Below are 57,671 nucleotides of genomic sequence, written 5' to 3' on the forward strand. Positions count from 1 at the left end.
TTTATAACTCTGTTGTAGTAGATTCATTAAAAATCAGCAATCACTCTTACTACTTTACTAAGATAATGTCTAACGTACTTGATGCAAAATTCATCGGTGATAATTTATCTGTCATTCATTTAAGTAAGAAACATCATAAAACTACGGTACATATAAAATACGAAATAACATTTGTTGACGGGATAAAGCCTGAAGGAAATTATAAAAACGGTAGAAATAGATGTAATGTAACACTGGATCTTGTTAAATTAAAAAATAAATGGGTCATTTCAAGTATTTATGATTTAAAAGTTATTTAAATAAAATTACGTTCTTAATAAAGACCGTAATAAATGAAGAAAATCCACTAGGTGATAATTTTCCCTTGTGGTTTTTTATGTATTTAATCTTTTTTCCTACCTTACTCTATGCATTTTTGTCAAAAAATTTATACAAAAAAAGAGGTCTCAAAAGTACACTGACTTTGAGATCTCCTTTTTAAGTCATTTGTAGTTCTTCCCAAATCAATTAGCCTAATTACTAAAACAAACTGATTAAATTGTATCTAAATCTTTCAGCAACATCTCTTTACTTTCTTCAAACTTTACGTCTTTTACATATTCATACGCTTTAGTTTTAGCAGCTAAGCTTTCAGCAGACTGATTTAGTTTTGCATATGCTCTTGATAAAGCCTCATATGCATATGCTATATAAAATGGCTCTACCTCTTTTTCTAAACTAATCTTGATACATTTTTTTGCGTAATCTAAAGCCGCTTCTCCTTGCCCTATAACAGCGTACACTCGTGATAATTGCCAATATCCAATCGATATGTTTCTTGGTGTATGGCTCTCTACTTTTGTCCAATGCCAAAAAGAGCTATGACATAAATGAACCATTTCTTCTGTTTCACTATGAGATCTATTATCTAATTCAAGTAGATCCCACACTTTATTAAAACATGAAGCAGCAAGCTCCCTATGTGTGAAGCTATTTTGTTTAATCGTCTCTTCCATAAATTACTCCTCCATTTACCTCAAATCTAGGTATAATTTTTATTCACATACCGAGTTTGAGTCAGCATCACAGCTAACTTTGGTTTCAAAGCCTGTTGAACTATTTTTAATTTGAATAACTGCATTTCTTCGCTGCTCTTCTAACTTTAATCCTTTTTCGCCAACGGATTGTTCGTAATAGTTTATTTCTTGGTCTTGTCGCTCATCAGCATTAGCATTAAAGCTCATTAAAATACCTACTGGAGTTGCTAAAACTAACAAAAATACACCAATTCTAAGAGCCGCGTACTGAAATGCTTTGTACCCGTTTTTTAATAATTTATCCATATGTATAGATCTCCTCAAATTGAATATAATATTCGAAATTAATTAGCAAATATTGACTAACAATACTATTCTCTGTCCTAGTCATATTTTCCTGTCTTCCTCTTATGGAACATAAAAATTCTATGAGTAATCCCGACCAAATAAATTCAAAAAAAACAAAAAACGTGTTCATACAGATGAAAATTAATTCATCTATATGTACACGTTTATCTAATTCATTGTGTTTTTGATTGTTAAGCTTCTATTCACCTAAATCTACATTGTGGTAAATACGTTGAACATCTTCAATATCTTCAAGAACGTCTAACATTTTTTCGAACTTTGCAAGGCCATCTTCTGGAAGAGTTACATCACTTTGTGCTAACATTGTTAATTCTGCTACTGTAAACTCCGTAATACCTACGTTTTTAAACGCTTCTTGTATTGCATAAAATTGGTCTTGATCAGCATAAACAATAACAGCTTCGTCTTCTTCTAAAATATCGCGAACATCAACATCTGCTTCCATTAGGATTTCAAGAACTTCATCAGAAGTTTTACCTTCAAGTCCAATTACAGCAGTTGCATCGAACATATATGATACTGAACCTGTTACCCCAAGGTTACCACCGTTTTTACTAAATGCAGCACGAACCTCTGCAGCTGTACGGTTTACATTATTAGTAAGTGCATCAACAATTACCATTGATCCATTTGGTCCGAAACCTTCGTAGCGAAGTTCATCAAAGCTTTCTTCAGAACCACCTTTTGCTTTTTCGATTGCACGATCAACAATATGTTTCGGTACACTATAAGTTTTCGCACGCTCTAGTACAACTTTTAAAGCTTGGTTTGATTCTGGATCCGGCTCACCTTGCTTCGCTGCTACATATATTTCGCGTCCAAACTTTGCATAAATACGACTAGTATTTGCATCTTTTGAAGCTTTCTTCTCTTTAATATTATTCCATTTACGACCCATCTTGTTCCACTCTCTTTCAACTTTAAATCTACGTTTAATTTACTATGTATTTGACTTAAGTCAAACATTTACCATTTAATATTATACCTCATTTATACTTTTTTTCGAAATTAATCATTATTAAAAATTAGTGGAAATAAAAAACATTACTTCATGTTTTGAAGTAATGCTTTTATTTTTATATTACTTTTACCTTTATCAAATAAGTAAAATAATTATTCCCCTTCCAGATACCTTTTACTTCATATATTCTTTCCCCTTTTTTAGATCCAAGTTGGAATGAGTAAATACCGTAATTATCTAAATTGTGGTCATAAATATATGCTTTTTTAGTCCCACTGTGTTCTAATATTTCCACATTTTCGGGTTGTTCCGAAAAATATATCTTTAGAAAATCACCTTCAAATGCTGGAATAGCTACTTCTTTTTTTATATTTTTATATGTACCATTTGTTGATTTATCTTTATCTAATAATTTTCCCCAAGAATAATTTGCTATTTTATAAGGAATTGTTTTATCTGCTAGCTCAAATTTAACTTCCGGTTTTTCATCTTTAGACAAAATTGTTTGGTTAATAATGATCGAAATCGTAAAAATTGCAACTAAATATAAGATCCCTTTTTTAAACATCGAACTTCCGCTCCATATTTTTTCATTTAATAAGTTTAATGTAATCTATTTCTATTAAATTGTATATTGGGAAAATTCTGCACTTTTTTAAAAAATGTTCCATCAATTAATTTATATTACTCACCTTTTTAAAATAAGGTAATTTTCAACATATTTTTTATAGAAATAACAAAAATTAAGGTAATATGGTGGGAGAAGTAATAGAAAGGATTGATAAAATGGTTAACAATAATCCAGAATATTGGATCTATAAACTAGGACTAGAAGCACATCCTGAAGGGGGATATTACAAATCTACCTATCAATCAAAGGAACAAATATCTGATCGTGAATTAACGGTAAATTATGATGATCATAGATTGCTTTATACTAGTATCTATTTTTTGCTTCAATCACATGATATTTCTCATTTTCACAGATTAAAGTCTGATGAATTATGGTATTTCCATGCAGGAAGTTCTTTAACCGTTCATGTTATACATGAGAACGGTCAATACGAAGAAATAAAATTAGGACTTAATTTAGAAAATGGAGAAGTTCCTCAATATTTAGTACCGAAAAATTCAATTTTCGGTTCATCAGTTATGGAAGAAAATACTTTTTCATTAGTAGGCTGTATGGTTTCACCAGGATTTGATTTTAAAGACTTTGAATTATTTACTCAAGAGCAATTACATAATAAATACCCTGAACATAAAGTGATTATTAATAAGTTAGCTTATAAGGTACTTCCTTATTAGGTCAAAAAAAGAAAGTGAGTTTTTAGTTCACTTTCTTTTTGGGGCGAATAGGGTAATGAAACAAAAACTCAAAGTTAAGGTAATCTTTTTTTAATACTATTTCATTGGTTTTCTCGTTACGATTTCGTCATTTTTGAATTTTTTGTTAGATTTAGCTTTTTGGTGATTACTTCATATTTAAATAACTAGTACTCACAAATCCTTTTTTACCATTGTAAGAAACAAATGCCCAATTATAATCGATTTGAGTTTTCCCTTCAGTTTGATAGCCAAGGAAGCTGACTTTTGCACCTTTTGGTATCACTGTTAGGACTTTATATTTTGTACTTGGACCAGTACGTAAATTTAAATTAGTCTTTGTTGTAACAGTAGTTGGCACTTTTTGTAAGTATTTAGTACTTACATAAGCTATACCATTTTTAGTAGTTGTTGTTTTAATTTGTGCCCAACTAGCATTATAGTATTTTACAATCTCAATTTGATCTTTCTTTCTTAAAGTGTCTACTACTTTTGAACTAGTATTTGGAGCACTTCGTACGTTTAATACACTTGCAGTTACCTCATACACACTAATCGGAGCATTTATAACCGCTGCACTAACATGTGTCGGCCCGGCTGTTACACCAGTTGAAACGAATAATGCACCAGTTAAGGCCATAGTTGATACAAAAGCTTTTAATAATTTTTTCTTCATTTTTAATTCCTCCTCTCACTTTATATCTCAATAATATTGAATCAATGTTTCAAAATTGGTCATGAAATGTATCCAAATTGTAAACTTTTCAATTATACTGATCCGATACATTAAACAGGAAAAATTTGCATATACTTCCAAATTTATGGACAATCTAAATTTTGTATTTTGTATGAATGGAGGCAAATATGGATAATCAAGCGAACAATGAAGAAATATTAACGAATCGTCAAGGCCATCCAGTAACAGATAATCAAAACGTAAGAACCGTTGGTAATCGGGGACCAACAACTTTAGAAAACTATGACTTTCTTGAAAAAATCTCACATTTTGATCGTGAACGAATTCCTGAACGTGTAGTGCATGCTCGTGGAGCCGGTGCACAAGGATATTTCGAAGCCTATGGAAAAGTAGGAAATCACGCAATTTCTAAATATACTAGAGCAAAATTATTTCAAGAGAAGGGGAAAAAAACACCTGTGTATGTCCGATTTTCCACAGTTGTAGGTGGTGGACATTCTCCTGAAAGTTTACGTGATCCACGTGGTTTCGCTACAAAGTTTTATACTGAAGATGGAAATTGGGATTTAGTCGGTAATAATTTAAAAATCTTTTTTATTCGTGATCCTTTAAAATTTCCAGATATGGTTCACTCATTTAAACCAGATCCAGTAACAAACCTTCCTGATCCTGAAAGAATGTTTGACTTTCTTCATCTAACACCAGAATCCACTCATATGGTTACATTTCTCTTTTCACCATGGGGAATTCCAGCTAACTATCGACAAATGCAAGGGTCCGGTGTTAATACATATAAGTGGGTAAACAAAGATGGCGAGGCAGTTCTTATTAAATACCACTGGGAACCGCTAAAACAAGAAATAAAAAATTTATCACAACGCGAAGCAGATGAAATCCAATCTACAAATTATAATCATGCAACTCAAGACCTTTACGAAGCTATTGAGAAAGGTGATTATCCAGAATGGGAATTATGTGTACAAATCATGAGTGATGATGAGCATCCGGAGCTTGATTTTGATCCACTTGATCCTACAAAACTATGGGATCCAGAAAAGTTTCCTTTTTTACCAGTTGGAAAAATGGTATTAAACAAAAATCCAGAAAACTATTTTGCAGAAGTTGAACAAATTGCATTTGGGACAGGTGTATTAGTTGATGGACTTGATTTTTCAGATGATAAATTACTTCAAGGTCGTACATTTTCGTACTCAGATACACAACGATATCGAGTTGGGACTAATTACTTACAACTACCAGTTAATTCGCCAAAAAATCATGTAGCAACAAATCAACGTGATGGACAAATGGAATATAAAGTTGATGCGGCGCCAGGTCAAAACCCACATGTGAACTATGAACCTTCCTCACTAGGAGGATTAAAAGAGGCTCCAAAGAATGGAAAAGATCATGAACCTACGTACAATAATAAGTTAGTACGACAAAAAATTGACCGACCTAACGACTTTATCCAAGCTGGTAATACTTACCGTGCTTTCGACGAAACTGAAAAAAGTGAACTAATTTCAAATTTAGTAGATGCACTAAAAGTATGTAAGCCTCATATCCAAGAAACGATGGTTGGTTATTTTACAAAAGCTGATGAAGAATACGGACGTAAAGTGCGCGAAGGCTTAGAAAAAGCGAATCGTAATCAAACTGAACACACTAGCACCGAAGCAGCTGATGTCGCATCTGATAAAGCGAAAAATATGGGCCATGAATCGGATCGATATTAAAGGTATAAATTGGGATAGGCAGACGCCTATCCTTTTTAGCGTAGTAGTTAATTATCATAAAATACGAAACGAACAAGTTTTCAATTAACATTCGATACAATCTATCCTACAATAACCCTTACTTTTGCTTTTTGATTTCTACCCACTAATTTTGTTTCTTATTAAGAAGCCCAATTCAAGATGCCTTTAGATATTCACATATCTCTTCATATGCTACGTTTATCTTTTTCATTAATTCTTCTGTGCCTTTATTTCGGTCTGGATGATACTTCTTAGCTAATTGTTTGTATTGGTTCTTTATGACATTTATATCTCTTGTATCAGTAGGTAATTCTAATATTTTAAGTAACTTAGTGATATAATCCTCTCTTTGCTCACCTGTTCCTTCTGTAATATATTTATCCATTAGATTAAACGCTTGCTCACTTAACTTATCGAACGTTTGGTAAAACGTGCTAATATCTGCATTAGAAACAGTTATATAGTGATTACTATAACTTGTAATGATCTTTCTTTTTACTAACATATTAAACACAAGTAGTTCTTTTAAAAATAAACAAGTTCTATTATAAAGGTGTTGATCTACCAATGATGATTCTAATTCATTTAACAAAGCAGCCGCTGTTCTTCCAACACTCACTGTCGTGTACTCAATACCAGCAAAAGTATTTCCATATCGATCAATAACAGGGTGATAGCTACCATTAATATAAAAGTGCATAGGCACTATTCGATTATCACTTATTTTTTTTAGAGCAATTTTCAATTCCCCTGTTGAGTTACTAATTTGTAGTACTCCTTCACCAAATACATAAAAACATTCATCTTTTATGGTTGGAGTATCATAAGTAAAAACGGGTCCCTTTGCATAAACATGAATCTCTTCAATATAAAATCCTGTTTCAAATTGACCGTCTGGGTAATAGGTTGAACCGTTACTTGTGCCTTGATGGCTATGACCTTCACTTGAACCTGAACCACCTGAAAAAAAGATCGATTTAATAATAAAAAATGCAATGATTAAAAAAATAAAGAACCCCACTGTTCTCTCCCTCTCTTGTATTAATAACTATAAAATTTAATCAATATATAAAATACATCTTTAAGTATACACAATCAAAAATGTGATAAAAAGATTGTTTTAGATAAAATGACCTATGTAATAGACCTTATTACCCATCAATTCTCCTATTCTTTTTCTATACTCTAAAATTGATTTTAATCATTTTCAGAATGATAGCGACCAGACTATTCGGATTAAAGCTTTTTACTATAGATGATAGGTAAAAGATTATTAACTGAATATTGAAACTTAAATATTCACAATTAAAAGTAAACAGTTTAAAATAGGTTTGTAAGGACGAAGATAATACATATGAAATTAATTGAGAGTGGGCTGATACTTAAATGAATAATGTGACTAAATTTAATATTTTCAAACCAGCAAAAGAAATATTCGAAGCATTTGTTGATCCAAGTAAAATAGGTAACTTTTGGTTTTCTTCTAGCTCTGAACGATGGGAAGAAGGAAAAGTCATTACATTAAAATACGATCTTTACAATGCAGAAGGAAAAATCAAAATTATCGAAGTTGAAGCAAATAAGAAAATTGTGTTTGCTTGGGGACCTACAGAAGAAGGAAATATCGTAACGATTAAATTAAATGAACAAGATCAAAATAACACAATTATTGAAGTGGTGGAAGAAGGCTTTAGTGAAAGCAACCCAGAATATGTTCATCATTTAATCGATAATAAAGAAGGCTGGGTATTTATGCTCAGCTGTTTAAAATGTTATTTAGAATTTGGCGTAACTAAATTAAGAGGCGGATTAGTGAAATAATTATTTAATAATACGATTAATCAACGGGGCTGTCCCATGAGTTAGGTTAACTGACTCTTGGGTGCCCCCTTTTTAATTGTAAATGGAATATATTATTCGTCTGGTATTCTGTAGTCATAACATAGAGGGGGGTATCTCTGGGGTGCTTATCATTTGTAATTGAACTTGTTGATCTTTTTTATAGATAATTAGCAGATTTTTTATTCGGTTTAATTAGAATAAGAGCTGTTTTGCTATTTTACCATTAGAAAGGTACTACTATTGTACGAACCCCAGGTTATAATATCCTAACCAGTATAGGTAAATTTAAATTTTATTTGCACTGTTGGACTCGTTAATTGCTGTTCTATTAGTCTTATTTGCAGCACCAGAAATTATTTACGATTTTAAGATTTTAACTATCGCTGCCTTTTTGTTCCATCAAAAAAGTGTAGTTAAACTCATATGCTGAAGATTAGCTACACTTATAAGAATTAACTAAACCTTTTCAAGCCTTCTTCAAGAAGCCCAACAGCAAACTCTAACTCATTTTTTATAACAATTAAAGGTGGATGCCATGTTATGCAATTGCCTCCAGAAAGCTTAAAGGAAAGCCCATTGTTTAAACAAAAATAAAGAATTTTTTCAGCTAATTCATCATTCTTTTCCTTTGTTTCACGAGACTTGACTAACTCAATAGAAATCAATAATCCGGCAACTCGTATATCGCCAATCTTCTCATACTGATCATACAGTTCAACTAGCTTTGTTTTTACGAATTCGGATAGTACTCGGCAATTCTCTTCCAAGTTGTAGTCATCTATATACTCAATTGTTGCACAAATCGCTGCACAGCCTAATGCCGGTTTCTCATGTGTATAATGACCAAGTGATATTTCTTCAGCAACATCGTATTTTGTACGAGTTAGTACAGCCGCTTGAGGTATGACCGCTCCACCTAGCCCTTTTCCTAGAACTAGAATATCTGGCTCAATCTCAAAGTTTTGATGTACATAAAATGCGCCACTTCTCATTAAGGCTGTCGGGACTTCATCAAATATTAATAGAATGCCATTTCGATCACATATTTCTCTTAATCTTTTAAAATAAGACTTTGGTGGGATATGTGTATCAGTTGCTCGAATTGGTTCCAATAAGATTGCGCCAATTTCTCCTTCATGCTCAATCATATATTCAATATGGTCTAAGCAAAAATTCGCTACTTCTTCATGTGAATCACTTTTTAATAGATTACGATATCCATTAAAAGGGATTGCTTTTAAAGTACCAGGCATAAGTGGGCCCATATCCTTTTTAAAGACATATTCTCCCCCAACTGAAATTGCATCTAAACCAGCTCCATGGAATGATTCCCACATTGAGATGACTTTATGACGCCCAGTTACCTTTCGCGCAATTTTAAGGGCTAATCCGACAGCTGCACTTCCAGAAGGAGTAAATAAAACTTTATAATCTTTTGAAGTTGTTTTATTTACTAATGCATTAGCTGCCTTAATGACAATCTCAGATGTAAACCTTCTTGGAATAAATGGGAGTTCATCAACTTGTCTTTTGATTGCATCAACTACATATGGATTTTTATATCCAACTTGATGTGAACTATTTCCATGAAAATCTAAATATTTGTTTCCATTCACATCAATTAGATAACTTCCACTAGCATCGACTATTCCATTAAGACAAGGCGTAGACATTGATTGCCTTACAAAAACCCTTTCATCCTCTTGAATGACTTCTCTGCTAATTTGATTTAATTGATCCATCCATTCCGTGCGTTGAGGACTTGAGTTAATATCGCTTTCTCTTTTCAAATGAGTATTTAACATGTTACTTTCTTACCTTCTACAATTAAATCATTAATATTTTCAATTAACATAGGTAATTCACTCATTGATTTAATTGTGAAGTCTGCACCATTTTGTCTAAATGACTGTTCGGTTTTTGAAATGATTGCTTCTTTCTCACTATCTGTTAAACTACTAAACTCTTCTAAACTAAGTCCCATTTCTGAACTTCCGATAATGACGCCGACAGACCAAACACCTGCATTAATCCCTTCTTTAATATCCGAAATTGTATCCTACTTTCACGACTTTCCAAGGAGCTGTTAACTTTAATGCTTCCATGTTACGGTAGATCATATACGGATAAGGTCTACCAAATGAATTTGTTTCGTCAGGTGTAATATAGAAGTCTGGATAATAGCCTTTCGTCTCAGCATTTGGAACGACTACATCCATCATTTTATTTGTGTACCCTGTTGTTGAACCTATTTTTAGACCTTTATTAGTCGTTACGAATTCGATCCCAATCATTAATGAGTTAATGATTAGTTCGATTGAATTGATCATAATCGGCGGTAAAATTAGACGAAATGAACAATCGGTCGTTACGTACGATTACTTATTTAATTTTAATGAATTAAATATTCTAAAGACGTTTATATGCGCGAGTGGAATTACAATTGAAAAAGGAATTTCCGATTATAATTTAGAAGAGGCAATTACAAGGAAGAAAATAATTGAGTTATCCAACCTTAATTATGTAGCAGCTGACAGCACAAAATTCGGTAAGAACGTCACTGTTCATATAGCACCGCTTGAAAAAATTGATTATATCATTACGGATTCTCATATTAATAAAAGTTTTATTTCTAAATTTAATAAGACAAATACAAATTTGGTAATTGCAGAATAGATAAAAGGAGGAGGGTTCCATTTAATAGGAACCTCCTATTTTGATTGAAGAGATGAATAGTGTTGAATAATATCTCGGGCTGCAAATGAGTATTCTGTCCGTGCAAATAAACAGTTAGTGCAATTAAATTCTAAGGAATCGCAATTAAAATTAACAAATCTGCAATTAAATTCCAAGGAACTGCAATTAAAATAAAAAATTACCCATACCAGTAAGGGTGTTACGACCTAAAACTTATAAAAGAAAACTGCCAATTTGCTCTAAATCTTTCTATATCGAATAACAAATTGATAGAACCCGCTAATTATCTATAAAAGTGAGCGATAATTTGTTAAGATCCCCCACCGCAACGTATATTAATAACGTTCAGATCTTAAAAAACTGTTCAAATAAAAAAAGGGGTTCCATACGTCACCCTCTATGACCAATGGCCCCCCATATTTTCTACCCTTATCAACAGACTCTCTTAGAATTTTTCTCAAAAAACCTAGTTTCATATTGTCCAGCTACGATGTAATTTTCATTTTCATTGAAGATTCTCCAGCCATGACCTTTTACGTAATCGCACGGAACAATTAATTGATTTTCTAAGTATACCCTTGAAACGGTGCTATAGCCTGAGTCATTTTGGCTGGAGGTTGTATACACTATTCCATTATGTGCACTAATATCTAAATAACTTCCATTGCTTATTGTACTGTAGCATTGATTCCAACGACAATCTTCCTGGTTAAGACTTTTGTTTGATAGGTAAATATTCTACAACTCCATCTCTTCCCCTACATGAACCACTGACCGTAACGAATAGTCCATTATTTACTAACATCGATGAAATCATTTTATCAGACTCCGCTTTCACTCTTATGAATTTATATGTGCGTAAGTCTAACATCCAAATTCCACCATCAGTTGGATGAATTTTTGTACCAATAAACAACATAATTCCATGTAAGCATAAAGAGCGTATAGAAGGTGGTTTACTTACTTTAAATGGAGAAATGATTTTCCAACAAAAAAAGAGCCTTGCTTAATTTGCAAGACTCATAGTTATCCAAACAGCATACCAAAAAACGCGCGCCGTAGCGCTCTTATACATATGAGAATAAGAATGGAATTTTTAAAATGTAACTATATACTGTCTCAATTAATTTTCTAAATTGTTCTCCAATATCTATCCAAAAAAAAAGAACCCTAAAACATAATGGGTTCATTCAAAATCTTTATCTTCGCTGATTCGAACCCCTTACATAAAGGATAATAATCGCAAAAAAAATCATTCCACAAACAATAAAAGGCATTAAGCCTGAACTGTAAACCATATATACTCGTATATGACGTATTGCATTTACAACTATAAAAAGCACCATGCATAACCATAAAATTACAATAAGAGCCGCATTCTTATTTCTTCGCATAAACATCAGCCCCTTTCAATAAAGCAACTACAAAAAATACTGTTTGTTTTATTATATAGTCGAATTAACGAATCAATGACCATACGTTTATGAGTATATGTAAAAGTTTTAAAAAATTAAAAGGATAGCGCTAGGTTGTTATAACTAGAGCTTTCCTATTGCTTCCATTATTGATAAATCGATAAATCTATAAGATCTGCATATGGCACATCATTTTTAATCTTATTTTCTAATTCAACAAGTGTATATTTTTGCCACTCCTCTAATCGATTCATATCCCATTTTTGGACAAATAAATGGTACAAAAATATTTCTCTCAATTTAAGAAAAATCGGGATTTGTTTTACTATGTCATGATGAAGTAAGTTTTCTAGTTTATATCCTTTAAAGAAGTTCACCATAAAAGTCTCAATAAACTGTTCAATCATTTTATTAAAAGAGTTCTGTTGCCAATATGCATGATAAAAAGCTGTAGCAAAATCCTGTGCGAACCAATTAAATGCACAATCATCAAAATCGATCGTAAAGAGAGTATTACCGACTAAAATTATATTCCCTAGATGAAAATCATTATGAATAATCCCAAATGTATCGGATGTCACTTGAAATTGTAAGAGCTTTTCCATGTGTTTATCATAAAACTCTTTCATATTAGGAACTAACTGATCTCTAATCCCAAAAAAATCAACACTTTTAGGTGACCAGGCAGGACGATGAACTTCACTTAATTTATACTTCTTGGCTAAAGAATGCATCTTCCCCAATTTTTTACCCCATTGTTCAAACAGGTGTTTATTCCAATGGTTAGGGTTTGTCACATCAATTTGTTCGCCATCAATATACTCAAAATTAGTTATGACTCTTTTATCCTCTTCTCTTAAATTACGATCCGCTCTTGGGACATTTACTCCTTGCATATGTAAAAAATTTATAAAATCAATTTCCTGTAACACCATTTCTTTTGTTTTTCCTAATTTAGACTGCCTAACCACCCTATTATAGTCTTCATCATAAAATACATCATTTTGAAGCCCACCGGTTAAACGAACTTGTTTACTATGCTTCCTTTTCATTAAGAGTCCCTACTTATCTTATAAATTTGATCCAATCCCATTTTTGTGTTCAGAACAAAAATGTATTAAGATATTTTTAAGTGTTTAATCTTTTCTATATAAACTATTCTATCTATTCAATTTAAGGAGTTTTCAAAATATGAGTATGCCTTTTGAATTTAATTGGTTAATTGTAACGAACGATCACGCCGTTAGACACGAAAACAATCTATTCACGCTAGAGCAAAACGGATACCATGTATATCCTATTGACACACCAATCAATGTCTCAAGAAAGAATGATGAAAAACCTTTTGGAGTAGCTGTTATACAGAAAATCGAATGGAAAAATAAGAATACTTATCTGCTTTATGAATTAAAAGCAATTGATACAGTTAATTAAAATGATACCATGGCTTTTAATAGAACCTAAAAGGACTGTCAAAATGAGGCAGTCCTTCTTAGTTGCTTGCTTTCAATTGCGCTACTTTGTACTTTATTTTGTTGTTTGCTTGTTAGGTTTAATAATCTTTAAGAGAAGTTGATCTTTTTTATATATAGTCGTAATTTTATAGCCTGAAGGCAATCCTTTTTCAACCACATCATCAAACTTGCTTCCAGTCGCTAAATGATTATATTTAACAATAACAATGTCTTTTGCCTTAAAATGTCCTCCTTGTGATAGGGCATTTTTTAATACCAGGCTGTAAGCTCTTTTATGCCCTTTTTCCAAAATTAAAAACGGATAGCTTATATTTGCTATCCGTTCATTTGAATCTTTTTACCACTCGTTACTTAACCCTATAATCGTTTGATATGCTTGTTTGGCTAATGCACTATGTCCAAGTTCGTTTGGATGTACTCCATCAGTACCTTCAAAAAACTTTGATTTAAGATTCTGATCATGTTGAAATGGAATTCGAAAATCAATAAATTTAAATTGATTTACTTTTACCATTTGCTCGATTCGATTAGCTAACTCTTGTGCCTTCAGCACGAATGTTTCATAACCAGAAAACGGTTCCCACACTTCTTCATGATTGATATGATCTATGTGAATTGGTGGATGGATTGCTACAATAGGTTGAATACCATTGTGAATTGCTTGTTTTACCATTGAATAGATATTTGAAAGTATATATTTTATTTCAACATCCCACCATAAATCATTCCCACCTGCACAAATAATAACATGTGATGGATTGTTTAATACGACATCATGGTAGAATCGTGATAGCATACCAGTACTTGTATCACCTGAGATTCCTTTATTAATAATCTCGAATGATAATTCGTTTTGAAGAATAGTTGGCCATGCATCAACTTTTGATACTCCTAAACCTTCTGTAAGACTATCACCTATACATACTATTTTCATCTTTCTCACCATTGTTCCTTTATAGCTTTTTGACCTACTCTTGGTCTTATTTTTACTAAATAAACAATTCCACTAACTCCAAACATAAAGACGATATTAATCGTAAATGCAATAAATCCTGAATCTAAATCTTTTAAAAATTGAGGTGCATGTGGGAATAATGTCCCAAATGTTGTATTTTTTATTGTTACGTATGCAACTGCAGTAAGTCCAGATAGTATTCCTGCTACTGCTCCAATTTTTGTAACCGGATTACGTTTTAAGAACGTAACAATTAATGCAGGGAACAGTTGTAAGACAAAGCTATATGCCATCAATAAAAGAGAAAGCATTGTCTTACCACCATAGAAAGTAAATAATAATGCTATTAAAGCGATGATCGGAACTAAGATTCTTGTAAGTCCAGCTAATTTCGCTTCACTTGTATCTGGTTTTATTACTTTATAAATATTTTTAGAAAGTAATGTTGAAGCCGTTAATAATAACAATGAACTAGGAACTAACGCTGCAAGTAGACCAGCTGAACCAATTACACCAATAAACCAAGGTGGAAGTGTCGCTTTAGCAATTTCGAATAAAACTAAATCAGTTCGTCCACCTGGAATATGTGGCATTTGTAAAAGTGCAGTAAAACCAATAAAAAGAATAAAAACCATCAGAATTTGATAAAGAGGTATTAGTGCTGCATTTTTACGTAATGTTTTTGAATCTTTTGATGATAAACTCGCACCGAAAACATGTGGCCACATATATTGACCGAGCGCAATAATTAAACATACTGACACATACCAAGAAATACTATAACCAGACTTAGGTAGTAATAAGAAACCAGGCTTAGCTGCATCTAATGTTCTAAACATCGGTTCTACACCGCCGTAATAATGTAAAGGTAAATAGATCCCTAAAAACAAAATTGTTATGAGCATCAAAATATCTTTTAATATAGCAGTGAATGCTGAACCATGAATTCCTGATATATAAACAAAGATCGTCACAACAATTACACCAATCCATACTGCTAAATTTGGAGAAATAGCGCCGTATGAAGCCTGAGATACAATAATTTTTATACCATTTAATTGAAGTACCATATACGGAATAATGGAAACTACTCCAACTATTGCAACTATCAGCCCTAAAGATTTACTATTATATTTTTTAACAAAAAAATCTGGTTGAGTTAATAAATTATGTTTTTTCGCATAACGCCAAATATGAGGTAATATCCAAAATGGAATAATATAAGTAACAGCACAGAAAATATAGATTACTGGGCCTCCCATTGAATATGATGCACTACTAGCACCTAGGAAAATAAACGTTGTAAACATTTCACCAGCCATTAGGACAAACATAATAATACTACCAAAATTTCGATCTCCTACTACCCATGATTCCAATTTCATTTCTCTTCCTCTTTGGGCACGTATACCTAAAAAAAGTGCTAACAGAAACGTAATTCCAATTAATAGAATGCTCATTGATTTTCCTCCTGCTTCTCTAAAATTGCATTACTAATAAAAAGGCAGACAGATGTGATGACTAACCAACTCGCTGACCAAAATACAATAAACGGTAATCCTAAAATGTAAGGCTCTACCCGATTCACAATAGTTAATGATCCTATGAAAGCAAAGATAGTTAAAAAAATTGCAAAATATTTCATTCTATTTCCCCCTTACCTTTCAATAAGTTGATTTTTTAAAAAATTCTGTTAATAATTTGTAGACTTATGTTAAAATCGTTTTATAAAATAGTAAAATATTAGCCTCTTATTGTAAGCGCTTAAAAAGGAGCATACATTATGAACAGTTATTCTAATCTTTCAGAAATACTAGAATTCGATAAAGAAGTGTTGTTAAACATTTTAAACTATTCTTCTGATGAAATTTATATTTTAAACAGAGATCTTGAAATCATTTATGTTAATAAAATGTGTGAACAACATTATGGTTTACGTCAAAACGAAATCATAGGAAAACATAATGATATTTTTTTGGAAAAAGGGTATTGGACCCCATCAATCATTCCAATTGTTTTAGAGAAAAATAATACCGTCACAATTAACCAAACCACACATACTGGTAAAGAATTAGTCACAACTGCCATTCCAATATTCAATCCGATCAATAAAAAATTGGATTTCATTTTCATTACATCTCGTGAAAAAAACTATATATCTATTATTCATAATAACATTAATGAAATGGTTGATTCGAGAGAACAATTTAATTCAAATGGATTTTTAACAATTGATGATGAAATGACGACTATCATTGATTTTTGTAAAAAGGTTGCTCCCGTTGATACAAATATTTTAATTCAAGGTGAATCTGGAACTGGAAAAGGTGTATTAGCGAAATATATTCATGATTTAAGTAACCGGAAAAACGGCCCTTTTCTTGCCATTAATTGTGCTGCTATCCCAGAAGACCTATTGGAATCTGAGCTATTCGGGTATGCTACTGGTGCATTCACAGGTGCCTTAAAGAATGGAAAAATCGGCTTACTCGAAACTGCAAATGAAGGAACAATTTTTTTAGACGAAATCGGAGAAATTTCCTTAAAATTTCAAGCGAAACTACTCCAAGTATTACAAGATCGTAGCTTTTTTTCAGTAGGAGGCAGAGAATTAAAAAAGGTCGACGTTCGTATTATTACAGCGACGAACCGTAATCTCCTAGAAATGGTAAAATCAAAGCAATTTAGAGAAGATTTATTTTACCGATTAAATGTAATTGATATTCAAATTCCGCCACTTAGAAACAGAAAACAAGATATTCCCTTATTAGCTAATCATTTCTTAACTAAATTCAATCATAAATACAAAGTTGACCGATCGTTTTCACCAAGTGTAAAAAATACTTTTGAAGCTTTTCAATGGCCAGGTAATATTAGGCAACTCGAAAATATCATTGAGAGACTTGTTATAACTAGCGAATCGGTCATCCGATTATCTGACTTGCCATCACAATTAATTCCTAATGATTGTACAATCACAATCCAAGAGGAAAATTCACTAGAAAATATTTTAGAAGAAACTGAGAAAAAAATGATTATCGAATCTTACAAGATTCATAAAAGCTCTCGAAAAGTTGCAAAGGATCTCGGATTAAGTCAAACAAAAGCGAACAAATTAATCCAAAAATATTGTAAAAACGAGTAGATTTACAAAGGTTAAATTAAAAGGGAGATACTTCTGTGGTATTTCCCTTTTAATTTTAGAAACCAATACGCCTAATTAATTTTTTTGAGTCTGAAAAACATTCATTTTTGAAGCAACTATTTCAACGATACGGTCTCCAACTTCTGATGTAGATGATACCCCACCTAAATCAGGCGTTAAGAATTTTTTTTCAATTAATAATTCTTCGATTGCAGTAAGAATTACCTTACCATACTGCTCATACCCTAAATAATCGAGCAATTGGCTAGCTGACCAAATTGCTGCAAGTGGATTCGATAACTGTTTTCCAGATATATCGGGTGCTGAACCATGAATCGGTTCAAACATTGATGGATATTCTCTCTCAGGATTTATGTTTGCTCCAGCTGCAAGACCTAAGCCTCCTGCGATGGCCGCACCTAAATCAGTTAAAATATCACCAAATAAATTAGAAGTCACTACTACCTCAAATCGTTTCGGATCTTTAATCATAAGCATAGCAGCTGCATCAACAAGATAAGAGTATGTTTTTACCGAAGGATACTCTTTACTCACTTCTTCAAATATTTGATCCCAAAAAACCATTGAGTAATTTAAGGCATTACCTTTACTAATACTTGTTAATGTTTTCCCTTGTTTAAGGGCTACTTCAAAAGCATATCGTATGATTCGCTCCGTACCTTTTCGAGAAAAGACACTATTTTGTAAAACCACTTCATGTTCTTTTCCTTTATAAAGCCAATCACCAGCTCCTGCATATTCCCCCTCTGTATTCTCTCGGATAAATAACATATTAATATCTTCGGTTTTCATATTACTTAGAGGGCACGGTGCCCCTTTTAATAGAGTAACAGGACGTATATTTACATATTGATCAAAGCTTTTTCGAATTTTTAATAGCAAGTCCCACAATGAGATATGATCAGGTACACCAGGAAATCCGACAGCTCCTAAATAAATTGCTTCAAACTCTTTTAATCTGTCAATTCCATCATCATCCATCATTTTTCCGTATCGTGCATAGTATTCACAGCCCCAAGGAAAAGACGTAAATTCGAATTCAAATGAATCATCGAGACTAGCTATTTTATTTAATACTTTCACGCCTTCATTAATCACTTCCGGTCCAATTCCATCCCCTGGAATAACTGCTATTTTATGTGTTTTCATACTCTATCTCCTACCTTACTAAATTCTGTTTTGATTCCAGACAATTAGCTTCAACTCTGTCATTTCTTCAATTGCAAACTTTATACCTTCTCTTCCAGTACCACTTTCCTTTACACCACCATATGGCATATTATCAACTCTAAATGTTGGGATATCATTAATGATGACTGCACCTACATGAAGTTCATTTGATGCGAGTAATGCATTCGATACACTTTCCGTATAAATTCCAGCCTGTAATCCATAGCGTGAATTATTTACTTTAGAGATAGCTTCCTGAATCGATTTCACTTTGTTAATCGTTACAATTGGAGCGAAAACTTCCTGACATGAAACTTTTAAACTAGATGTACAATCAGCAATTATTGTAGGCTCTAATATATTTCCTTGGGTTTTACCACCTGCAAGAATAGTTGCATTGCTTTGTTTTGCCTCTTCAATCCAGTTTAACGTTCGATCTAATTCGTCAGGTGAAATTAATGAAGATAGATAGGTTTCTTGGTCAAATGGATTACCAAGTTTTAATTTCTTAGTTGCCTCTACGAATCTGTAAGTAAACTCATCATAAATCTCTTCATGAACAAAAATTCTCTGCAATGAGATACAGACTTGACCTTGATTTGAAAAAGCACCCATTATACAGCGATCAATAATTTCATCGACATTAATATTTTTATCAATAATGACGGCAGCGTTTGATCCAAGTTCAAGCGTTGTTTTCTTAAGCTTTGCTTTATTTCTAATATTAATCCCAACACTAGTACTGCCGGTAAATGTAATCATGTTTACTCGGTCATCTTCTACAATCGTGTCGCCAACCGTGCGACCTGGACCCGTTACAACATTCAATACACCGTCTGGTAAGCCAGCTTGCTTGAATAGCTTAGCAATAAAAAGTGCTGAAAGTGGCGTTTGAGATGCTGGTTTTAAAACAACTGTATTTCCTGACGCAATAGCTGGCCCAACTTTATGAGCTACTAGATTCATAGGAAAATTAAACGGAGTAATTGCTCCAATTACACCAATCGGATTTCTTACTGTATATCCTACTCTTCCTATACCACCAGAAGCAGCATCGAATGGAATTGTTTCTCCATGGATTCGCTTTGCTTCCTCCGCTGCAAATTTATATGTTTCTATTGTTCTTGTTACTTCTCCCCTTGAAAACATTATTGGTTTCGCAGTTTCCTTTGTAATTATTTCAGCAGCTTCATTAAAATTTTCTTTCAATAACTGAACGACATTTTCAAGAATTTGTGCCCTCTCAAATGCTGGCACTCTAGCAAACTCATCTTTTGATTGATATGCTGCTTCAATAGCCAGTTCTGTTTGTTCTTTAGTTGCAACAGCAATCTCTGATATTACTTCTCTAGTGTAAGGAGAATACAAGTTTGAATACTCTTTTGTTTCTACTTCTTCTCCATTAATAAATAAATATTTTTTTATTGGACTTATTTTGTTTATCATCATTCTTCCTCCAGTGCCCTTAGGACAGTCTCATGGAACTGAACAATTGCTTTCTCTGAAGATGAATAAAAGCCTTTATTAAATGCTCGTGAACGGAATCCAACTTGTTCTAATTCAACTAGCTCAACATCTTCATTTCGTACTACTTCAGCAAATTCAACTAAGTCTTTTTCTTCTTGTGTTAAATTTTCATCTCTAAAGTAGTATGTGTAGATTCCAAGAGTTGTCTCATGATCGATAGGGACCATTTGGATCGTAGCAATATTTCCTGGGCCTGGATAAATAGTCATCATTAAATTTGGCCATAACCAATAGAACGTGCCACCTTGCATTTCTACTTCATTAAAATCTAATGAACCCATTTTCTTATTCGCTTTCACAACCGATCCTTGAACAGAATAATTTTGACATGTAACAATTTGATAGTCCTTCATATCTAAAGTAGCAACAAAGCTTGGGTGAGCTACATGACAGTGATCACATTCTAAATAATTATCAATAAATGCTTTCCAGTTTGCTTTAATAATTCTAGATTTACTGCTCGTTCTTTTTAATTCACTTAAAAAAGGAAATTTACTTAGCTTTTCAAAAAAGTCACCGTATGTCTCAATTAATGACGTAGCCTGATCATCTAAATTAACGAAAATAAATGACTCAGCAATTTCCATTCTTACAGAACGTAAACAAGCATTTGATACACAAGCTAGATCTTCTCCTCTAAAGTTAGGAGCTTTATTTAATTTACCATCTAAATGGAAAGTCCATCCATGGTAACCGCATTGTAGAATTTTTTTATTTCCACTTTCATTTTTCTCTAGCTTAGTTGCTCTATGTGGACAAACATTATAAAAAGCTTGAATAACCTCATTCTTATCACGTGTTACAAGAATAGGTTCACCAGCTACTTCAGCTGTAAAGAAATCCCCTACATTTTCTAATTGACTAATATGTCCAACTAATTGCCAAGACTTTGAAAAGATCTTTTCTTGCTCTTGCTCTAAAACCTTTGGATCAGTGTATAAATCATAAGTTAGTGTTCTTTCGAAAATTTCAGTCGTTGCATTTTGTACTTTGTTAAAAGTCATTTGTTTTAACCCCTCTCATTTCCCTATTTTCTACCCCTGTATCTTTTATTTTGCAATATCCATGCCAAAATTAATAAATACCTATAAATCAACATTTACTGATTCAAAACGACTCAAGCCAATAAAATAAGTGAACTGAAAACAATTCAATTGAGTTGTTTCCAGTTCACTTATCACTCACTCGAGCAATCTTAAGATCTAACATTTCAAATTGCTCTTATAAAGGTGGTTATTTAATTTTCGTTCTACGTTTCCATCATCCAAGATATCAATCATTATGCGATTTTCAAGGCTGTAGTATCCTCTCCATTAACTTAACATAGAGTACCAATATTAAGGTTAATTGTGCCCAAAAATAAAAAACTCGTTATTTCTCACGAGTTTTTCAGCTTATCTTATTGGGCTTTAAAGACTTTGAATAAATAATAGATGCATTATTTTTACTAACCATCTCAATAATACCAATCTCCTGTATTTTTCCTAAAATCGTATCATTTCGATATAAACAATAATTATACGCTTCTACTAGTTTATCCGGTAACAATCTATTAGCTAAAGTACAATGTGGTACCCACTTTTCAGGTAGATAAATAGACTTTGGATTATCATTAAAATGTTTAAACTGAATATGAAAATTCTCATGAAACTCAATCAAATTTATAGTAATATGTGGTGAAAAATACAATATGCCTGTATTTAAAAATGATCCAATTGAATTAAAACTAATATCTATTTCCTGCTTATTTAAGCTATGATAACTTGCTAAAGTAATGTGGGGTTTCGATCTACTACTTCATCAGCATAGAAAGAAATCGATTTTTCACTTAACTCTGTCCAAATATCTTTAATAATTTGTTCGGTTTTTGCATCAAATAATGCTACAACTCCGTACATCATTCTTCCCTCTTTCTAAACTTATACTAGATCCATATGCATAATAAAGAGCTCACCTTTTCTCCCCATTACTCTATTTCCTTTATCAATAAATCCGCTCTTTAAATAAACATGCTGTGCAGCAATATTTTTATGATTGACTCCCAAAATAATTTCATCTCGCTTGGGGAAATTCGCTTTTACAAAAGAAGGCAATATATTTAAAGAGTGTTTCGCAATCCCTTTTCCTTGAAAATTTGTATCAACAGAAAAAGCCCTTAATAAAATTGCATTTTTATTATCACTATATTGTCTAACTCCATCCCAACCATGTAAAACAAAAAATCCTGCAACATCATTGTTACTCAAAATTAAAATCGCATGACGATCAGCCTCTATTACACATTTTTCTATATTCTCTATAGGTAGACTAGTAAATTTTAGATGCTCATCAGTTAGAAAATAGTTTTTTAATTGATCATCATATTGATCATTATAAAATTGTAATGAAATAGTATTTGTCGGTAATAAAGAATTAAACATGAAAATATCCTCCAATAAAAATAGAATTATAAGAATAGTACAACAATTATAATCGTATTTCTACAGTGTTTTTTTACTAGATCATTAAAATTCTTAAACAACTATATTGAAATCATGGAGGGTTAAAACCTAATATGTATCCAAACCACTTCTTTAGTGGTTTTTCCTCGATAGTTTTCTTAAATAAAAAACCTATATTTGCTCAAATGGTTCGGGATAATTTTGCTGAAAATACGATAATAAATCACTTTTTTTAAGAAGGAGATTCAAACAAATTTGCTGGCTAATCGCAGATTTAAATACAAGTTTATTGCAAAACTGGCACTTTTCCTTTTCAATAAATGCATGTTTAATAGACAAAGGGAAAATCGTCTTTTGTTTTCCGGCTAATAATATGTAGCTTTGATGTTTAACAGAAAAGCTTATTTTATAACCGTCGTATCCTCCAAGCTTACTAATTACCACGTTTTGAATATCTAAATCTTGAATCACCATGTGTAATAGCACCTCCGTTTTCAACAAAATATATGACGAAATGCTATTTTTATGTCTCATTATCGTTAAATATTTTCATAAAAAAATAAAAACTACCCAAAAAGTAGTTTTTTATCACGATTTCTTTATTAATTTATTATTTTACTGTGGTCGACGATTGTCAAAAGCTATTTTATGTCTGATTAAAATTGTTCAGAATAATGTTCTTGGAAATAAGCTAATAATTCTTTTCTTCTATTAAATAATGTTGGACAAACTTGTTGACTAATATTTGAAGCTAAAACTAGTTTATTACAAAGCTGGCATGTTCCTTTTTCATTAAAAGTGTGAATTAGAGACAAAGGAAATAAAATATTTGTTTTACCAACTAAAAGTACATACTGCTGTTGATTAATCGTAAATCTAATTTTATAGCCTTTATAATCCGTATGTTTTGCAACTTGTACGTTTTCAATATCAAGTTCAAGCTTTGTCACTTTGACTTGCACCTCCAATTAAAGAGTAGGATTAAGATTTTAGTATACTTTTTTACGCTTATATTTCCTGACAACTTGTCTAATCTATATTATTAGTTTACTTAACAAAACTTTCTTAAAGCAATAATCTTATCTGTATTTACTAAAAACTATTTCAGCTTTTTCACTTTGATGAATAATAAGAGTTTCATATTCTCCCTTGTTTTTTTTAGTAAATTTTGAACAAAATTTACTTTTACGGAAAAATTTGACACTAATTAAGTGAAGATACCTATCATCTTATGTTAGAATTTAAACTAAATGTGATCTCACATTTTAAATAATTTAATTACCAAGTTCATGTAATCTTAGATTTGCCCTTACTATTAAATAAGGTAAAGGGTTTTTTCTTTGTTATTTCAGTTATTGGTTAGAGGGAAGGTAAGTAATGAAATCGAAATCAGCAAGTACCTTAATAAAGTTAAATTTGAAAGGAGAAAGAAACAAAAAGCGAACTTTAAATTCATTGGCATTAGTTGGACTTGCTTCAACATTAACAATTCAAATTCCATATAATACTACTGCAGCTGCAGCCTCGATTGATTCCAAGAAAACTCTGCAATCTAGTAAACTTTATTCAAATAATACGATTAGTACATATAAATCAACCGGTAATGGTGTCCGCGTAAGATCTGGAGCTGGTACCTCTTATCAGATTTTAGGCAGTGTTAATAAAAATCAAAAACTAGATGTCATTTCATTGTCTAATGGTTGGTATAAGATAAAATTTAATGGGTCAACAGGATATATTAGTGCTTCTTATGTTGGAAAAGTCACCGAATCGAATAATAGTAATACTAATCAAGTGGTCAGTTCGAGTAACTACATTTCTACTGGTAATGGTGTCCGCATAAGATCAGGTGCTGGAACAACTTATCAGATTTTAGGTAGTGTTAATAAAAATCAAAGACTAGATGTCATCTCACTTTCTAATAGTTGGTATAAAATAAAATATAATGGGGTAACTGGATATATTAGTGCTTCTTATGTTGGAAAAGTTACCGAATCGAATAATAGTAATACTAATCAAGTGGTCAGTTCTGGTAACTATATTTCTACTATTAATGGTTTACGCGTAAGATCTGGGGCTGGAACTTCTTATCAGATTTTAGGTAGTGTTAATAAATATCAAAAACTAGATGTCATCTCATTATCTAACGGGTGGTATAAGGTAAAATTTAATGGGGTAATAGGGTATATTGGTGCATCTTATGTTGAAAAAGAGACAGGTTCAAATACGACAGATTCAAACAAAGTTGATTCAAGTCAGACAGATACAAATAAAGTGGATTCAAATACCCCTCAATCATTTGATGTACAATCTTTAATCATCTTATCTAAAAAGTATTCAGGTGTACCATATATTTGGGGTGGGGAAAATCCATCAGGTTTTGACTGTAGTGGATTTATTTCCTATGTATTCAAAGAATCTGGATTGTCACTTCCTAGAACAAATGTTGCAGGATATTGGTATAATAGTTCAAATTTAAAAACTGTTGATGACTTTCAACCTGGAGATTTAATCTTTTTCCAAAACACTTATACTTATGGACCGTCCCACATGGGTATAGTGATTAATGATAATGAGTTTATCCATGCAAGTAGTAGTTCAGGCGTAACTATTTCTAAAATAAACAATTCATATTGGAACCAACATTTTTTAGGATTTAAAAGATTTAAATAGATATTGCAAACATCTTACTAAAAAAACACCTATCATGGGTGTTTTTTTAGCTTGTCGACATAAAACATAGTCTAATACACATAATCGGCTCAAGATATGTAAAGTTGCCAAATGGTGATCATTACTTACTCAAGTTAATGAGGAACTATAATTGCTAATTCTTGATTATTCCTTACTCATAGCAGGTTTATGAGGAACTATAATTTCTAAATGTTGGTTTTTACTTCCTCATAGCGGCTTCATGAGGAACTATAATTCCTAAATGTTGGTTTTTACTTCCTCATAGCGGCTTCATGAGGAACTATAATTCCTATATGTTGTTTTTTTCTTCCTCATAGCAGCTTCATGAGGAACTTTAATAGCAAAACAATGATACTCACAACTAGTTCGTGAATTAGTATAAAATTAAAACATTAATTATAACTTACTCATAACAGGTTGTAATGGACATCAGGAACAATTACCTACTAATTGACCTACTCATTTTTCATCACACAAAAAAACACCCATCACAGGTGTTTTTTTATTAATTATCCTCAATAATCTCTTTTAATTCGGACCAACACGTAATCCGTGGGATGTCCAATCCTCGATTATATGAAGTGTCTTTCACGTAAGCTTTTAAAGGTAATTCTGATAGTGTGTTCAATATTTCTGGTTTATCATCAAAATAGAAATCTAAAGCTAATTCTTTAATTATATGAATTTTTTCAGAATCTTTCATTCCACAATAAAATCGATCTTGATGAACTGGAAATCCATTCTTTAATAACCATTCTTTTGTTCGTTCACCATATTCTTTATTTCTTGCAGTCACATAATAAATTTCGTGTCCCTGCTTTTCTAATTCTTGTAATGTTTCAACAGCATATGGAAATGGAGGACATGTAGTAAAATATGTCTCTTCTAGATTACTCTTCCACATTTCGTTTCCTTCTTCAGCCGTTAAGCCAAAAGGTTCATGAATTTCAACAGTTTTTAATTCATTATAAGCTTCTATAGGAATGTTTTTATTTAATCTTTTATTATAAATGTGAAAAGCATGCTGTCTTAAATCAATTAAAGTATCGTCTATATCGAATCCGAATTTCATTCTAAAAGTCCTTCCTCATGAAGTAGTATATTTTGGATAGCCTATGAATTTATAATCAGGACCAATTTTCGTTAATTCAATTTCTTCAAGTTCAATCGCTTGTCCCATTTTATCAAGCCCAGTACCTTCTAAAAATGTAGGTGCATCTTTTCCACCTATTAATTTAGGAGCTAAATAGACAATCACTTTATCAACTAAATTTTGATTCATAAAGGAAGCATTCACTTCTCCACCACCTTCTACTAATAAAGAAGAGATTGAATGTTCACCTAGAACTTTTAGCATTTCGTTTAAATCAACTCGACTTAGATCGCTCGTAACAAATACTTTAACACCTAAGTTTTCTAATTCACTTCTTTTTTGTTCAGAGTGTTTTTGACTTGTAAATATCCATGTTTCAGCTTGCTGATCGGTTACTACTTTTGATTCTAAAGGAATTTTTAAAGTTGAATCTAGAATCACTCGTACTGGATTACGTCCGTTTGGAATTCTAGTTGTTAATTCTGGATTATCTTTTAATACTGTGTTAACACCAACTAATATCGCGCCAATTTCATTTCTTAATTGATGAACATCATTTCGAGCTTCCGCTGAAGTGATCCATTTACTATCAGAAGAATGGGTAGCAATCTTCCCATCTAATGTAGACGCTGATTTCATTACGACAAAAGGAATGTTTTTAACAATATATTTGTTAAATACTTCATTCATTTTGATCGATTGCTCTTCACAAACTCCAATGATTACTTCAATTCCCGCATCTTGAAGAATTTTTACTCCTCTTCCTGCAACTAGCGGATTTGGGTCGAGTGTAGCAATAACAACTTTTTTCAAACCTGCACGTACAATCGCCTCTGCACATGGACCAGTTCGTCCATGATGAGAGCATGGCTCAAGCGTTACATAAATTGTTCCACCTTCAGCTTTATCGCCTGCCATTCTAAGTGCATTAATTTCAGCATGAGGTTCACCGGCTTTTAGGTGAGCACCAATTCCAACAATTCGATTATCATTTACGATTACAGATCCTACTAATGGATTGGGATCTGTCTGCCCTTTCGTAGCCATGGCATTTTGAATAGCTAAATTCATATAAAAGTCATGATTACTCACTTGTACGTCCTCCTTTAAAATGACCAGAACGAACAATTTTAGTCTCTAAATACTTTTCGTTATATTTCGATTTGTCTCCCCATAATTGAATTCTTCCAGATACATTAGCTCCAGATTTTTGAAGAGCATCCAATTTTCTTGGGTTGTTTGTAATTAAAGTAACCGGTTTTGAGCGAAGCGTTTTTAATACTCGAATAGCATCTTCGTAGTTTCGTGCATCATCCACAAAACCAAGCTCTTCATTTGCCTCAACAGTATCAAATCCTTGCTCTTGGAGAACATACGCCATAGCTTTACTAAATAAACCGATTCCTCTTCCTTCATGATTTGCTAAATAAAATAATGCACCTGATTCATTTGAAGAAATCATTTTCATTGCTTCTTTTAATTGGAATCCACAATCACAACGCTTACTTCCAAAAATATCACCTGTATGGCAAATACTATGCATTCGAATTAGAGCATCCTCTGAATTCTCAAAGTCACCATAAACTAATACGCTTGATTGTTGCATTTCTGCTAAATTTGATGAAGCTAATTTACTAATAATTTTTTCAGTGTTATATGAACCATCGCTACAAAAATCTCCTTCGATATCCTCACAGCGTAGCCAACAATACCATTGAAAAAGGACTGTTTCTCCATCTAAATTTACTGGTAGTTTAATTGGTCCAACTAAGTAAATTGATTTATCGTTATTTTTTATTACATTAATTTTCTCTTTTAATAAAGAAACTACTTTTTCGTTGATCATGAGGTTTCCTCCTGTTTTCTTACACAATTTCATATTGATATAATATACTTCTTAATTTTTACTTGTCCATTTTTAAACTTTAAAGGCATTCTTATAAAGTCACATCAAAGTGATGTTTAAAAGTACTTTCCTGTGTTAGTTGTTGCTTTTGTAAGCTTTCAACTTCTCCTCGTCTAGCATATTCAAATTTCTTTAACACTATTGTACTAGTATCTTTGTTTTGAATAGCATCTTGTATGATTTCTGCTAAAATATCTGCATCTTTCATCGCAATATTTACACCAAGGGCCGCAGTAGGACTCATCGTGTGTGCCGCATCACCCATTATAATTAAGCCGTCTTTTACCCATGTTTTGCTACGGCTACTTTGAACATTTAATAATACAAAATCGTTCCAAGATTTTATATTTTCTTGAACAGTTTCAGTCAGTTCTGGAAATGCTTCGATTAGCTGATTTACAAAAGGATTAAAAGATTTTTTTCTTAAGTTCAGAAAAGAACCTTCATCTATATTCCATCCAATTTGAATAAACCCACCTGCTTGAGTAAACAAAGCCAATTGTTGTTTATTTATCAATGTTAATCTAACTGTTGGATCCCAACTTACTGGTCTTGGTACTTTAGCCCAAAGTAGATCGTATCCATGTTTTATAATATCCGTGTGTATTTTTGCTAATTTACGAATTGTTGAAAATCGACCGTCGGCACCAATGATAATCGAGCTATTAATTGTTATTTCAGTACCATTTTTTATTGCTTTAACACCAATATATTGACCATTTTGTTCTTCTATTAATTCAGACACACGTGTGCCCATTAAAAGCTTGAAGTTTTCATATTTATTTGCTTCTTTTAAAATAACATTTAATAAATGATTTTGTGGAACATGAATACCAACATGTTTTGACCCTTGTGATGGAAAAATACTTTTTATTATTTTATTATGATTCCAATATTCAACGCGATCCATTAGCAGTAGTCCGTATTCTTTAACTTTTTCATATAGATGATGCTTTTTCAATATTTGTTCACCTTCAGAATTTAGGTGCTCTCCCCTAAATTCTTTATCAATTCCACTATGTCGTTCCACAAGAACTGTCGAAATATTATTTTTTGCAAGCAAATATGCTAATAGTGCACCACCCGGCCCTGCACCTACAATACATACATCTGTATTCATAATCATGTTGTTTTGCCACCTATTTATAGACATTTATTATTTTTCTAAAAAAATTATCTAGTTACTTTATGTAAGTAAGTTTAATTTAGTAATAAACTTACGTCAAGTAATAAATTTATGTAAGGTAATCTTGTTATTAATACAAATTTAGTTATAATATGGATATAGGTGAGGTGGTTTTAAATGGATTTTTCTTTATTATGCCCACGGTTTGAAAAAAGCGTAGAGTTAATTAGTAAACGCTGGGCAATTCTTATAATTTTTCAACTTCTTTCTGGATCACAAAGATTTTGTACGATCGAATCAACTTTGCCAATTAGCGGGCGCGTTCTTTCAGAAAGACTAAAAGATTTAGAACAAGCAGGTATAGTAAAACGAGATGTTTACCCAGAAACTCCAGTTCGAATCGAATATTCTTTGACAGAAAAAGGACTGGCTTTAGAACCAGTAATTAAGGAATTAATGAAATGGTCGCAAGATTGGACTACAATCGATTAATATGATTTTTGTTTTTGCTTCGCCTTTTAATTATTTTTTAGAATTCAAATACGAATAAAGGGGATGTCTCATCGGTTGAACTCTAACTATGGGACATCCCTTTTTTATTAAATTAAAAAGGCTGCCTCAAAAGTGCTATGACTAATGAGACAACCCTTATTAACAGTTAAATAAATTTCTTACTCTACACAAAACTTGCTGGTTTATTGAATACCTAATTCACTCTTAATTGTATCAATTGTCTCACCTTTTGATTTCTTAACTGGTTTTGGCGCATTATCTACAGCTGGGTTTTGCATTAAGTAATTCTTCTCAACAAATGCAAAGTCTTTCGCATCAATCGTTCCATCAAAGTTGATATCAGCTGAGCGTTTGTTTGTTCCCCAATATGTTTCAATTGCTAGAGCATCATTAAGATCGATTACATTATCTTTATTAATATCTCCTGCAGTCCCATCATCAATCGTTTCTACACCGATTCTCTTAGCAATACCGTACATAGAACCATCGATTGTGTTATAAACTCTGTCAAATTTGCCGTACGTATTAAAGTGTCCAGGAATATCTGTGATGACTGTAAATTGGTCCTTAGTAATCGGTAATCCAGTAATATAAAATTGTCCAATACTATCCATTGTACCTGTGTAAGATTTTCCATTGCTATCAACAATCGTTACATTTGCTCCAATTTTTGTATAATCCGCTTTTTTCAATGTTCCATCTGCATTTTCGAAGCTTTCAGGATGAATATAACTAATTACACTTGAGAAATTTGACAATACTGCGATTGGAGCAATATAAGTAAATGGTTTTGTCACTGTATTATCTACACTTGTAAAAGTTGATGTTACTGTTCTAAAACTAGAAGTGGAAATAACATCTTTCGCTTCTACTATTTTAAATGTCACGTCGACCATTGGAAGATCACCTGATACATCTTGTGAGCCATCAAAAGTTACATTAACTTCAGATTTAACAGTCGTACTTGATGGATTTGTTGTAGTAACGTTTAATTGTCCACCAAGTTTTTTTGCTGCAGGATTTAATGCAATACTTACAATATCTGTATCAGCTGTTTTCGTCGTAAAACTATATCCCGCTTGCTTCAGTTTGTTAATATTATTCGCAGTAAGTGTAATTGTATTTGTTTCCCCAGGATGTGTAATCAGTTTGTTTAATCTTGTTTTAGCATTCGGTTGGCCATAAACGTATTGAGTTCCTTCTTTTACGAAGTAGTATTGCTTATCACCATAAGCATTTGATGCTAAATCTCCTCCAATGAATCGTAGTGAAGATGTTGCAAGACTTGGTACCATTTCAATTTCATCTTTGGCAGAATTTCCATTTTCATCTAATTTAAGTTTTCCACCCATAAACGGACTATTATAGAAATAACCAACTGTATTTGTAGATTGATCTGCTTTTATACCAGCAGCATTCATGATTTCAACTGACTGATCAGTGATCGTAGCAGTGTATGGAATGGACTTTTGATTTTCTTTATACTCAATAAATGGATTTCCTTCTTTTTCACCTTCTACATGAATATCGAATTTATTTGGCATTGTCGTATCAACTAATAAGTCTTTTGAAATTGAATATGACTTACCTGCATCATCATAACCAATGAGTTTCACTTTGTATAGTCCTTCTTTTGCTAAAGCTGATTTTGAGCTAATTGGATTATTTTCGTCATTTGTAAAAGGATAATAAACTCCCATTCCAGCTGAAATTGTATATTGCACACCTTCGTCAAATGAAACTCCATCAAATGAATTGATTAATCCTAAATCCTGACCTGTCACTGCATCTGTTAAAACTACGTCAATGTATCTCATATGCGACTTTAACGAAAATTTAGCGTATAAAAATGGATTAAATAGTGGACTATTTAAATTATTCCGATCAGTGGTCATAGCCTGACGAGGAAGACTAAAATCTTGAAATCCTTTTTCTACATAATGTACACCAAATGGAACTCGATAAGTTTCAGAAGGATTATCTTTATTTGTATAAACTACATACCCCTCGTAAATTCCTTTTTCAGCAGTTTTAGGAATATTTAAAGTAATATTTGTTTTCTTTTGGCTAATTCCTTTTAATGTAACGGACGTTGGTGCTTGAACTGTTACACCATTACTTGCTGCATCTTTAGAACCGCGCAGATTTGATTGGAAATTAACTTTGATATCGAATGTTTTTGTGTCTTCTCCTCTGTTCATTAATGTAACAGATCGTGAATCTGAGAAGTCTTTTCCATCATAAGCTACATTACCAAAGCTTAACGCTCCAGTATCCTCGTTTATTTGTTTTTCTTTACCACTAATGATCATCGGCGTTTTTTCTTGTACTTTAATTTCAATCGTAGAATGTATTGCATTGTATGGATCAATACGTCCTGCACCTTGTTCAAACACGCTATACGGTTTGCTTAATGAATCTGCTGAGTTCATTAAAATCGCTTTTATATCTTCTGGTTGTAAACTATGGTTAGCTTGTTTTAGAAGTACGGCAACCCCAGTTGTAAATGGTGTAGCCATTGAAGTTCCAGACATACGCTGATATGCATTTTTATAATCTGTTGGATTATCTGGGTTGTTAATAAAGCCTGGTACTGTTGAAAGTACGCTCACACCTGGAGCAGTAATTTCTGGTTTAATATCGTAAGTTAATCTTGCAGGTCCTCTTGAACTAAAATCTGCTAATGTATCGCCTTGTGTTTTAACTTCACTCATATCTGAGATCGTAAAGTTTGTTGAACCAGTTTGTAGTTTTTGTTTTAATGCAAGTCCTTCTGCATTTGATAAAGAGAAAGATGGAATGAAGTTTACTCCTTCTCCTAAATAACTTGGAATAAATCCTTCAGTTGGATTATCATTGTACATTAGAACTGCAACTGCACCTTGTTGCTTAGCTACGGCTATTTTAGAATCCAACGTATAAGTTCCGCGGCTCATTAAGACAATTTTACCTTTAACATCTTTTCCCGAATATGCTTCTCCTAAATTCACATCTACTACTGGTAAGGTTTGTCCTTTAAGTTTTGTTATGTCATCACCGTAACCACTTGCCATTAAACGTAAATCCGCTGACACATTGTCCATTGAACCTTTCGCAGACATTGTTGTAATTGGTACATCACTTGCTCCAACTGTTAATGCTAAAGCTGCCGTTCCAGGTGATCCTAACGTATACATCTTATTACCTGTATTACCAGCTGCAACGACTGCAGTTACTCCATTTAATACTGCATTGTTAATTGCAATACTCTCTGCAAGTAGTGGATCATTATAATTTGCTCCTAATGATAGATTCATAACATCCATTCCGTCTGCAACTGCCTGGTCAATTCCTGCGATGATATTTTCAGTCGAACCACTTCCACCCGGACCTAATACACGATACACATAAAGATCAGCATCAGGAGCTATACCAGTTGTCGCATATTCACTTTCATTTTCCCCTTGGCCTACAATTGTTCCTGATACGTGCGTTCCATGTTCCGTTATATAATTTGCTGCACCTGAAGTACCTCCTGGCTTACCAGCTTTTACCCAATCAGCATAACTTGTTTCCATCGGGTCATTGTCATTATCTACGAAATCGTATCCACCTTTAAATGCTGCCTTAATGTCTGGATGATTATAGTCAACACCTGTATCCAGAACTGCTACCTTTACTCCTTTACCTGTATAACCTTCTTGATGTAATTTATCTATTTTAAGATAAGTACGCTCGTCTGCCATTCCTTTACCAGTCGATTTCTCTGAAACTTCTTTTCCTTCGATCGGAAGCTCAGATTTTACAGTTACATCACTATAAATTGCTTGTACAGCTGATGATTTTATTAATTTTGATAGTTTATTTGCAGGCACTTCTAGAGCTACCCCATTAAGCGCATGTTTATATTCTCGTTTAATTTTATAATCACCATCAGATTTCGTTTTAAATAAAGCACCTAAATCTTCTTTAAAAGTTGAATGATCAGCATTTGCATTACTTTGTGCTTTTTCTTCTGATAAAGCTTCTCCCTTTAATGCTGCTTCTAATACAGCAACTTTTTGAGGCTTTTGTTTAAATGAAACAATGACAGAAACATTTTCTGCACTATTCAGGTTCACACTTGAATCTAGAAAAAGTCCTGTTTGATCAGTACTTGAAAGTTTTTGTAATGCCTCTCTTTGCTGTGGAGTTAATTTAGCTAAAATTGATTCTGCAGTTGAAGCATTTTCAGCTTTCGTTACATTAGATACAGTACCTAATGAACCTAAAACAAAACTAGTTGATAAAACTGCAACTGAAAGGCTTTTTACTAGTTTACGATTACCTGTTCTTCTTAACATACTCTTCCCCCAAATATTCTAGTTATCAAATGAAGTAACTAATGTGTGAGCAATATGAATCTAAAAAGATCTGTTTTCATATTCGAATATCGCTCTTCATTAAATCCTTCCTTTGTTAAACTAATTATCTAGAATATTCTAATAATTAACAATCGGGTTATTAAAAGCCAATAAAATCAATACTTTTACAAAAACAAGCCATTTTTTCGACAATTTTCTACTAAAAATACGGTTAAAAATTGGCATTTTATTACCTTCTAATGATTTAATTTAAAGCTTAATTGATTTTCAGGAAAATATTTTTGTAATTTTCTATAAAAAACGATTTAACAGTACCACATCATGATCAATCTTTTTGCGTAATTTAGGAATATATGTAACTATTTTTTCAATAGAAAAAAACACAATTTTAGAACTAATTATAAAATCTATAGAGAAGAAGGTTTCTATACTGAATGACGTGAGGTAGGAACTACTGGAGATTGACTTCAAATGCTATACAGTTAAATTAAAAAACCTGTCCAAAAAATATGAACAGGCTTTGACATTTTATTGTAATCCTAATTGACTCTTAATTGATTCTAATGTACTTCCTTTATAATTTTTAACTGGTTTTGGTGGTGCTGGAACCCAAGGATTTTGCATTAAGTAATTCTTTTCTACGAATGCAAAGTCTTTCGCGTCAACCGTTCCATCGAAGTTAATATCTGCGCTACGTTTATTTGTTCCCCAATATGTCTGGATTGCTAATGCATCATTTACATCGATTACATCGTCTTTATTTACATCTCCAGCAGTTGCATAAGGAGTACTTTCTACACCTACTCTAAATGATGTACCGTATACAACGTCATCTAAACCAAAGTAAGCGTTAATTCTTGAATATCGTGTTGTAAAATGACCTGGTATATCTTGGATTAACGTATAATCATCTTTTGATGGATCAAGTCCTGTAATATCAAATGACCCATTTTTTGCGACTATATTTGTTTTGACTACTTTTCCATTACTATCAATAACTGTTAAAGTTGGCGAAATCTTTGAGTAATCTTTTGCATAATCATAGTTGCCTTTTGCATCTAAAAATCCTTGAGCATGAATATAACCTTGGAATTCAGTTTGATTATTTAAGATCGCGATTGGCGATACGTTTGAAAAAACATTAGTTGAAACATTATTTATATCGGTAAATTGTGAAGTAACTGAGCTAAAAGAATAAGCATTTTTTGGATCTAATGGATTTGGAATTTCAATTGTTAAATCAACCATTGGTAAATCACCATTTACTCCAGAAGTTCCGTTAAAGTTAACAGTAACATCTGATGAAGTTGTACTTCCTGATGTGGTTTGTTTAACATCTAGTGTTCCACCAAGTTTTTGTGCAGCAGGATTCAATGAAATTTTCGTAATTTTTGTCCCTGGAGTATCTGAGAACTTATAGTTTGCCTTTCCTAGTTTACTTACATTATTTGCATTTAATGTCATCGTAAAAGTTTCACCTGGTTTTACAAAAGCTCTACTAAATTTTGTCGGTTTATTTGCCTCAACAGAAACATATGGAGTATGTTCATTTACAAAATAATATTGCTTTTGAAGATAACCATTCGTTGCTTCGTCCATCCCTTCAAATTTAACACTTAAAACATTCTGGTTAGGTAACATCGCAATATCATCGGATGTATTCCCATCTTTATCTAGCGTCATGTTACCATTTGGTAACCAAGAGTTGTAAGAGTAGTAAATTTGATTTTGTGTTTGATCTGCTGCTATACCAGCTGCTCGTTTTACTTCAACATTATCATCAGTAATTTGAGCTGTTACACCTAATGTATCTTGTCCATCTTTGTATTCAACAATTTGTTTACCTGGTACTTCACCCTCCACATTCATACTCCATTTAGGTTTTGTACCATCCACAAATAAATCTTGACTGATCGTATACTGTTTTCCATTATCATCTGTACCAATCATTTTTAAAACATATTGCCCTGCTTTTGGTACGATTAAATGATCTTGGTTTGTATCAATTGGATTATCCGGATCATTTGTAAATGGATAGTAAAATCCGAAATATACGAAAGGAAGTGAAATATCTACACCTTCATTAAATGCTACTCCATCATACGAATTAACAACACCAAGATCTTTGCCAGTTTTTGCATCTGAGATAACAACGTCAATTGATCTCATATGTGATTTTAAGGCAATATTGGCAGCATCAGTTCGATTCCATTTTTGACTGCTTTGACTAAGGGACTCAGGCACTGATTTTTTATACAGTTTAAAGTAATCAAATCCTTGCTCAACATAATGTACACCAAAAGGAATTCGATATGTTTCAGAAGGATTATCTTTGTTTGTATACACTACATATCCTTCGTAAATTCCTTTTTCAGCCGTCTTTGGAATAGTTAATGTAATAGCTGTCTTCTTTTGGCTAATTCCTTTTAATGTAACTGTCGATGGAGTTTGAACAGTTACCCCATTTGCTGCTGCATCCTTTGAACCACGTAAGTTTGATTGGAAATTAACTTTTACATCAAACGTTTTTGACTTTTCTCCTCTATTCATCAAAGTGATTGTGCGGTTATCTGAATAGTCATTTCCATCGAATGATACATTTCCGAAGCTAAGAGCTCCTGTTTCTTCATTGATTTGTTTTTCTTTTCCATTAACGATTGTTGGTGTTTTTTCTTGCACTTTAATTTCAATCGTTGAATGGATTGCATTATATGGATCAATTCGTCCTGCACCTTGTTCAAATACACTGTATGGCTTACTTAACGAATCTGCAGTATTCATTAAAATCGCTTTGATATCTTCTGGTTGTAAATTATGATTAGCTTGTTTTAATAATGCTGCAACACCTGTTGTAAATGGAGTAGCCATTGATGTACCTGACATACGCTGATATGCATTTTTATAATCTGAAGGATTGTTTGGGTTGTTAATAAAACCTGGTACTGTTGATAATACACTTACACCTGGAGCTGTAATTTCTGGTTTAATATCATAAGTTAATCTTGCAGGTCCCCTTGAACTGAAGTCAGCTAAAGTATCGCCCTGCGTTTTCGCTTCACCTATATCAGTAAATGTAAAGTTAACAGATCCTGATTGTAGCTTTTGCTTTAAAGCAAGTCCATCTGCGTTAGATAACGAGAACGTTGGAATGAAATTTACACCATCGCCTAAAAAAGTTGGAATTTGTCCTTCAGTTGGATTGTTATTATACATAAGAACTGCTGCAGCGCCTTGAGATTTAGCAACTGCAATTTTAGAATCTAATGTATAAGTTCCACGACTCATAAGAACAATTTTACCTTTTACATCTTTACCAGAGTACGCTTCTCCTAGATTTACATCTACAACCGAATTCGTTACACCTTTTAGTTTTGAAATATCATCCCCAGCGCCTTTTGCCATTAAAAGTAAAGATGCCGTTACATTATCGATCGTACCTTTCCCTCCAAGTGTCGTAATTGGAACACTGCTTGCGCCTACTGTTAATGCTAAAGCAGCCGTTCCTGGTGAACCTAACGTATACATTTTATTCCCTGCATTTCCAGCAGCAACTACTGCAGTTACACCATTTAGTACTGCATTATTAATCGCAATACTTTCAGGAAGTAGTGGGTCATTATAATTTGCACCTAGTGAAAGGTTCATAACGTCCATTCCGTCTGCAACTGCTTGATCAATCCCTGCGATGATATTATCAGTCGTACCGCTACCACCAGGTCCTAATACACGATAAACATAAAGATCAGCATCTGGTGCAATACCAGTTGTTGCATCTTCACTTTCATTTTTTCCTTGCCCTACAATCGTACCTGATACATGAGTTCCATGTTCAGTTACATAATTTCCAGCTCCAGAAGGTCCGTACGGTTTACCTGCTTTTACATAATCAGCATAAGTAGTTTCCATTGGGTCATTATCATTATCTACGAAATCGTATCCACCTTTAAATGCAGCTTTAATATCTGGATGGTTATAATCAACACCTGTATCAATAACAGCTACTTTTACGCCTTTACCTGTATAGCCTTCTTGATGTAATTTATCAATTTGTAAGTAAGAACGCTCATCAGCCATTCCTTTACCTGTTGAATTTGTAGATGAATCTTGCCCTTCAACTGGAAGCTCCGATTTCACTGTTACATCGCTATAAATAGCTTGTACAGCTGTTGATTTCATTAAATCATTTAGTTTATTTGCAGGTACTTCTAAAGCTACCCCGTTAAATGCATGTTTATATTCACGTTTTATTTTATATGAGCCATCAGATTTTGTTTTAAATAGAGAACTTATGTCCAATTTAAACTTAGTATGATCTGCATCCGCATTGCTTGCTGCTTCTGAATCTGATAAAGCTTGTCCTTTTAAAGCAGATTCTAATACAGCAATTTTCTCTGGCTTTTGTTTAAATGAAACAATTACTGAAACAGATTCAGGACTATTTAGATTTACATTTGAATCAAGAAAAAGACCTGATGGATCAGTCGTTGAAATCTTTTGTAGAGCTTCTCTTTGTTCTCGAGTTAATTTAGCTAAAATTGTTTCTGCATTTGAGACAGCATCGGCTTTCGTTACATTTGAAACATGACTTAAAGAACTTAAAATAAAACTAGTAGATAACGCAGCTACTGTAAGGCTTTTTGCAATTTTACTTTTACTCGTTCTCTTTAACATACTCTTCCCCCATTTATAGTAAGATTCGCAAAATGAAGTTATTAATAGTAGAGGAACTTTGAATCTAAAACTCTAGCTTTTATATTCTAAAAATCCATCAACCTAATAATCACTTCCTAATACTAATTATTAAAAATATTCGAATAATTAACAATCGGGTTATATGTAGTAGATTCTTTCAACGTTTCTACTTTCTTTTTACAAAATTCGACATTTTTCACAAAAGAAGTTTATAAACTTTCTTATATATTTATAAGTTTTTCTTATTTTTTTATAAATTAAGTTCGTCGAGAAAATTTAAAATTTAGTTTCTTGGTTGATCTACAGATTCTTTATTAATAAAAATTAAGGGAAGTCGAATATCGACTTCCCTTAATTTTTAAATTACTGTAATCCTAATTGAGTTAATACATCATCTAATGTAACGCCTTTATAAGCAGTTTTTGCTTTTGGCGCATTTGATACAGTCGGATTTTTTAGTCCAAAGTTTTTAACAATATAATCCATATCCTTTTTATCTACTACTTTATCAAAGTTAAAATCTGCAGTTGCCTTGTTTGTACCCCAATATGTTTGTACTGCTAGTGCATCAAGTATATCAATCACATTATCTTTGTTTACATCTCCTGCTGCAGCAGTTGGTAGATTAAAGGCCAATCTTTTTCCTACTATTTCACCACGTACATTATTGGATAGAACAATTTGTTTGTTCATAGTGAAATGACCTGGTACATCAACAGTTAAAGTATAAGGTGTTAGTTCAGCTTTTAGGCCTTCAATGATATACTGACCGCTCTTATTTAAACTTGAAGGAGTAGCAGTTGTTTTTCCATCATAAGAAGTAACTTTTACATTTGCCCCAACCTTACTTAGATCAATTGAATAAATAGGTTGACCAGAGGAATCTTTCGCCCCTTCTACTTGTACTGTCCCATCTAATCTTGAATACGTTGGTTTATATTTGATACTTTCCATGTAAGAGTAGACATTATTAGTCTCTACATTTGATTGATCAATCGTAGAAGCTGTCATTGTATACCAATTGAATGCAGACCCTCCATAAAGTCCATCCGTAAACTTTTTAGCCGTTTTAAGGTCGAAATTAAATAATTGCAAGTCTTCTGGTAATGTTTTGTTCCCTGAATAAGTGAATGTAATGGTATAGTTTAACATACCTCCTGATGGTGCCGTAGATACTGAAACTTGCGCATCGCCATATTGTTTTACAGCATCATTTACTACTACATTTTCAATTGAAGCAATGTTAGGATCAACTGGTATTGTAATTTTAGATGTTTTTAAGTTTTTAATGTTATTTGAACGAACACTATAGTTTACTGTGTCTCCATTTGATACGATTTGTTTATTTGCCTTTAAATAGTAATAAGGTAAATTGTGATCCACAAAAACAACTCTTAACATATTAAAAGCATTTCCTATAGTGTTTCTTGCATAATCCATTCCATAAAACTGTACTTGTAAAGGTGCAGCTTGTTTTTTAACGACAATTTTATCAGTGTAATTTCCATTTTTATCTGTATAAATTGGTGCTTTTGGCCACGGACTATTATTAAACATAACAACTGAATTGTCTGATTGATCAACTGGGAAACCTAGTTTACTTGCTTCTTCTGTTTCAGGATCATTTAAGTTAATGTTAAAATCATATAAGAATTGTCCATTTGAATCAAATTGACTATCATTAGTTTCAATTACTTTTTGGTCTAATGAATCAAAGCTAGAAGTCATAGTTGGCGCTCCTAGGTCATAGATGAACTCAGATGATTTTGTAAATGTTTTACCTAGTTCGTTTGATCCAACCATCTTTATTTTATATCGTCCTGGTTGTGCAAATTCTGGTAGATAGCTAATTGGATTCTTAGAGTCACCAGTAAATGGATAATATGTACCGGTAAATCCTCTTGTAACATAATAAGTTTGATTTTCGTTCAATAATATTGGACTCAAGGAGCCTAATAATCCTAGATCTTCACCTGTTATAGCATCTTGTAAAATAATATCTAATGTTTTCATATGCGATTTCAATGAGAAAGTAAACGATTCGAAAGGCCAAGCATTTTCCGGCCATGCTGTATCAGTTGAAAACATTGGTAAGGCGTCAACTGAATCAATGCCTTCATTTATTACACGTCCACCAAACGGAATTTGGTATGTTTCTGATGGATCCCCCGTATTCGTAAACGTAATATACCCTTCATACGTACCTTTTTCAGCTGTCTTTGGAATGTTTAAGTTAAATTTAATTGATTTTTGACTAATTCCGTTTAATTTAACTGTTGAAGGACCTAATAAAGTTACATTGTTCTGAGCTGCATCCTTTGAGCCTCTTAAGCCAGTTTGGAATTTGACATCTACATTAAATGTTTTTGCTTTTTCGCTACAGTTTTTTAATGTAACAGTACGTGAATCAGCAATATCTTGATCATCAAATCCAAATGAACCAAAGCTCATTCCACCTGTTAATTCTTGAATTGATTTTTGTTTCCCATTAATGATTGTAGGCGTTTTATCAACTACTTCTAATTCCACATTTGAGTGGATTGCTTCATAAGCATCTACTCGTCCGCTACCTTCTTCAAAGACACTATAAGCTTTTGATAATGGATCTGCTGTATTCATTAGGATTGATTTGATATCTTCTGGTTTTAAATCTTTATTTGATTGAAGTAATAAAGCAGATACACCAGCTACGTATGGAGTAGCCATTGAAGTACCTGATAAGCGTTCATACGCATACTTGTAATCCTCTGGTTTTGATCCATCAACAGTTTTATCGTTTATATAAAATGGTACTGTTGAAAGAATTGATACACCAGGTGCTATTACTTCTGGTTTAATATCGTAGTTCACACGAGATGGACCTCTTGAACTGAATTGTGCTAATTCGTCTGAAGCTGTCTTAAGTTTTGTAAAATCGCCAAAAGTGAAGTCAGTTTTTCCAGCTTTAATTGCAGCTAAAATTGCATTTCCATCGTCATTTGAAACAGAGAATGCAGGGATCGCATCAACTGATTCACCTAAAAATGCTTGAATTGCACCTTCCGCTTTATTCGTTTCATCGTTATACATTAAAACGCCAGCTGCACCTTTTGCTTTTGCATTTTTGATTTTATCGATTAATGCAATTGATCCACGCTTAACAAACGCGATCTTACCGTTCAAATCTTTTCCATTAAAGTCCGTTGGTTTAGCTAGTCCCACATCAACAAGTTGATACGTTTTCCCTTTTAATGTTGTTAAGTCATCTTTATAATTTCTTGCTAATTGTCTTAACGTATAGTTTTTACTATCTTGTACACCCGCATATTGATAAATATCAAGTGCGATAGATGATGCACCAACCGTCAAAGCTAATGCTGCAGCACCTGGAGTACCAAGTGTATACATTTGATCTCCGCTATTTCCCGCAGCTACAACTGTCGTTACGCCGCTTAATACTGCATTGTTTACGGCAATAGACGTCGCAAAAAGTGGATCATTCAACGTAGCTCCTAGTGACATGTTAATGACATTCATGCCGTCTTTTACAGCCCGATCGATTCCGGCAATAATTGCATCAGTTGTCCCGCTACCACCGGGTCCAAGTACTCTGTAAGAATAAATATCTGATTCTGGAGCTGCTCCAACAGTTTTATACTCACTATTGGCTACACCACGGCCACCAATGATACCGGCAACATGCGTTCCATGTTCAGTGTAATAGTCTGCTCCATTTTGATATCCAGGTTTTCCTGCCTTTACCCAATCTGCATATGTTGTTTCCATTGGATCATTGTCATTGTCGACGAAATCATATCCACCTTTAAATGCATCTTTCAAATCTGGGTGGTTGTAATCAATACCTGTATCTAAAATCCCTACTTTAATTCCTTTTCCAGTAAATCCTTCCGCATGTAAACGATCTAATCCGTCATACGGTGTATAGTTTGAAACATTTGCTTCATCCGCTTTTAATTGATCGTTTTCCTTTGGAGGATCAATTGTAAATGTTTTATTACTCCAAACTGATTTAACAGCTTTTGATTTTAATAGATTTTTAATTTGGTTTGCTGGTAGACTCATTGAAACACCATTGAATGCATGCTTATATGAACGATTAATTGTATAATCTACTTTTTTCGTTTTGCCACTTTCTAATACTTGACCCACATCTTTCGCAAATGTCTCGTGATCTTGGTCAACTAGTTTTGCAGCTTCATCTTCAGTTAAATATTTCCCCTCAACACTTGCTTCGATTTGAGCAACTTTAGCAGGTTTATTTGCAAACTCAACAATAACACTTGTTTGTTCCGTTGAGTTTAAATTAATATCTGAAGAAATTTGAAGGCCTGATTGTTCACTAGTCGAAAGCTGTTCAAGCGCTGCTCTTTGCTCTGAAGTTAAATTCGCTAGAATATCTTCTACATTTCTTGGACTTGCTGCTTTTGTATTATTCGTTACATGACCAAGTGAGCCCAAAATAAAACCTGAAGTTAAAGCTAAAACGGTGAAGCTTTTTAAAAACTTTTTCTCTGTCTTTTTCCCCATTCCTCTTCCTCCTAGAAAATTTACGACAAGGTAGATTTCTACATTGAAGTACAAAAATAGTTTTACTTTGACAAAACTCTGAACTATTTTCCACAAAATAAACAAACAATTTGTCTATTTATTTAAGTTCATTATTGTGAATTTCCACTCTTTTATCAATCGGGTTATCGCTCCCCTTTAACACTGGTTTTATAGAAAAAATCGAACGGGTTTCGACAAAATTCTCGTCTAATGTTTATAAACATATGTATCATAAATATAATATTTTAATAAAATCCATTTCCTAGATGATAAAAAAAGTCTTTAGATAACGAATAATCGTTATCTAAAGACTTTTAAATCAACACCTGACTCATCAATTTAAAGCTTTGGTCTATTTCAATCGCTTTTTCATATTCCTTTTGCTCAACATAGTGAGTATATAAAATCTTTCCATATTGCTCAAAAAAAGAAGTATTATTAGTTGCTATAAGCTGTGGAACCACTACTTCAGCTAAAAACTCATAAAATTGACTTAGATTTTTTTTACACTTCAATGATAATAGTTTATAAAGATTGAAATAAATTGGACATTGTTTTTTTGCTAATTTCGTACCTATTTCAATTTTTTCTAAAATACTTTGTTTAGTTAATAGCTTTCCATCTAGGCATGCTTCAGTAAAATGATACAAACGTCTTAAATACTTTATTGATGATTTATCAGTTAGTACAAATGCTTGTTCAAAATAACTGACAGCCTCGTCATATATTCCTCTTTTATAAAACTCTTCTCCTAGATTATATAAAATATTTATTTTACTTTCTTGTGCACCTAAAATCGCACAATTATGAATTAAGTTCTTATAGTTTTCAACTAGATTTAAAAATTCAATTTCACCCTTGCTATCGAATTGCATTAGCATTAAAATTTGAGCATTCATAGCACTCACATGATTATATGTTTTATTAAAGTATTGCAGTGCTTTTTCAGCATAAGTAAATGCTGATATTTTTGCCCTTGCATGATGGTAAGCTAGCGCTAAGTGATAGTAATATTCCTCATTTTTATAGTCTGCTATGCTAATTTGTTTTAAAAGGTTCACAGCAGTCTGACTTTCTTCACCCTGGGCAGTTCTAAATGTACTAATACAATATAATCCTTTAATGTGTAAAAGATGATTTTCTTCATAATTTGATAATGACTGAAACTCTTTTTCTACGTTCTCAATTATATTTTTTGCTTCTTTAAACATATTTTTGTGAAGATAATATCTCCCAGTTGTTAGCATATAATTTGCCGCATGTTTAGAAGCCATGATAAACGGATTTTGATCTAATTCTAATTTAATTCCCTCAATTTGTGCTGTTCTATGCATAATGATTGCTTGATTCCAATCATTTAAGTGCTTTTCAATTAGACAAAAAGATTCGATTTCTTTGTTTATATCAATTTCTAGTTTTTGAGCTAATTTGTATATAATTTCAGGAGATAATGTAACTTTTCCACTTTCAAATCGACTAATATACGCTTTACCACAAATTCCTTCACCTAAATTAGACTGACTAATTCCTTTTTTCTCTCGATAATATTTGATGATTTCTCCAACTAACATATTTAGCCTCCTCTATCATTAGGCAACATCCAAATTGAACAAAAAAGTATCATTTATTGTAAATTTTTCTAAATATAAGAAAGCACTTGATAAATCTAATGTTTTGATTCAACATTAGAACGTATTAATTTTCAATTACATTGGACTCAATCGAAATAAATAGAATAATACTATTAGTTAAACCCAATTCTATATTTGCAAAATGATTAAGTAAATTTACAATTTTTAAACATTACTTCACGATTTGTAATATAAAAGCTGAAATAAAAATTCTATATTAGAAAAGTTTTAGTTCATGTATGAAAGTATAAAGGTGGTCAATGTAATGCATTTAGAAAAACTAGAGATTTTAGTGGAAGTCGCTAAAACGGGGTCGATTTCAATCGCTGCAGAAAATCTGCATATAAGTCAATCAGGTATAAGTCAAGCGATCACTAAAATAGAAGAAGAACTAGGAATAAAAATCTTTAATCGATCTAGATTAGGCGCAAGATTAACAGTGGATGGAGTACAAATCGTAGAAAAATCACAAGAAGTACTCTTAAAATACGCAGAATTAAGAGAAATAGCACAGAAAAGTAAAGATACCCAACTCAGTGAACTTAGGGTTTCAATGGTACCTGCTTTTATAAATTATCTATTAACACCGTTAGTTGATTTTAAAAACCAACATTCAAATTTGCATATAGACATATTAGAAAATACTACTGAACGTACGATTGAAGTTGTAAAAAAAAATCAAGTAAATATAGGAATCATCTGTCTTTACGAAGGCATTATGAAAGAGTTAGAAGAATTTCATTACGAAGGATTAGTAGATGGAAAGATGAAAGTATATGCAAAAAAAGATTCCCCTTTTGCCATTACCAAAAAAATAACTCCTGAAGAAATTCTTCAACAAAAATTTGTTCTATATAACGGTGATTATATAAGATGGTTTACAAATAATTTCCAACATAAAATTGGAAAATTAGATATTTTATTTTCTTCCAACCATCTTGAAGAGTTATTACGAGCAATTTTAAATAGCAATGTAATAACATGGGGGCCAAATTTTTCATTAAAAAATCATCCATATTTATCGAATGGTGAAATCGTTGAAATTGATCTCGTAAATTACGAATATGTAAACTCCGAGCTTGGAGTAATCACTTCAAAAAAGAAAATATTATCAAAGGTTGAAAAACAATTTATCAATTTCTTGAAAAATGAAATCATTTCATATTAATAAAAAAGGCAACATTTCAATGAAGAAATGAGCCTTTTGTGTTTTACCAATATATTATTTGTTTTAATTTTAATCTTTTAAGGCAACTGATTAATACTATCAAAAATCATTCTTGATTATTCGATTGTTCTTTTTCCTTCTTTCTTTTTAGGAAAACAATTAACCAAATGATCCCTATTAAAAGTAATAATCCGCCTCCGATATAATACCAAAAATGATTATTTTTTATTTCAACTGCTTTATTATTCAAATCTGTTGCTTCTTTTCCAATCGTAAATAATTCATCCCATTCCCATACTTGAGTTCCAATGATCGCTTTCATCTTTAATCGGTAAGTTCCGGGTTCAATTGGATTATTATTTAAATCGATTGCGTAATCGAAATTTGAATTAGGTGCCATGCTCATCTCAGTTTTTTTCGAACTATATAAAACTTTATTGGACCCTTTTTTAAAGATTTGCGCATCTATACTCATATCCTTCGCAATGGAGGATTCGCTGTTTTGGATTGTCGCAGCAATTGCTGTACGATAATTTACTAATTTAGGTTTAATGTCAAGCAAATGTAGATCCGGCTCTACTTCCTTAGTGTTTTCCGATAATTTTATTCCAACCACATATGCGTATTCATTTTTTATATTAATGCTTTCACTTTTAGAACTTTTTTCAGTTTCTTCGATTTTTTTCTTAAAGTGGGCTGCTCCTAAAATAACTCCATCATATTCATCTTTCGGCATTGTAATCGAAAATGACACTACCTTTGATTTACCTGGTGGAATAACAACTTCTTTTTTAGGTTCTTTTATTAAGCTAGTTAATGGATACTTTAAAGATTTATCTGCATCCTTACTATTCGATTCGGAGTAATCAATCAGTCCATTATCATTTGTTGTTGCAAAAGTAATATTCCCTTGGATTGTTTCTTCTTTTTTACTATTATTAAAGACCTCGATTTTAAGATCCTGTTTTTGTCCTGGAGACATTTTTAAATCAAAATAAGATTTGAGATGATCAATTTGATTTATTGGAATGATCGCTTTTACAGAAAAATCGATATTATTCTCTGCTTTTACAGATAGAGGGATGAACGATAAAGTTAACAGAATAGCAGAAAAAATTAGCAATAATTTTTGACGTATAATATCCATTTTTATATTCCCCCTTTAGAATAGAGACTTTATATCATTTTCACTATAAGACATTTAATAACGTTTCATCTAATAGGTTCCAAATAATATAAAGTCCATTCCATTAATTGTTATTTTTCAAATTAACTACTATAAACCCGGAGCATCCGTTAATGTCCACGTAATAGTTGCCTCATGATTCCCAATCGTTGCTGAGCCTGCCGGTATCGTCAAAGTGACATTATCATTTAATGCCCCATCATTCACTTCTGGATTTGGTCCAAGCCAACGAGTTACCCATGTACCATAACCATTACCTGGAGATGCGGAAACAACAGGTGATGCTGTACTTCCGTCTGTATTTAGAGCAATTGATTCAGTTGCTACTGGGGACCCACTTGTACTTAATGAAATAACGGTACCATTTTTAAATGTAATGATTGCACCAGGTAGAGAATCTGCTGTTCCATTTGTAAATTTACTTGCTTTCGCAGTTACTGACCAACCTGCCCCTGTACCACGGCGATCTGACACTTGAATAAATGGCTTTTTAGATTTAGCTGAATAGACTTCTGTTTTATTTGAAATCTCATTTACTCCGAAATCAACTGATGAAACATAATCTAATGTTAATGAACCAGCATTCCCTGTTGGCGGATCTGTTGGATCAGTTGGACCTGTTGGTTCTAATGGTTCAATTGGATTTGTAGGATCAACAGGTGTAACTGGGCCTGTTCCAGCAACGAATGTAATTGACCCCTTTGAATTCCCTACAGATGATACCTCCGCAAAAGTTGAGTGAGCAGCTCCAACTAATGATGACATCCCTATTACACTAACAAGCGCGACTTTTGTAAATTTCATTTCACTTTACTCCTTAAAAAAAATATTTTTTTGTTTCAACGATTTCATTATATCGCTGTAGTAAAGTGATTCCCATGATGTTTTTTACCTTTGATTTAGGTAAAAATAATATACTGTCTTCAATAAAAATTCACATTTAACTCTAAAAATCGCATTAAAAGATGTTTTCCAATTGATGAAATAAACTTTCACTGAATTAAGACGGAACATTAAAAGCAATAATAGTAATAAATTGGACAAAATTTTGGAGATATTGAATGGATAAACCAACTAAACGTAAATTACAAATAATTAATATTTTAAGTAAACAAGATAAATGGTTTAAAACAGAAGAATTAGCAAATGAGTTACTTTGTACTGAAAAAACAATTCGAAATGATTTACAGGCAATTAACACACACCTACCTGAGGGATGGCAAATTGAAACAATAAAAGGAAAAGGAATTTATATAAATAAACCGATTTCTTCATCGATTAATGAAATTCGATCACTTTACGTAAAAAATTCATTGAGTTTTCAAGCTATTATGCTCATACAATTTACTCAGATTAAAAGTATTGCAGAATTAGCAAACGCGCTTTTTACACAGCAACCTGCTGTCTATTCAATACTTGATCGAGTTGAGGAATTACTGGAGGCCTACCATTTAACTTTAAAACGTGGCCCACTCGAAATCGTAGGAAGAGAATTTGAAATTCGGCTATTGTGTGGTGATATCCTAGATGCTTTATGCGCTTATTCGGATGATAAAGACTGGCCACTTGAAGCATTCTCATTTCAAGATATTAAAAAAATTGTATTAGACACTACTGAAAAGTTTAAATTATTCCTATATCCTTCTACTACCAACAAGTACGTCTATTTACTTGGTACGATGTTATATAGAATCGATAAAAAAATGCAACTTGAATTAACTGATGAATCGATAAACAAGATTTTAGAATCAAATTATTTTAAACTTGCTAATGAAATTTGTAATCAATTAGAACATCAATATAAAGATCATATTTCTAAGAATGAACGAATTGCGTTTTCATTATTAATTTCAACTCTTCCATATTATAGTTTTGACAATATGGAAAAAAGCGAATTTCTTTATTTATATCAAAATCTAAAAACAAGGTATTTTAAAGAACTCTTTCACTTAGTAGAACTATTAAAGGAAAAAACAGGTATATCGTTAGATAAGGACGAGGAGTTTCTGTACACATTACATGACCAATTCCAAAGATACTCGTTCATTTTATATTCAATCGATAAAAAAGAACCATCCTATTCAATGGACCGCTATGTTAAAAATCAGTATTCAGACCTATATAAAAAGGTATCAAAAGCCTTACAAATCTGGACGAAAAAATATTCATACCCTGACATTACTAGAGATAAAATTGCGAAAGTTGCATTAAATGTTCAAGCTTCTAAAATTAATTTCTCAACATCAAGGAAGAAGGTTTTATTATTAACAAGTAATGGTCCAGGAGTTCATCGTTATATTGAAACGAAATTGGTTACTGCTTTTGGTCATAAAATTGATTTTATTCTTCCTAAAATAGGTGAGCTTGAATCAACTATTATAAATGAACTAAACATTGAATTTATCATTTCTGATTTCTTGCTTGAAGGGGAAATCATTCACCCCGTTATTACTATTGATCCTGTTCTTACACAAAGAGATATTGATCAAATTTCAAATTTCTTAAGTAATTCGACATAAAAAAGTAAGGCAAAATAAGCCTTACTTTTTGTATTTTGACTATCTATTTTCCAAGTGTTGTTTAATAAACTGTGCAATCTCAGCGTTAGCTTGCTTACTTATACTCGAAGCCTTGTCCATTAACTGAAAATCATGAAACATTCCTCTCCACACTTTACATGTAACCTCTACGCCATTAGCATTTGCTTTTGCCGCATAAGCTAAAATATCATCGATTAACTCTTCCCTAGCGCCAGCATGGATTAGCATTGGAGGTAAACCTTTTAACTCACCATAAAGTGGTGAAATTAAAGGATTTTTTCGATTATTATTCCCTACGTATGTATCAACAATATTGATATCATTTCCATGATAACTTGCATGAATACTATCTAAATCTGAAGTGTATAATTGACTTTCTTTCGTTAAGTCAGTCGCTGGAGAAATTCCTACAACAGCTGTTGGATAGGTTCCATTTGAAGATTTTATTTTATTTAACAAAGCAAATGCTAAATTGCCACCAGCACTATCCCCAACGATAACAACTTTAGAATTAGGACCAGTATTTTTTCCTAAATAATTATAAACTTTTTCAACATCGGTTAATGCAGCTGGATATGGATTTTCAGGTGAAAGTCTATACTGTATCGTTAGTACCCTATAACCTGTCTCTCTAGCAATGATAGTTCCTAAATTCCTCGAAAAAACTAACCCACCTCTGGACCAACCTCCGCCGTGTATATAAAAAACAATCTTATCTTCTGAAGATCCATTTGGAATTAACCATTCCACTTTTGTTCCTTCAATATTATCTCCCTTAATTTTAATATTCGAAGGAGTTGGGACTATTTGTTTTTCAATTTCGATTCGTTTTTGCTCTAATGATGCTGTTCTTCCTTCTTTTGCTTTTTTTATATTTAATGCTCTAAGAGCTTCCGAGACTTTGTCGGGTTTCTCATTTTTATAGATAAGGGAAGCATTACTTTCACTTTTCACAGTATTTTTTGAAGCAACTAAATAATTTCCGATTAACAAACAAGTCACTACTGAAAGAAATAAAAAAGTTTTTTTCAAAATAGATCCCTACTTTACTGGTATTTCTAATATTAAATTTTCCATTTTCTCATGATTTACTCGGAAATAAAAAAGGTGCACATAACTTGTGCACCTTTTTAGCGTATAGACATTAAAAAGTAGGTAAATTACTTAAATTATTTGTAGGATCACCATCAGGATAAGAACGAAGTGTTTTATGTGGATTATCTCCACGAGTTAGACCTGTGTTTACATCTTCAATTTGTTCAAGTTCTGCCATCGCAATGGCTTGTTCGATCCCGACTATTTCACCATTTTGAAATTTTACATCTGTAATATCACCATCGCCATTTTTTCGTACTGCGACGATATGTAATTTATTTGGATCATCTTGATGTTCAGGATGTCCGATACCACGATTTTGAAAAGACATACCAACACACCTCCATTTTTTAGACACAAAAATAGTATGCCGAGATGAAAATATGTTTATCCTTCCAAATTATTACAGACTTAAGCTTGTTAAATGTTTCACAATTTATTCACAGACAAATTTGTACAAACAATATACGATAGGTATGTAATCATTAATCCAAACAACTTTCGAAAGAAGGGAAACATATGACTACTGTTTTAGGAATGACAAGAGAAGGCAGATTAATTCACAAAATTGGTGATGGTTATTACCGATATACAAAATTAAACAAAGACGAACTAAAAACATTAAATATACTTGTTGGTGAAGGTATGGCGACTGTCGTAAAAAAAGGGATCGGTTATGCGGCTCTTGTTAAACTGACTGATCAAGGCAAAATTATTAATCACGAATGTTAATTTTCATTGATTAGAATAAATGAATTAATACACCCATGAAAAGTCTTATACGTTTAAAATCCCCCATTTTTTTACCCCTTTAAAAGCTTACATAACTAAGCATACTTAAAGGGGTAAAGTTTTAATAAGAAAACTATGTTATTGATACATTCTTTGGTGAATCATTTGTTTATGAAAATGGCAAAATAAAATTTATAACGCTAACTATTGACACCATTTATTCGCCTACTAAGCCATCACCATCTCGATCATCCATATATTTATAGAGCCATGAATCGCGCGTAATTGGCATTTTAAAGCCAGCAGCTTTGGCTTCAGCGATTGTAACACTTCCGTTATGATTGGTATCCACTTTACTAACATCTTCATTACTATTTTTCGTTTTGTTTGAAGGTACATTGTTTGTTTTCGGTGGCGTACTGCTCGCAATTGTCGTTTTCCCTAAATTTTTGTTCACTTCATCTGGGTTTACATTGTCAAATTCATCTGTAATGGATCTGCCTTGAATTTTGTATGTGAATTTATAATGGTTAGGAATTTGCGTCTTAGTATTTGGATATTGAATCACTGCTACGAAATCAGTGCAACCTCTTGCATCTCGAATCACTTTTTCCATATAAGCTTGATCACCGTGCCTATTAAGATTGCTGTTCTGAGGTGTAATGTTATATGCGTTTGATACTCCACCAAGCGAGTCTGCAATCACATGCCCTTTATCCAAGATTGGACTCTCCGTACCAGGAACATTTGCTTCATCAGCGTAATATCTACCTGATGACAAAACATGATCAGTATTCGAATTTTGAAGGGTTATCTTTTTCGCCTCAACACGTATAAGCTGACCGTATTCATTTGTATACGCCCAATATTCCCGTTCTCCATATCCAACATCTACTTTGACATTCGGCTGTCTATGTCCCGACATATCCCCACCGTTTACTACAATTAGGGTATATTTGCTGTAATCAAATCCTCCAGTTGTACCTTTTGCCTTTGAAGTGCTAGATGCAGGAACACTTTTGTTTGGTTCACTATCACTCGTTGGTTTTTCTTTTTCATCGTCAGATGTACTCTTATTGGTTTCAACAGTCTTAGAAGCCGTGCTCGTTGGGGTTTCCACTTTTTTTGACGACGTCTGTTCAGTAATTTTTCCGCAACCCACAGATACTGATAGTAAAATCACAGTAAATAAAATCAAAAATATTCTTTTGTTCACACTTCTGCACACCTTTCTCATGTTTCTACTCTAGAAAAATCATATTTAAACGATATCACATTTTGATCTTTTGTTGGAATATATCTATCGTTGGTATTGAAACAATATGAAACTATCCCGCCATTTACTTCAATAAAAAAAGCCGCAATACCGAACGTAATCTTATACAACTAATGCAATGCTTTAGTTGAATTAGAATTTAAAAACTTATTGTCTTTTTTGGTAAGTACTTTGGTTTTTTTATAATAAATGCAACTTTTTTGCCTCTCTTAAATCTTACATTATTAAGCCAATAAATAAATGCATCTTCATTATAACTTAGTCCGAATTCTTCTGTTCCATCTTGATTTACTCCAAAAGGAACCCAGTATGGATGATCATTTTTTCGATCATATAACCAACTAAAGAATTCACGTTGTAGCTTACGAATATTTCTTCCTACTTTTGCAGGACATCTCAAATAAACTGTATCTTCTTCGTATTCAAATCCAATTTTTACGATCAATTTTTAGTTCCCCCATCGTATATAATCAATTATTATAGCATTTTTTATAGAACTAATTTGCCATTCTGTTGAATAAAAAAATCGACTTTTCAGCCGATCATGTTGTTCAACTAAAGCAATGATGATTTATATCATTGTTTTTCCTACCTCAAAAAAAATTATTAAAGAATGACTCTTTGTATATTTGGAATAATACCTTTGTATTTGTATTGTTAGTCAAAAAGGAGGGTACCAAATGGATAATCAAAAATTAGCCGATCATGAATCATTGGATTTACATGAAGTTATTAATTTCAAAACCCTTTGCTTAGCGAAATCAAAACTAATGCAAGGATTGGTATTTGATGATGATTTGAGAGCATTAATGCAAAAAGATGTGGAACAATCCATGCAAGCACTAGGAGAATTACAGTCACTTTATCAACGTGCACCTTTTGAAGCTCCTGTTCCTCAAAACCGCCCAACACCAATAATAAATTAAAAGGAGGCAAATTCATTGAATAATGACTATTTAGACCCAATAAACTCGCTACATGTCCCTGAGCTAGCAGATACCACATTTGCGATGGATTTTCTTCTTCGTGCTAAAGAAGGTGTTCGCAATATTGCGGTCGCATTAACAGAGTCAGCATCACCTGATGTTAGAACGCTCTTACGAAACCATTTAATGCAAGGGATTGCTATGCACCAAGAAATTACAGAACTAATGATTAGTAAAAAATGGTTCCATCCATACGAACTAAGTGAACAATATCAATTAGACCAACTCTCTGCCAACAATACATTAATGATTGGCAAAATGAATCTATTTCCTGCTGATAACAATAGAAAAGGCTTGTTTGACCGAACACCTGATGAACATTAACACTGGAGGCTTGTAACCAATGAAGGCAGTAACCTATCAAGGTATTAAAAATGTAGAAGTGAAAGAAGTTCCAGATCCGAAGATTGAAAAACCAGATGACATGATTATAAAAGTAACAAGTACAGCTATTTGTGGGTCTGATCTTCACCTAATTCATGGCATGATTCCTAACCTGCAGGAAAACTATATTATTGGCCATGAACCAATGGGAATCGTAGAAGAAGTAGGTCCAGGTGTGACTAAACTAAAAAAGGGAGATCGAGTAATTATCCCCTTTAATATAGCATGCGGTGAATGCCATTACTGTAAAACAAATTTGGAAAGCCAATGTGATAATTCTAATGATAATGGTGATATGGGTGCCTATTTCGGATATTCTGGTAATACGGGTGGCTATCCAGGTGGGCAAGCCGAATATTTAAGAGTGCCATTTGCCAACTTTACCCATTTCAAAATTCCAGAGACTTGTGAAGAACCAGATGAAAAGTTAGCAGTTATTGCCGATGCGATGACTACTGGTTTTTGGAGTGTTGACAATGCAGGCGTAAAGGGTGGAGATACAGTTATTGTTCTTGGCTGTGGTCCAGTTGGTCTTTTTGCTCAAAAATTTTGTTGGCTAAAAGGAGCGAAGCGTGTCATTGCCGTAGATTATGTAGACTATCGTTTGCAACACGCCAAACGTACCAACAAAGTGGAGATTGTAAATTTCGAACACTTTGAAAATGTAGGAATGCATTTGAAAGAAATAACGAAGGGCGGCGCTGATGTTGTCATTGATGCAGTTGGAATGGACGGTAAAATGACTGATTTAGAGTTCCTGGCAAGCGGATTGAAACTTCATGGTGGAGCATTCGGTGCGTTTATCACGGCTACACAAGCAGTTCGTAAAGGCGGGACAATTCAAGTTACAGGTGTTTACGGTGGGAAATATAATGGATTCCCATTTGGAGATATTATAAACCGAAACATCAATATTCGATCCGGACAAGCACCTGTGATTCATTATATGCCATATATGTTTGAATTAGTATCGACCGGGAAAATTGACCCAGGTGATGTCGTAAGTCATGTACTGCCACTTAGTGAAGCAAAGCGTGGCTATGAGATTTTTGACACAAAAATGGATAATTGTATAAAAGTCCTGTTGAAACCTTGAGGAAGGAGGTATAAAAAATGAACTACGCCTTACATGAAGTTCTTGAGGTCCATGAGATAGCTGCATTTAAGACCACTTGTTTAACGAAATCCAAAACGATGAAAGCGTTAGTTACAGATCAGCTATTAAAAGATATTATGCAGCAAGACATTGATCTATCTACTAGACAATTACAAGAATATGCTTCAATCCTTTCCAACGCTAAGCAGTAAATTAGGAGATGAATAAACATGAATCCAATTATTGAAACATTAACTGGCATGGACGCAATAACGGATCAAGTGGTTGCAATGGATCTACTCATTTCAGCTAAAAGTGGTATTAGAAATTATGCCATGGCAGTTACAGAGGCAGGAACACCGGAAATTAAAGAAATTCTCACTCGCCATTTAGAAGAAGCTCTTAATATGCATGAACAAATATCCACATATATGGCAGAAAAAGGATGGTACCATGCATGGGATACAAACGAACAGATCAGTTTGGATTTAAATAATATCAATACAGCATTGAACTTACCGACATTATAAAAAATTTTCAGGAACGGTTTATCACTCACTAAATAAACTGTTCCTATTAATTCATTTTGAGTTTATTTGGCAGAAGTAAATATACCTTTCTTTGTTTTACACTATATAATTAAAACAATTAAATTGACTATTTTTATTATGAAAATGTCGGAGCAGGGAATTCATCAATTTTGATACGAAGTAAACTATAAGGTTTCTGTCGTAAGTCTTCTCCATAATGAAATCTAGGCTGTCGATGTAACTGGTTCACGATGAAATACAAATATTGATCCGGACCTATGGAAAATGTATCCGGCCACAAAATTCTCGGATCATGTGTGATAGTTTCCATAATACCATTTGGAAATATCTTACGGATACAGTTGTTTTCATAATCTCCAGCATAAACAGTTCCCTTTGCATCGGTGATCATTCCATCAGACGCACCTTTTTCTCCCCAATACTTTACATGATAAGATACATCCCTGTCCGGTATCGTTCTGTCTCTCAGGGCTTCTGTTGAAATCGAGAACAAGTGACGACTGGTTAGTGGAGCAAAAAACAATATCTTTCCATCGTGAGAAATGGCAAGACTATCAGAAGCCAATCTAAACGGAGAAGTTGAACCGTCTTTGTTTCGATTCATTAAAATTTGACCTTCTACTTTCGGTAAAAAATAGGGATCAGGTGAAGTAGAATTTGCCCCATTTAACCGTCTAAACGCGTTTCCATTTGATAAATCTACGACGATAATAGCTCCAGGTCCTCCTGAAGATGAATCCGTTATATAAGCATAACCTGCTTTTCCAACACGAAAATCAAAACGGACATCATTCAGATAAGTTGTAGGCAGGACAACATCTTCTGTAAAGGTATATACTTTACTAATTGTATTAGTTTCTAAATCTACAGCGACTAATTTTGCCCCTCCTTTAATTGGTTCAGAAAAATTGGGTGCTGCTGTATCTAATATCCAAAGTGTTCCCCTTCCATCAGCAACTACACTTTGGACACTGATGAAAGTCATTGTGATATTCTCGGGGTTAACCAAATTGGCTTGTAAATTAGGATAAGGCTGCAATCTATCCTCAACAATTTCCCCCACCGTAAATTTAACATCGTCTCCCCATTTCGGAAAGCAAATGAAAATACGACCGGTTTCTGAAACAGTAACACCTGTAGGCATAGCCCCATAAAATGCATAAACTAGTTCTAAATTACCGAAATATTTTTCACTAGGTAACATTGGTTTCATAATATCCTCCTCAAGCATTCAAACGGGATATCTCCAATATATTATTTATATTTTTTCTAGTGCATGTTTCTAAATAAGCTT

Annotated in this window: 54 protein-coding genes and 1 pseudogene (1 of these 55 only partly in view); 17 read left to right on the forward strand and 38 right to left on the reverse strand. The window is 32.8% G+C overall.

Features of this window, described 5'->3' with window-relative positions; genetic code table 11:
* On the forward strand, positions 1–299 hold the 3' portion of the coding sequence (locus tag ACFVRR_RS11915; RefSeq protein ID WP_387328508.1) for a hypothetical protein. 199 nt of this gene lie to the left of the window's left edge; 299 of the gene's 498 nt are visible here — the last part of the coding sequence; its start codon lies off the left edge, out of view; the stop codon is at positions 297–299.
* A 234-nt stretch (positions 300–533) separates the two neighbouring features.
* Here ACFVRR_RS11915 and ACFVRR_RS11920 read toward each other — a convergent pair whose 3' ends face one another.
* The 4 genes from ACFVRR_RS11920 to ACFVRR_RS11935 form a co-directional block, all read right to left on the reverse strand.
* The gene (locus tag ACFVRR_RS11920; RefSeq protein WP_387328510.1) at positions 534–995 is read right to left on the reverse strand and encodes a hypothetical protein; all 462 of its coding nucleotides are present in this window, start codon (positions 993–995) and stop codon (positions 534–536) included.
* A 39-nt stretch (positions 996–1,034) separates the two neighbouring features.
* Positions 1,035–1,322: a hypothetical protein gene (locus ACFVRR_RS11925; protein ID WP_387328512.1), complete on the reverse strand. Its 288-nt coding sequence runs from the start codon at positions 1,320–1,322 to the stop codon at positions 1,035–1,037.
* 241 nt (positions 1,323–1,563) lie between these two features.
* Positions 1,564–2,283 (reverse strand): YebC/PmpR family DNA-binding transcriptional regulator, encoded by a 720-nt coding sequence (locus ACFVRR_RS11930; protein ID WP_387328515.1) that lies wholly within the window; start codon positions 2,281–2,283, stop codon positions 1,564–1,566.
* A gap of 178 nt (positions 2,284–2,461) precedes the next feature.
* The gene (locus ACFVRR_RS11935) at positions 2,462–2,914 is read right to left on the reverse strand and encodes a hypothetical protein (RefSeq protein WP_387328517.1); all 453 of its coding nucleotides are present in this window, start codon (positions 2,912–2,914) and stop codon (positions 2,462–2,464) included.
* A 218-nt stretch (positions 2,915–3,132) separates the two neighbouring features.
* Between ACFVRR_RS11935 and ACFVRR_RS11940 the strand changes: the two genes are divergently transcribed.
* On the forward strand, positions 3,133–3,654 hold the full coding sequence (locus tag ACFVRR_RS11940) for a cupin domain-containing protein (RefSeq protein WP_387328519.1): 522 nt from the start codon (positions 3,133–3,135) through the stop codon (positions 3,652–3,654).
* A gap of 166 nt (positions 3,655–3,820) precedes the next feature.
* Here the strand turns inward: ACFVRR_RS11940 and ACFVRR_RS11945 are convergent, their stop codons facing one another.
* Complete coding sequence (locus tag ACFVRR_RS11945) at positions 3,821–4,348, reverse strand: SH3 domain-containing protein (protein WP_387328522.1); 528 nt, start codon at positions 4,346–4,348, stop codon at positions 3,821–3,823.
* 188 nt (positions 4,349–4,536) lie between these two features.
* Between ACFVRR_RS11945 and ACFVRR_RS11950 the strand changes: the two genes are divergently transcribed.
* Entirely contained in the window at positions 4,537–6,108 is a 1,572-nt protein-coding gene (locus ACFVRR_RS11950; protein ID WP_387328524.1) for a catalase, read from the forward strand.
* Positions 6,109–6,283: 175 nt separating this feature from the next.
* Here the strand turns inward: ACFVRR_RS11950 and ACFVRR_RS11955 are convergent, their stop codons facing one another.
* Positions 6,284–7,150: a J domain-containing protein gene (locus ACFVRR_RS11955; RefSeq protein ID WP_387328526.1), complete on the reverse strand. Its 867-nt coding sequence runs from the start codon at positions 7,148–7,150 to the stop codon at positions 6,284–6,286.
* Between the two features lie 365 nt (positions 7,151–7,515).
* On the opposite strand from ACFVRR_RS11955, the gene ACFVRR_RS11960 reads away from it, so the two are divergent.
* Entirely contained in the window at positions 7,516–7,950 is a 435-nt protein-coding gene (locus tag ACFVRR_RS11960; RefSeq protein WP_387328528.1) for an SRPBCC domain-containing protein, read from the forward strand.
* A 473-nt stretch (positions 7,951–8,423) separates the two neighbouring features.
* Here the strand turns inward: ACFVRR_RS11960 and pbfA are convergent, their stop codons facing one another.
* Together pbfA and ACFVRR_RS24315 are read right to left on the reverse strand one after the other, a co-directional pair.
* The gene (pbfA, locus tag ACFVRR_RS11965) at positions 8,424–9,776 is read right to left on the reverse strand and encodes a (R)-1-hydroxy-2-aminoethylphosphonate ammonia-lyase (RefSeq protein ID WP_387328531.1); all 1,353 of its coding nucleotides are present in this window, start codon (positions 9,774–9,776) and stop codon (positions 8,424–8,426) included.
* A pseudogene (locus tag ACFVRR_RS24315) lies at positions 9,770–10,235 on the reverse strand (phosphonoacetaldehyde hydrolase); the annotation flags it as partial. The pseudogene ACFVRR_RS24315 and the gene pbfA, both read right to left, overlap by 7 nt.
* 40 nt (positions 10,236–10,275) lie before the next feature.
* On the opposite strand from ACFVRR_RS24315, the gene ACFVRR_RS11980 reads away from it, so the two are divergent.
* Complete coding sequence (locus ACFVRR_RS11980; protein ID WP_387328538.1) at positions 10,276–10,647, forward strand: DeoR/GlpR family DNA-binding transcription regulator; 372 nt, start codon at positions 10,276–10,278, stop codon at positions 10,645–10,647.
* 730 nt (positions 10,648–11,377) lie between these two features.
* On the opposite strand, the gene ACFVRR_RS11985 is transcribed toward ACFVRR_RS11980, so the two are convergent.
* The 3 genes from ACFVRR_RS11985 to ACFVRR_RS11995 form a co-directional block, all read right to left on the reverse strand.
* On the reverse strand, positions 11,378–11,539 hold the full coding sequence (locus ACFVRR_RS11985) for a hypothetical protein (RefSeq protein WP_387328540.1): 162 nt from the start codon (positions 11,537–11,539) through the stop codon (positions 11,378–11,380).
* Between the two features lie 328 nt (positions 11,540–11,867).
* Positions 11,868–12,062: a hypothetical protein gene (locus ACFVRR_RS11990; RefSeq protein ID WP_387328543.1), complete on the reverse strand. Its 195-nt coding sequence runs from the start codon at positions 12,060–12,062 to the stop codon at positions 11,868–11,870.
* A 167-nt stretch (positions 12,063–12,229) separates the two neighbouring features.
* Positions 12,230–13,135, reverse strand: a complete 906-nt coding sequence (locus tag ACFVRR_RS11995; RefSeq protein ID WP_387328546.1) for a phosphotransferase enzyme family protein — start codon at positions 13,133–13,135, stop codon at positions 12,230–12,232.
* Between the two features lie 139 nt (positions 13,136–13,274).
* On the opposite strand from ACFVRR_RS11995, the gene ACFVRR_RS12000 reads away from it, so the two are divergent.
* A complete protein-coding gene (locus ACFVRR_RS12000) occupies positions 13,275–13,517 on the forward strand; it encodes a DUF2584 family protein (RefSeq protein ID WP_387328548.1) in 243 nt (80 codons plus the stop codon).
* A 93-nt stretch (positions 13,518–13,610) separates the two neighbouring features.
* On the opposite strand, the gene ACFVRR_RS12005 is transcribed toward ACFVRR_RS12000, so the two are convergent.
* Genes ACFVRR_RS12005 through ACFVRR_RS12020 form a run of 4 tightly spaced genes read right to left on the reverse strand, consistent with a single transcriptional unit; the run spans position 13,611 to position 16,158 of the window.
* Positions 13,611–13,847 (reverse strand): hypothetical protein, encoded by a 237-nt coding sequence (locus ACFVRR_RS12005; RefSeq protein ID WP_387328551.1) that lies wholly within the window; start codon positions 13,845–13,847, stop codon positions 13,611–13,613.
* Between the two features lie 48 nt (positions 13,848–13,895).
* A complete protein-coding gene (locus ACFVRR_RS12010) occupies positions 13,896–14,492 on the reverse strand; it encodes a GDSL-type esterase/lipase family protein (protein WP_387328553.1) in 597 nt (198 codons plus the stop codon).
* 5 nt (positions 14,493–14,497) lie between these two features.
* Complete coding sequence (locus tag ACFVRR_RS12015) at positions 14,498–15,973, reverse strand: sodium:solute symporter family protein (protein WP_387328555.1); 1,476 nt, start codon at positions 15,971–15,973, stop codon at positions 14,498–14,500.
* Complete coding sequence (locus tag ACFVRR_RS12020) at positions 15,970–16,158, reverse strand: DUF3311 domain-containing protein (RefSeq protein WP_056471680.1); 189 nt, start codon at positions 16,156–16,158, stop codon at positions 15,970–15,972. The genes ACFVRR_RS12015 and ACFVRR_RS12020 overlap by 4 nt, the downstream gene beginning before the upstream one ends.
* 138 nt (positions 16,159–16,296) lie before the next feature.
* Here ACFVRR_RS12020 and ACFVRR_RS12025 point away from each other — a divergent pair, with 138 nt between their 5' ends.
* The gene (locus tag ACFVRR_RS12025) at positions 16,297–17,658 is read left to right on the forward strand and encodes a sigma-54 interaction domain-containing protein (RefSeq protein WP_387328559.1); all 1,362 of its coding nucleotides are present in this window, start codon (positions 16,297–16,299) and stop codon (positions 17,656–17,658) included.
* A gap of 75 nt (positions 17,659–17,733) precedes the next feature.
* Here the strand turns inward: ACFVRR_RS12025 and ACFVRR_RS12030 are convergent, their stop codons facing one another.
* The 8 genes from ACFVRR_RS12030 to ACFVRR_RS12065 form a co-directional block, all read right to left on the reverse strand.
* Positions 17,734–18,828: a tartrate dehydrogenase gene (locus tag ACFVRR_RS12030; protein WP_387328563.1), complete on the reverse strand. Its 1,095-nt coding sequence runs from the start codon at positions 18,826–18,828 to the stop codon at positions 17,734–17,736.
* Positions 18,829–18,846: 18 nt separating this feature from the next.
* The gene (locus ACFVRR_RS12035) at positions 18,847–20,295 is read right to left on the reverse strand and encodes an aldehyde dehydrogenase family protein (protein WP_387328566.1); all 1,449 of its coding nucleotides are present in this window, start codon (positions 20,293–20,295) and stop codon (positions 18,847–18,849) included.
* Positions 20,295–21,380 (reverse strand): aromatic ring-hydroxylating oxygenase subunit alpha, encoded by a 1,086-nt coding sequence (locus tag ACFVRR_RS12040; RefSeq protein ID WP_387328569.1) that lies wholly within the window; start codon positions 21,378–21,380, stop codon positions 20,295–20,297. The genes ACFVRR_RS12035 and ACFVRR_RS12040 overlap by 1 nt, the downstream gene beginning before the upstream one ends.
* A gap of 385 nt (positions 21,381–21,765) precedes the next feature.
* Positions 21,766–22,065: a hypothetical protein gene (locus ACFVRR_RS12045; RefSeq protein ID WP_387328572.1), complete on the reverse strand. Its 300-nt coding sequence runs from the start codon at positions 22,063–22,065 to the stop codon at positions 21,766–21,768.
* Between the two features lie 77 nt (positions 22,066–22,142).
* A complete protein-coding gene (locus ACFVRR_RS12050; protein WP_387328574.1) occupies positions 22,143–22,274 on the reverse strand; it encodes a hypothetical protein in 132 nt (43 codons plus the stop codon).
* 21 nt (positions 22,275–22,295) lie between these two features.
* The gene (locus ACFVRR_RS12055) at positions 22,296–22,796 is read right to left on the reverse strand and encodes a GNAT family N-acetyltransferase (RefSeq protein WP_387328576.1); all 501 of its coding nucleotides are present in this window, start codon (positions 22,794–22,796) and stop codon (positions 22,296–22,298) included.
* A 192-nt stretch (positions 22,797–22,988) separates the two neighbouring features.
* Complete coding sequence (locus ACFVRR_RS12060) at positions 22,989–23,291, reverse strand: hypothetical protein (protein ID WP_387328579.1); 303 nt, start codon at positions 23,289–23,291, stop codon at positions 22,989–22,991.
* 182 nt (positions 23,292–23,473) lie between these two features.
* On the reverse strand, positions 23,474–23,767 hold the full coding sequence (locus ACFVRR_RS12065) for a hypothetical protein (protein WP_387328582.1): 294 nt from the start codon (positions 23,765–23,767) through the stop codon (positions 23,474–23,476).
* Positions 23,768–24,194: 427 nt separating this feature from the next.
* Between ACFVRR_RS12065 and ACFVRR_RS12070 the strand changes: the two genes are divergently transcribed.
* The gene (locus tag ACFVRR_RS12070) at positions 24,195–25,490 is read left to right on the forward strand and encodes a C40 family peptidase (RefSeq protein WP_387328585.1); all 1,296 of its coding nucleotides are present in this window, start codon (positions 24,195–24,197) and stop codon (positions 25,488–25,490) included.
* 526 nt (positions 25,491–26,016) lie between these two features.
* On the opposite strand, the gene ACFVRR_RS12075 is transcribed toward ACFVRR_RS12070, so the two are convergent.
* The 4 genes from ACFVRR_RS12075 to ACFVRR_RS12090 all read right to left on the reverse strand — a co-directional run bounded on the left by ACFVRR_RS12075 (position 26,017) and on the right by ACFVRR_RS12090 (position 29,636).
* Positions 26,017–26,583 (reverse strand): 5' nucleotidase, NT5C type, encoded by a 567-nt coding sequence (locus ACFVRR_RS12075; RefSeq protein ID WP_387328588.1) that lies wholly within the window; start codon positions 26,581–26,583, stop codon positions 26,017–26,019.
* Between the two features lie 15 nt (positions 26,584–26,598).
* Positions 26,599–27,696: a bifunctional diaminohydroxyphosphoribosylaminopyrimidine deaminase/5-amino-6-(5-phosphoribosylamino)uracil reductase RibD gene (gene ribD, locus ACFVRR_RS12080; protein WP_387328591.1), complete on the reverse strand. Its 1,098-nt coding sequence runs from the start codon at positions 27,694–27,696 to the stop codon at positions 26,599–26,601.
* Entirely contained in the window at positions 27,689–28,450 is a 762-nt protein-coding gene (locus ACFVRR_RS12085; RefSeq protein WP_098234538.1) for a GTP cyclohydrolase II, read from the reverse strand. The genes ribD and ACFVRR_RS12085 overlap by 8 nt, the downstream gene beginning before the upstream one ends.
* A 91-nt stretch (positions 28,451–28,541) precedes the next feature.
* Positions 28,542–29,636, reverse strand: coding sequence for an FAD-dependent monooxygenase (locus tag ACFVRR_RS12090; protein ID WP_387328594.1), 1,095 nt, complete (start codon positions 29,634–29,636; stop codon positions 28,542–28,544).
* A 177-nt stretch (positions 29,637–29,813) separates the two neighbouring features.
* On the opposite strand from ACFVRR_RS12090, the gene ACFVRR_RS12095 reads away from it, so the two are divergent.
* Positions 29,814–30,128, forward strand: coding sequence for a winged helix-turn-helix transcriptional regulator (locus ACFVRR_RS12095; protein WP_025671317.1), 315 nt, complete (start codon positions 29,814–29,816; stop codon positions 30,126–30,128).
* A gap of 203 nt (positions 30,129–30,331) precedes the next feature.
* On the opposite strand, the gene ACFVRR_RS12100 is transcribed toward ACFVRR_RS12095, so the two are convergent.
* The 4 genes from ACFVRR_RS12100 to ACFVRR_RS12115 form a co-directional block, all read right to left on the reverse strand.
* Positions 30,332–34,471 carry a S8 family serine peptidase gene (locus ACFVRR_RS12100; protein WP_387328597.1) on the reverse strand — a complete coding sequence of 1,380 codons (4,140 nt, stop codon included), beginning with the start codon at positions 34,469–34,471 and terminating at the stop codon, positions 30,332–30,334.
* Between the two features lie 549 nt (positions 34,472–35,020).
* Positions 35,021–39,163, reverse strand: a complete 4,143-nt coding sequence (locus tag ACFVRR_RS12105) for a S8 family serine peptidase (protein ID WP_387328599.1) — start codon at positions 39,161–39,163, stop codon at positions 35,021–35,023.
* Positions 39,164–39,547: 384 nt separating this feature from the next.
* Positions 39,548–43,711, reverse strand: coding sequence for a S8 family serine peptidase (locus ACFVRR_RS12110; protein WP_387328602.1), 4,164 nt, complete (start codon positions 43,709–43,711; stop codon positions 39,548–39,550).
* Between the two features lie 335 nt (positions 43,712–44,046).
* Positions 44,047–45,303, reverse strand: a complete 1,257-nt coding sequence (locus ACFVRR_RS12115) for a helix-turn-helix domain-containing protein (RefSeq protein WP_387328604.1) — start codon at positions 45,301–45,303, stop codon at positions 44,047–44,049.
* A gap of 325 nt (positions 45,304–45,628) precedes the next feature.
* Between ACFVRR_RS12115 and ACFVRR_RS12120 the strand changes: the two genes are divergently transcribed.
* Positions 45,629–46,531, forward strand: a complete 903-nt coding sequence (locus ACFVRR_RS12120) for a LysR family transcriptional regulator (protein WP_387328607.1) — start codon at positions 45,629–45,631, stop codon at positions 46,529–46,531.
* Between the two features lie 106 nt (positions 46,532–46,637).
* Here ACFVRR_RS12120 and ACFVRR_RS12125 read toward each other — a convergent pair whose 3' ends face one another.
* Together ACFVRR_RS12125 and ACFVRR_RS12130 are read right to left on the reverse strand one after the other, a co-directional pair.
* Positions 46,638–47,678 carry a WxLIP family cell surface protein gene (locus ACFVRR_RS12125; protein WP_387328610.1) on the reverse strand — a complete coding sequence of 347 codons (1,041 nt, stop codon included), beginning with the start codon at positions 47,676–47,678 and terminating at the stop codon, positions 46,638–46,640.
* Between the two features lie 129 nt (positions 47,679–47,807).
* Positions 47,808–48,521 carry a WxL domain-containing protein gene (locus tag ACFVRR_RS12130; RefSeq protein ID WP_387328613.1) on the reverse strand — a complete coding sequence of 238 codons (714 nt, stop codon included), beginning with the start codon at positions 48,519–48,521 and terminating at the stop codon, positions 47,808–47,810.
* 257 nt (positions 48,522–48,778) lie between these two features.
* Here ACFVRR_RS12130 and ACFVRR_RS12135 point away from each other — a divergent pair, with 257 nt between their 5' ends.
* Positions 48,779–50,236: a BglG family transcription antiterminator gene (locus ACFVRR_RS12135; protein ID WP_387328616.1), complete on the forward strand. Its 1,458-nt coding sequence runs from the start codon at positions 48,779–48,781 to the stop codon at positions 50,234–50,236.
* Between the two features lie 39 nt (positions 50,237–50,275).
* Here ACFVRR_RS12135 and ACFVRR_RS12140 read toward each other — a convergent pair whose 3' ends face one another.
* Complete coding sequence (locus tag ACFVRR_RS12140; protein WP_387328619.1) at positions 50,276–51,289, reverse strand: alpha/beta hydrolase; 1,014 nt, start codon at positions 51,287–51,289, stop codon at positions 50,276–50,278.
* Between the two features lie 112 nt (positions 51,290–51,401).
* Entirely contained in the window at positions 51,402–51,683 is a 282-nt protein-coding gene (locus tag ACFVRR_RS12145; RefSeq protein WP_069032911.1) for a DUF3892 domain-containing protein, read from the reverse strand.
* 188 nt (positions 51,684–51,871) lie between these two features.
* Here ACFVRR_RS12145 and ACFVRR_RS12150 point away from each other — a divergent pair, with 188 nt between their 5' ends.
* The gene (locus tag ACFVRR_RS12150; RefSeq protein ID WP_097978475.1) at positions 51,872–52,084 is read left to right on the forward strand and encodes a hypothetical protein; all 213 of its coding nucleotides are present in this window, start codon (positions 51,872–51,874) and stop codon (positions 52,082–52,084) included.
* A gap of 217 nt (positions 52,085–52,301) precedes the next feature.
* Here ACFVRR_RS12150 and ACFVRR_RS12155 read toward each other — a convergent pair whose 3' ends face one another.
* Complete coding sequence (locus ACFVRR_RS12155) at positions 52,302–53,321, reverse strand: DNA/RNA non-specific endonuclease (RefSeq protein ID WP_483867342.1); 1,020 nt, start codon at positions 53,319–53,321, stop codon at positions 52,302–52,304.
* Positions 53,322–53,499: 178 nt separating this feature from the next.
* A complete protein-coding gene (locus tag ACFVRR_RS12160; protein ID WP_387328626.1) occupies positions 53,500–53,805 on the reverse strand; it encodes a hypothetical protein in 306 nt (101 codons plus the stop codon).
* 235 nt (positions 53,806–54,040) lie between these two features.
* Between ACFVRR_RS12160 and ACFVRR_RS12165 the strand changes: the two genes are divergently transcribed.
* Genes ACFVRR_RS12165 through ACFVRR_RS12185 form a run of 5 tightly spaced genes read left to right on the forward strand, consistent with a single transcriptional unit; the run spans position 54,041 to position 56,356 of the window.
* On the forward strand, positions 54,041–54,286 hold the full coding sequence (locus ACFVRR_RS12165) for a spore gernimation protein GerQ (RefSeq protein WP_387328629.1): 246 nt from the start codon (positions 54,041–54,043) through the stop codon (positions 54,284–54,286).
* A 15-nt stretch (positions 54,287–54,301) separates the two neighbouring features.
* Positions 54,302–54,670 (forward strand): spore coat protein, encoded by a 369-nt coding sequence (locus tag ACFVRR_RS12170; protein ID WP_387328632.1) that lies wholly within the window; start codon positions 54,302–54,304, stop codon positions 54,668–54,670.
* A gap of 19 nt (positions 54,671–54,689) precedes the next feature.
* Positions 54,690–55,826, forward strand: a complete 1,137-nt coding sequence (locus ACFVRR_RS12175; RefSeq protein WP_387328635.1) for a zinc-dependent alcohol dehydrogenase — start codon at positions 54,690–54,692, stop codon at positions 55,824–55,826.
* A 17-nt stretch (positions 55,827–55,843) separates the two neighbouring features.
* Positions 55,844–56,038: a hypothetical protein gene (locus tag ACFVRR_RS12180; protein ID WP_088070062.1), complete on the forward strand. Its 195-nt coding sequence runs from the start codon at positions 55,844–55,846 to the stop codon at positions 56,036–56,038.
* An 18-nt stretch (positions 56,039–56,056) separates the two neighbouring features.
* Positions 56,057–56,356 carry a spore coat protein gene (locus tag ACFVRR_RS12185; protein WP_069032686.1) on the forward strand — a complete coding sequence of 100 codons (300 nt, stop codon included), beginning with the start codon at positions 56,057–56,059 and terminating at the stop codon, positions 56,354–56,356.
* A gap of 136 nt (positions 56,357–56,492) precedes the next feature.
* Here ACFVRR_RS12185 and ACFVRR_RS12190 read toward each other — a convergent pair whose 3' ends face one another.
* Positions 56,493–57,590 carry an L-dopachrome tautomerase-related protein gene (locus tag ACFVRR_RS12190; protein WP_387328639.1) on the reverse strand — a complete coding sequence of 366 codons (1,098 nt, stop codon included), beginning with the start codon at positions 57,588–57,590 and terminating at the stop codon, positions 56,493–56,495.
* Positions 57,591–57,671: the final 81 nt, after the last annotated feature.

Source organism: Gottfriedia sp. NPDC057948 (assembly GCF_042887255.1).
Lineage (GTDB): Bacteria > Bacillota > Bacilli > Bacillales > Bacillaceae_G > Gottfriedia.

Bases quoted from the DNA above. Each gene is read 5' to 3' on its own strand.
- ACFVRR_RS11920 (WP_387328510.1), bottom strand. From the start codon at position 995: ATGGAAGAGACGATTAAACAAAATAGCTTCACACATAGGGAGCTTGCT.
- ACFVRR_RS11925 (WP_387328512.1), bottom strand. From the start codon at position 1,322: ATGGATAAATTATTAAAAAACGGGTACAAAGCATTTCAGTACGCGGCT.
- ACFVRR_RS11930 (WP_387328515.1), bottom strand. From the start codon at position 2,283: ATGGGTCGTAAATGGAATAATATTAAAGAGAAGAAAGCTTCAAAAGAT.
- ACFVRR_RS11935 (WP_387328517.1), bottom strand. From the start codon at position 2,914: ATGTTTAAAAAAGGGATCTTATATTTAGTTGCAATTTTTACGATTTCG.
- ACFVRR_RS11940 (WP_387328519.1), top strand. From the start codon at position 3,133: ATGGTTAACAATAATCCAGAATATTGGATCTATAAACTAGGACTAGAA.
- ACFVRR_RS11945 (WP_387328522.1), bottom strand. From the start codon at position 4,348: ATGAAGAAAAAATTATTAAAAGCTTTTGTATCAACTATGGCCTTAACT.
- ACFVRR_RS11950 (WP_387328524.1), top strand. From the start codon at position 4,537: ATGGATAATCAAGCGAACAATGAAGAAATATTAACGAATCGTCAAGGC.
- ACFVRR_RS11960 (WP_387328528.1), top strand. From the start codon at position 7,516: ATGAATAATGTGACTAAATTTAATATTTTCAAACCAGCAAAAGAAATA.
- pbfA (WP_387328531.1), bottom strand. From the start codon at position 9,776: ATGTTAAATACTCATTTGAAAAGAGAAAGCGATATTAACTCAAGTCCT.
- ACFVRR_RS11980 (WP_387328538.1), top strand. From the start codon at position 10,276: ATGATTAGTTCGATTGAATTGATCATAATCGGCGGTAAAATTAGACGA.
- ACFVRR_RS11985 (WP_387328540.1), bottom strand. From the start codon at position 11,539: ATGTTAGACTTACGCACATATAAATTCATAAGAGTGAAAGCGGAGTCT.
- ACFVRR_RS11990 (WP_387328543.1), bottom strand. From the start codon at position 12,062: ATGCGAAGAAATAAGAATGCGGCTCTTATTGTAATTTTATGGTTATGC.
- ACFVRR_RS11995 (WP_387328546.1), bottom strand. From the start codon at position 13,135: ATGAAAAGGAAGCATAGTAAACAAGTTCGTTTAACCGGTGGGCTTCAA.
- ACFVRR_RS12000 (WP_387328548.1), top strand. From the start codon at position 13,275: ATGAGTATGCCTTTTGAATTTAATTGGTTAATTGTAACGAACGATCAC.
- ACFVRR_RS12010 (WP_387328553.1), bottom strand. From the start codon at position 14,492: ATGAAAATAGTATGTATAGGTGATAGTCTTACAGAAGGTTTAGGAGTA.
- ACFVRR_RS12015 (WP_387328555.1), bottom strand. From the start codon at position 15,973: ATGAGCATTCTATTAATTGGAATTACGTTTCTGTTAGCACTTTTTTTA.
- ACFVRR_RS12020 (WP_056471680.1), bottom strand. From the start codon at position 16,158: ATGAAATATTTTGCAATTTTTTTAACTATCTTTGCTTTCATAGGATCA.
- ACFVRR_RS12025 (WP_387328559.1), top strand. From the start codon at position 16,297: ATGAACAGTTATTCTAATCTTTCAGAAATACTAGAATTCGATAAAGAA.
- ACFVRR_RS12030 (WP_387328563.1), bottom strand. From the start codon at position 18,828: ATGAAAACACATAAAATAGCAGTTATTCCAGGGGATGGAATTGGACCG.
- ACFVRR_RS12035 (WP_387328566.1), bottom strand. From the start codon at position 20,295: ATGATAAACAAAATAAGTCCAATAAAAAAATATTTATTTATTAATGGA.
- ACFVRR_RS12040 (WP_387328569.1), bottom strand. From the start codon at position 21,380: ATGACTTTTAACAAAGTACAAAATGCAACGACTGAAATTTTCGAAAGA.
- ACFVRR_RS12050 (WP_387328574.1), bottom strand. From the start codon at position 22,274: ATGTACGGAGTTGTAGCATTATTTGATGCAAAAACCGAACAAATTATT.
- ACFVRR_RS12055 (WP_387328576.1), bottom strand. From the start codon at position 22,796: ATGTTTAATTCTTTATTACCGACAAATACTATTTCATTACAATTTTAT.
- ACFVRR_RS12060 (WP_387328579.1), bottom strand. From the start codon at position 23,291: ATGGTGATTCAAGATTTAGATATTCAAAACGTGGTAATTAGTAAGCTT.
- ACFVRR_RS12070 (WP_387328585.1), top strand. From the start codon at position 24,195: ATGAAATCGAAATCAGCAAGTACCTTAATAAAGTTAAATTTGAAAGGA.
- ACFVRR_RS12075 (WP_387328588.1), bottom strand. From the start codon at position 26,583: ATGAAATTCGGATTCGATATAGACGATACTTTAATTGATTTAAGACAG.
- ACFVRR_RS12085 (WP_098234538.1), bottom strand. From the start codon at position 28,450: ATGATCAACGAAAAAGTAGTTTCTTTATTAAAAGAGAAAATTAATGTA.
- ACFVRR_RS12090 (WP_387328594.1), bottom strand. From the start codon at position 29,636: ATGATTATGAATACAGATGTATGTATTGTAGGTGCAGGGCCGGGTGGT.
- ACFVRR_RS12095 (WP_025671317.1), top strand. From the start codon at position 29,814: ATGGATTTTTCTTTATTATGCCCACGGTTTGAAAAAAGCGTAGAGTTA.
- ACFVRR_RS12100 (WP_387328597.1), bottom strand. From the start codon at position 34,471: ATGTTAAGAAGAACAGGTAATCGTAAACTAGTAAAAAGCCTTTCAGTT.
- ACFVRR_RS12105 (WP_387328599.1), bottom strand. From the start codon at position 39,163: ATGTTAAAGAGAACGAGTAAAAGTAAAATTGCAAAAAGCCTTACAGTA.
- ACFVRR_RS12110 (WP_387328602.1), bottom strand. From the start codon at position 43,711: ATGGGGAAAAAGACAGAGAAAAAGTTTTTAAAAAGCTTCACCGTTTTA.
- ACFVRR_RS12115 (WP_387328604.1), bottom strand. From the start codon at position 45,303: ATGTTAGTTGGAGAAATCATCAAATATTATCGAGAGAAAAAAGGAATT.
- ACFVRR_RS12120 (WP_387328607.1), top strand. From the start codon at position 45,629: ATGCATTTAGAAAAACTAGAGATTTTAGTGGAAGTCGCTAAAACGGGG.
- ACFVRR_RS12125 (WP_387328610.1), bottom strand. From the start codon at position 47,678: ATGGATATTATACGTCAAAAATTATTGCTAATTTTTTCTGCTATTCTG.
- ACFVRR_RS12130 (WP_387328613.1), bottom strand. From the start codon at position 48,521: ATGAAATTTACAAAAGTCGCGCTTGTTAGTGTAATAGGGATGTCATCA.
- ACFVRR_RS12135 (WP_387328616.1), top strand. From the start codon at position 48,779: ATGGATAAACCAACTAAACGTAAATTACAAATAATTAATATTTTAAGT.
- ACFVRR_RS12145 (WP_069032911.1), bottom strand. From the start codon at position 51,683: ATGTCTTTTCAAAATCGTGGTATCGGACATCCTGAACATCAAGATGAT.
- ACFVRR_RS12150 (WP_097978475.1), top strand. From the start codon at position 51,872: ATGACTACTGTTTTAGGAATGACAAGAGAAGGCAGATTAATTCACAAA.
- ACFVRR_RS12155 (WP_483867342.1), bottom strand. From the start codon at position 53,321: ATGAGAAAGGTGTGCAGAAGTGTGAACAAAAGAATATTTTTGATTTTA.
- ACFVRR_RS12165 (WP_387328629.1), top strand. From the start codon at position 54,041: ATGGATAATCAAAAATTAGCCGATCATGAATCATTGGATTTACATGAA.
- ACFVRR_RS12175 (WP_387328635.1), top strand. From the start codon at position 54,690: ATGAAGGCAGTAACCTATCAAGGTATTAAAAATGTAGAAGTGAAAGAA.
- ACFVRR_RS12180 (WP_088070062.1), top strand. From the start codon at position 55,844: ATGAACTACGCCTTACATGAAGTTCTTGAGGTCCATGAGATAGCTGCA.
- ACFVRR_RS12185 (WP_069032686.1), top strand. From the start codon at position 56,057: ATGAATCCAATTATTGAAACATTAACTGGCATGGACGCAATAACGGAT.
- ACFVRR_RS12190 (WP_387328639.1), bottom strand. From the start codon at position 57,590: ATGAAACCAATGTTACCTAGTGAAAAATATTTCGGTAATTTAGAACTA.